The sequence below is a fragment of the Robertkochia marina genome (assembly GCF_004799345.1).
In the GTDB taxonomy this organism is placed as follows: Bacteria; Bacteroidota; Bacteroidia; order Flavobacteriales; family Flavobacteriaceae; genus Robertkochia; species Robertkochia marina.
The window spans coordinates 230687-288357 of the sequence record NZ_SSMC01000004.1; the positions used below are offsets into that span (position 1 = coordinate 230687).

55 protein-coding genes and 3 tRNA genes (2 of these 58 running past the window's edge) are annotated in these 57671 nt (G+C 44.3%); 23 read left to right on the top strand and 35 right to left on the bottom strand.

What is annotated here, in order from left to right; translation table 11 throughout:
- A protein-coding gene (locus E7Z59_RS14765) for a TonB-dependent receptor (protein ID WP_136337123.1) crosses the window boundary here: on the top strand, window positions 1-2002 show its 3' portion. Its footprint begins 425 nt before the window's first position; the window shows 2002 of its 2427 coding nt (coding positions 426-2427); the start codon falls outside the window, past its left edge; its stop codon occupies window positions 2000-2002.
- Between the two features lie 25 nt (window positions 2003-2027).
- Here E7Z59_RS14765 and E7Z59_RS14770 read toward each other — a convergent pair whose 3' ends face one another.
- Complete coding sequence (locus E7Z59_RS14770; protein ID WP_136337124.1) at window positions 2028-2273, bottom strand: hypothetical protein; 246 nt, start codon at window positions 2271-2273, stop codon at window positions 2028-2030.
- Window positions 2274-2556: 283 nt separating this feature from the next.
- Here E7Z59_RS14770 and guaB point away from each other — a divergent pair, with 283 nt between their 5' ends.
- Both guaB and E7Z59_RS14780 read left to right on the top strand, forming a co-directional pair.
- On the top strand, window positions 2557-4029 hold the full coding sequence (gene guaB, locus E7Z59_RS14775) for an IMP dehydrogenase (protein WP_136337125.1): 1473 nt from the start codon (window positions 2557-2559) through the stop codon (window positions 4027-4029).
- A gap of 158 nt (window positions 4030-4187) precedes the next feature.
- Complete coding sequence (locus E7Z59_RS14780; RefSeq protein ID WP_136337126.1) at window positions 4188-4739, top strand: fasciclin domain-containing protein; 552 nt, start codon at window positions 4188-4190, stop codon at window positions 4737-4739.
- A 46-nt stretch (window positions 4740-4785) separates the two neighbouring features.
- Here the strand turns inward: E7Z59_RS14780 and E7Z59_RS14785 are convergent, their stop codons facing one another.
- Both E7Z59_RS14785 and E7Z59_RS14790 read right to left on the bottom strand, forming a co-directional pair.
- On the bottom strand, window positions 4786-5016 hold the full coding sequence (locus tag E7Z59_RS14785; RefSeq protein ID WP_136337127.1) for a hypothetical protein: 231 nt from the start codon (window positions 5014-5016) through the stop codon (window positions 4786-4788).
- Window positions 5003-5461, bottom strand: coding sequence for an SRPBCC family protein (locus tag E7Z59_RS14790; protein WP_136337128.1), 459 nt, complete (start codon window positions 5459-5461; stop codon window positions 5003-5005). The genes E7Z59_RS14785 and E7Z59_RS14790 overlap by 14 nt, the downstream gene beginning before the upstream one ends.
- Window positions 5462-5600: 139 nt before the next feature.
- On the opposite strand from E7Z59_RS14790, the gene E7Z59_RS14795 reads away from it, so the two are divergent.
- The 6 genes from E7Z59_RS14795 to E7Z59_RS14820 all read left to right on the top strand — a co-directional run bounded on the left by E7Z59_RS14795 (window position 5601) and on the right by E7Z59_RS14820 (window position 13339).
- Window positions 5601-6470 (top strand): peptidyl-prolyl cis-trans isomerase, encoded by an 870-nt coding sequence (locus tag E7Z59_RS14795; protein ID WP_136337129.1) that lies wholly within the window; start codon window positions 5601-5603, stop codon window positions 6468-6470.
- A gap of 51 nt (window positions 6471-6521) precedes the next feature.
- The gene (locus E7Z59_RS14800; RefSeq protein WP_136337130.1) at window positions 6522-7946 is read left to right on the top strand and encodes a peptidylprolyl isomerase; all 1425 of its coding nucleotides are present in this window, start codon (window positions 6522-6524) and stop codon (window positions 7944-7946) included.
- Between the two features lie 6 nt (window positions 7947-7952).
- Complete coding sequence (locus E7Z59_RS14805; RefSeq protein ID WP_136337131.1) at window positions 7953-8906, top strand: AAA family ATPase; 954 nt, start codon at window positions 7953-7955, stop codon at window positions 8904-8906.
- A gap of 180 nt (window positions 8907-9086) precedes the next feature.
- A complete protein-coding gene (locus tag E7Z59_RS14810; RefSeq protein ID WP_136337132.1) occupies window positions 9087-11357 on the top strand; it encodes an aconitate hydratase in 2271 nt (756 codons plus the stop codon).
- Window positions 11358-12071: 714 nt separating this feature from the next.
- Window positions 12072-12638, top strand: coding sequence for a TlpA family protein disulfide reductase (locus tag E7Z59_RS14815; RefSeq protein ID WP_136337133.1), 567 nt, complete (start codon window positions 12072-12074; stop codon window positions 12636-12638).
- Between the two features lie 5 nt (window positions 12639-12643).
- Window positions 12644-13339: a DUF3291 domain-containing protein gene (locus tag E7Z59_RS14820; protein ID WP_136337134.1), complete on the top strand. Its 696-nt coding sequence runs from the start codon at window positions 12644-12646 to the stop codon at window positions 13337-13339.
- 10 nt (window positions 13340-13349) lie between these two features.
- Here E7Z59_RS14820 and E7Z59_RS14825 read toward each other — a convergent pair whose 3' ends face one another.
- The 6 genes from E7Z59_RS14825 to E7Z59_RS14850 are packed head-to-tail and all read right to left on the bottom strand — an operon-like array spanning window position 13350 to window position 19181.
- On the bottom strand, window positions 13350-14009 hold the full coding sequence (locus E7Z59_RS14825) for a carotenoid biosynthesis protein (protein ID WP_136337135.1): 660 nt from the start codon (window positions 14007-14009) through the stop codon (window positions 13350-13352).
- Window positions 14006-15475, bottom strand: coding sequence for a 1-hydroxycarotenoid 3,4-desaturase CrtD (gene crtD / locus E7Z59_RS14830; RefSeq protein WP_136337136.1), 1470 nt, complete (start codon window positions 15473-15475; stop codon window positions 14006-14008). Before crtD ends, E7Z59_RS14825 begins: the two co-directional genes overlap by 4 nt.
- Before the next feature lie 3 nt (window positions 15476-15478).
- Window positions 15479-15931: a sterol desaturase family protein gene (locus E7Z59_RS14835; protein ID WP_136337137.1), complete on the bottom strand. Its 453-nt coding sequence runs from the start codon at window positions 15929-15931 to the stop codon at window positions 15479-15481.
- 12 nt (window positions 15932-15943) lie between these two features.
- A complete protein-coding gene (locus E7Z59_RS14840; protein ID WP_136337138.1) occupies window positions 15944-16783 on the bottom strand; it encodes a phytoene/squalene synthase family protein in 840 nt (279 codons plus the stop codon).
- 4 nt (window positions 16784-16787) lie between these two features.
- Window positions 16788-18248, bottom strand: a complete 1461-nt coding sequence (locus E7Z59_RS14845) for a phytoene desaturase family protein (protein ID WP_136337139.1) — start codon at window positions 18246-18248, stop codon at window positions 16788-16790.
- Between the two features lie 33 nt (window positions 18249-18281).
- On the bottom strand, window positions 18282-19181 hold the full coding sequence (locus E7Z59_RS14850; RefSeq protein ID WP_136337140.1) for a MerR family transcriptional regulator: 900 nt from the start codon (window positions 19179-19181) through the stop codon (window positions 18282-18284).
- A gap of 201 nt (window positions 19182-19382) precedes the next feature.
- On the opposite strand from E7Z59_RS14850, the gene E7Z59_RS14855 reads away from it, so the two are divergent.
- Window positions 19383-20324, top strand: coding sequence for an NAD-dependent epimerase/dehydratase family protein (locus E7Z59_RS14855; RefSeq protein WP_136337141.1), 942 nt, complete (start codon window positions 19383-19385; stop codon window positions 20322-20324).
- 144 nt (window positions 20325-20468) lie between these two features.
- A complete protein-coding gene (locus E7Z59_RS14860) occupies window positions 20469-21047 on the top strand; it encodes a hypothetical protein (protein ID WP_136337142.1) in 579 nt (192 codons plus the stop codon).
- A gap of 420 nt (window positions 21048-21467) precedes the next feature.
- Here the strand turns inward: E7Z59_RS14860 and E7Z59_RS14865 are convergent, their stop codons facing one another.
- From E7Z59_RS14865 to E7Z59_RS14900, 8 genes are all read right to left on the bottom strand, one after another.
- Window positions 21468-22049 (bottom strand): hypothetical protein, encoded by a 582-nt coding sequence (locus E7Z59_RS14865; protein WP_136337143.1) that lies wholly within the window; start codon window positions 22047-22049, stop codon window positions 21468-21470.
- 44 nt (window positions 22050-22093) lie between these two features.
- Window positions 22094-22945, bottom strand: coding sequence for a DUF4886 domain-containing protein (locus E7Z59_RS14870; RefSeq protein ID WP_136337144.1), 852 nt, complete (start codon window positions 22943-22945; stop codon window positions 22094-22096).
- A gap of 286 nt (window positions 22946-23231) precedes the next feature.
- On the bottom strand, window positions 23232-23501 hold the full coding sequence (locus tag E7Z59_RS14875; RefSeq protein ID WP_136337145.1) for a hypothetical protein: 270 nt from the start codon (window positions 23499-23501) through the stop codon (window positions 23232-23234).
- Window positions 23502-23526: 25 nt separating this feature from the next.
- Complete coding sequence (locus E7Z59_RS14880; protein ID WP_136337146.1) at window positions 23527-24180, bottom strand: hypothetical protein; 654 nt, start codon at window positions 24178-24180, stop codon at window positions 23527-23529.
- Between the two features lie 114 nt (window positions 24181-24294).
- A complete protein-coding gene (locus tag E7Z59_RS14885) occupies window positions 24295-24750 on the bottom strand; it encodes a DUF423 domain-containing protein (RefSeq protein WP_136337147.1) in 456 nt (151 codons plus the stop codon).
- A gap of 220 nt (window positions 24751-24970) precedes the next feature.
- Window positions 24971-26173, bottom strand: coding sequence for a DUF418 domain-containing protein (locus E7Z59_RS14890; protein WP_136337148.1), 1203 nt, complete (start codon window positions 26171-26173; stop codon window positions 24971-24973).
- Between the two features lie 68 nt (window positions 26174-26241).
- Window positions 26242-27075 (bottom strand): hypothetical protein, encoded by an 834-nt coding sequence (locus E7Z59_RS14895; protein ID WP_136337149.1) that lies wholly within the window; start codon window positions 27073-27075, stop codon window positions 26242-26244.
- Window positions 27076-27239: 164 nt separating this feature from the next.
- Entirely contained in the window at window positions 27240-27566 is a 327-nt protein-coding gene (locus E7Z59_RS14900; protein WP_136337150.1) for a hypothetical protein, read from the bottom strand.
- 154 nt (window positions 27567-27720) lie between these two features.
- Here E7Z59_RS14900 and E7Z59_RS14905 point away from each other — a divergent pair, with 154 nt between their 5' ends.
- Window positions 27721-29439 (top strand): coagulation factor 5/8 type domain-containing protein, encoded by a 1719-nt coding sequence (locus tag E7Z59_RS14905; protein WP_199287192.1) that lies wholly within the window; start codon window positions 27721-27723, stop codon window positions 29437-29439.
- 64 nt (window positions 29440-29503) lie between these two features.
- Here E7Z59_RS14905 and E7Z59_RS14910 read toward each other — a convergent pair whose 3' ends face one another.
- The 7 genes from E7Z59_RS14910 to E7Z59_RS14940 all read right to left on the bottom strand — a co-directional run bounded on the left by E7Z59_RS14910 (window position 29504) and on the right by E7Z59_RS14940 (window position 36980).
- On the bottom strand, window positions 29504-30427 hold the full coding sequence (locus tag E7Z59_RS14910; protein ID WP_136337152.1) for a DUF6268 family outer membrane beta-barrel protein: 924 nt from the start codon (window positions 30425-30427) through the stop codon (window positions 29504-29506).
- A 180-nt stretch (window positions 30428-30607) separates the two neighbouring features.
- Window positions 30608-31351: a DUF6090 family protein gene (locus E7Z59_RS15370; RefSeq protein ID WP_199287194.1), complete on the bottom strand. Its 744-nt coding sequence runs from the start codon at window positions 31349-31351 to the stop codon at window positions 30608-30610.
- A gap of 225 nt (window positions 31352-31576) precedes the next feature.
- A complete protein-coding gene (locus tag E7Z59_RS14920) occupies window positions 31577-32176 on the bottom strand; it encodes a hypothetical protein (RefSeq protein WP_136337153.1) in 600 nt (199 codons plus the stop codon).
- A gap of 652 nt (window positions 32177-32828) precedes the next feature.
- Window positions 32829-36116, bottom strand: coding sequence for a S41 family peptidase (locus E7Z59_RS14925; protein WP_199287193.1), 3288 nt, complete (start codon window positions 36114-36116; stop codon window positions 32829-32831).
- A 540-nt stretch (window positions 36117-36656) separates the two neighbouring features.
- A tRNA-Leu gene (locus E7Z59_RS14930) sits at window positions 36657-36740 on the bottom strand.
- 50 nt (window positions 36741-36790) lie between these two features.
- Window positions 36791-36863, bottom strand: a tRNA-Lys gene (locus E7Z59_RS14935).
- 44 nt (window positions 36864-36907) lie between these two features.
- Window positions 36908-36980: transfer RNA gene (locus E7Z59_RS14940), tRNA-Lys, on the bottom strand.
- Between the two features lie 156 nt (window positions 36981-37136).
- Here E7Z59_RS14940 and E7Z59_RS14945 point away from each other — a divergent pair.
- Window positions 37137-37646 carry a shikimate kinase gene (locus tag E7Z59_RS14945; protein WP_136337154.1) on the top strand — a complete coding sequence of 170 codons (510 nt, stop codon included), beginning with the start codon at window positions 37137-37139 and terminating at the stop codon, window positions 37644-37646.
- On the opposite strand, the gene E7Z59_RS14950 is transcribed toward E7Z59_RS14945, so the two are convergent.
- From E7Z59_RS14950 to E7Z59_RS14960, 3 genes are read right to left on the bottom strand one after another with little or no spacing between them, the layout of a single operon-like run.
- A complete protein-coding gene (locus tag E7Z59_RS14950; RefSeq protein WP_136337155.1) occupies window positions 37639-38142 on the bottom strand; it encodes a phosphoribosyltransferase family protein in 504 nt (167 codons plus the stop codon). The two genes, E7Z59_RS14945 and E7Z59_RS14950, sit on opposite strands and share 8 nt — an antisense overlap.
- Window positions 38139-38726, bottom strand: a complete 588-nt coding sequence (locus E7Z59_RS14955) for a methyltransferase domain-containing protein (protein WP_136337156.1) — start codon at window positions 38724-38726, stop codon at window positions 38139-38141. The genes E7Z59_RS14950 and E7Z59_RS14955 overlap by 4 nt, the downstream gene beginning before the upstream one ends.
- Window positions 38726-39103 carry an RNA-binding S4 domain-containing protein gene (locus E7Z59_RS14960; RefSeq protein WP_136337157.1) on the bottom strand — a complete coding sequence of 126 codons (378 nt, stop codon included), beginning with the start codon at window positions 39101-39103 and terminating at the stop codon, window positions 38726-38728. The genes E7Z59_RS14955 and E7Z59_RS14960 overlap by 1 nt, the downstream gene beginning before the upstream one ends.
- 75 nt (window positions 39104-39178) lie before the next feature.
- On the opposite strand from E7Z59_RS14960, the gene E7Z59_RS14965 reads away from it, so the two are divergent.
- Entirely contained in the window at window positions 39179-40156 is a 978-nt protein-coding gene (locus E7Z59_RS14965) for an FKBP-type peptidyl-prolyl cis-trans isomerase (protein WP_136337158.1), read from the top strand.
- A gap of 267 nt (window positions 40157-40423) precedes the next feature.
- Here the strand turns inward: E7Z59_RS14965 and E7Z59_RS14970 are convergent, their stop codons facing one another.
- Genes E7Z59_RS14970 through E7Z59_RS14980 form a run of 3 tightly spaced genes read right to left on the bottom strand, consistent with a single transcriptional unit; the run spans window position 40424 to window position 42915 of the window.
- Entirely contained in the window at window positions 40424-41011 is a 588-nt protein-coding gene (locus E7Z59_RS14970) for an outer membrane beta-barrel protein (RefSeq protein ID WP_136337159.1), read from the bottom strand.
- Window positions 41012-41066: 55 nt separating this feature from the next.
- Window positions 41067-42020, bottom strand: coding sequence for a transketolase family protein (locus tag E7Z59_RS14975; RefSeq protein WP_136337160.1), 954 nt, complete (start codon window positions 42018-42020; stop codon window positions 41067-41069).
- A gap of 49 nt (window positions 42021-42069) precedes the next feature.
- Window positions 42070-42915, bottom strand: a complete 846-nt coding sequence (locus E7Z59_RS14980) for a transketolase (protein ID WP_136337161.1) — start codon at window positions 42913-42915, stop codon at window positions 42070-42072.
- 160 nt (window positions 42916-43075) lie between these two features.
- Between E7Z59_RS14980 and tgt the strand changes: the two genes are divergently transcribed.
- From tgt to E7Z59_RS15020, 8 genes are all read left to right on the top strand, one after another.
- Window positions 43076-44206 carry a tRNA guanosine(34) transglycosylase Tgt gene (tgt, locus tag E7Z59_RS14985; protein ID WP_136337162.1) on the top strand — a complete coding sequence of 377 codons (1131 nt, stop codon included), beginning with the start codon at window positions 43076-43078 and terminating at the stop codon, window positions 44204-44206.
- Between the two features lie 2 nt (window positions 44207-44208).
- Window positions 44209-45288: an LptF/LptG family permease gene (locus E7Z59_RS14990; RefSeq protein WP_136337163.1), complete on the top strand. Its 1080-nt coding sequence runs from the start codon at window positions 44209-44211 to the stop codon at window positions 45286-45288.
- A complete protein-coding gene (locus tag E7Z59_RS14995) occupies window positions 45275-46177 on the top strand; it encodes a DMT family transporter (protein ID WP_136337164.1) in 903 nt (300 codons plus the stop codon). Before E7Z59_RS14990 ends, E7Z59_RS14995 begins: the two co-directional genes overlap by 14 nt.
- 47 nt (window positions 46178-46224) lie before the next feature.
- On the top strand, window positions 46225-47178 hold the full coding sequence (locus E7Z59_RS15000) for an acetyl-CoA carboxylase carboxyltransferase subunit alpha (protein WP_136337165.1): 954 nt from the start codon (window positions 46225-46227) through the stop codon (window positions 47176-47178).
- A 168-nt stretch (window positions 47179-47346) separates the two neighbouring features.
- Window positions 47347-48891: a replicative DNA helicase gene (gene dnaB, locus E7Z59_RS15005; protein WP_136337166.1), complete on the top strand. Its 1545-nt coding sequence runs from the start codon at window positions 47347-47349 to the stop codon at window positions 48889-48891.
- 154 nt (window positions 48892-49045) lie between these two features.
- On the top strand, window positions 49046-50272 hold the full coding sequence (locus E7Z59_RS15010; RefSeq protein WP_242015697.1) for an asparagine synthetase B: 1227 nt from the start codon (window positions 49046-49048) through the stop codon (window positions 50270-50272).
- A 19-nt stretch (window positions 50273-50291) separates the two neighbouring features.
- Complete coding sequence (locus E7Z59_RS15015) at window positions 50292-52016, top strand: beta-N-acetylhexosaminidase (RefSeq protein WP_136337168.1); 1725 nt, start codon at window positions 50292-50294, stop codon at window positions 52014-52016.
- Between the two features lie 9 nt (window positions 52017-52025).
- Window positions 52026-52448: a secondary thiamine-phosphate synthase enzyme YjbQ gene (locus E7Z59_RS15020; protein ID WP_136337169.1), complete on the top strand. Its 423-nt coding sequence runs from the start codon at window positions 52026-52028 to the stop codon at window positions 52446-52448.
- On the opposite strand, the gene E7Z59_RS15025 is transcribed toward E7Z59_RS15020, so the two are convergent.
- From E7Z59_RS15025 to thrS, 5 genes are all read right to left on the bottom strand, one after another.
- Complete coding sequence (locus tag E7Z59_RS15025; protein WP_136337170.1) at window positions 52445-53254, bottom strand: HAD family hydrolase; 810 nt, start codon at window positions 53252-53254, stop codon at window positions 52445-52447. The two genes, E7Z59_RS15020 and E7Z59_RS15025, sit on opposite strands and share 4 nt — an antisense overlap.
- Before the next feature lie 391 nt (window positions 53255-53645).
- Window positions 53646-53990, bottom strand: a complete 345-nt coding sequence (gene rplT, locus E7Z59_RS15030) for a 50S ribosomal protein L20 (RefSeq protein WP_136337171.1) — start codon at window positions 53988-53990, stop codon at window positions 53646-53648.
- Between the two features lie 94 nt (window positions 53991-54084).
- A complete protein-coding gene (gene rpmI, locus E7Z59_RS15035; RefSeq protein WP_136337172.1) occupies window positions 54085-54282 on the bottom strand; it encodes a 50S ribosomal protein L35 in 198 nt (65 codons plus the stop codon).
- A gap of 49 nt (window positions 54283-54331) precedes the next feature.
- Window positions 54332-54826 (bottom strand): translation initiation factor IF-3, encoded by a 495-nt coding sequence (gene infC, locus E7Z59_RS15040; protein ID WP_168731319.1) that lies wholly within the window; start codon window positions 54824-54826, stop codon window positions 54332-54334.
- An 88-nt stretch (window positions 54827-54914) separates the two neighbouring features.
- Entirely contained in the window at window positions 54915-56855 is a 1941-nt protein-coding gene (thrS, locus tag E7Z59_RS15045) for a threonine--tRNA ligase (RefSeq protein WP_136337174.1), read from the bottom strand.
- 221 nt (window positions 56856-57076) lie between these two features.
- Here thrS and E7Z59_RS15050 point away from each other — a divergent pair, with 221 nt between their 5' ends.
- A protein-coding gene (locus E7Z59_RS15050; protein WP_136337175.1) for an aryl-sulfate sulfotransferase crosses the window boundary here: on the top strand, window positions 57077-57671 show its 5' portion. Its footprint extends 746 nt past the window's final position; only the first 595 of its 1341 coding nucleotides appear in the window; the start codon lies at window positions 57077-57079; its stop codon lies beyond the right edge, outside the window.

The window sequence follows — 57671 nt, forward strand, 5'->3', positions numbered from 1 at the left end:
CCAATCAATGGCCAACCTGGCTACCAACAATGCCCGGCAGATCTACAGCAAGGTGGCCGGATTAAATATTTACCAGAATGACGATGCCGGCCTGCAGTTGAACATTGGAGGTCGTGGCCTGGATCCTAATCGTACCTCTAACTTTAATACCCGGCAGAACGGTTACGATATCAGTGCCGACGTATTGGGATATCCTGAAAGTTATTATTCTCCGGCTGCCGAAGGTATAGAAGAAATTCAAGTAGTTCGCGGCGCGGCCTCCTTACAGTACGGTACCCAGTTTGGGGGGCTGGTGAACTTTAAGATGAAGCAGCCTGTAGCAGATAAACCCCTGGAGGTAATTACCAGGAATACCACGGGAAGCTATGGACTCTACACTAATTTTACCAGTGTAAGCGGCTCAGCAGATAAATGGCATTACTATACCTTCTTTAATTACAAAACAGGCGATGGCTTCAGGCCTAATTCTGAATTCGAATCTAAAAATGTCTACGCCTACCTGGGTTATGATCTCAGCGAAAAGACCACCCTGTCCGGTGAGGTTACCTACCTGCGCTATCTGGCAAAACAGGGAGGGGGGCTTACCGATCTGATGTTCGAGCAGGATCCGTTTCAAAGTAACAGAAGCAGAAACTGGTTTGAGGTAGATTGGTTTTTGTACAACCTTAAGCTGGACCATGCTATTTCTGAGAACACCAATTTTACCTTCAACTTTTTTGGACTCGATGCTTCCAGGTATGCGCTTGGTTTTCGAACCAACAGGGTAGATCAGGTAGATCCGGGTACGGAGCGGGATCTCATACAAGGAGACTTTAAGAATTATGGTTTTGAGTCAAGATTCCTGAGTAATTATACCCTGTTAGACCGTAAGGCAACTTTTCTGACGGGAATAAAATTCTACAATGCGGATAACTTTCAGAAACAAGGTCCCGGGAGTGATGGGACCGGCCCTGATTTCAGGTTCTATGAAGACGATTTCCCCAATTATCCGCAACAGTCTCAATTTGATCTGCCCAATTTGAACCTGGCCTGGTTTGGAGAGCATATTTTTTATCTGAGCGACCAATTTTCAGTGACCCCGGGATTTCGTCTTGAATATATAAGAACGAAAAGTGAAGGGTTCTTCAAGCGTATAAATACTGATGCAGCCGGTAATGTGATCTTTGAGGAAACCGTTGAAGACAACAGGGATTTTGAAAGAGACTTCCTTTTATTGGGAGTCGGGTTTAGTTATAAACCTTCAAGGTTGTTTGAGGCCTATGCCAATATATCACAGAATTACCGCTCTGTAACTTTTTCCGATATCAATATTAATAATCCGGCCTTTGCCGTATCGCCTGATATTACTGATGAGAGGGGGTATACGGTAGATGTTGGGCTGAGAGGTAATTACAAAGGGGTCTTAAGTTATGACCTGAGTACTTTTGCCATGTTCTACAATGACCGTATAGGTTTTGTTCAAAAGGCTTTGAGTGATGGACGGGTGATCAGCGAACGCGGTAATGTGGGAGACGCCGTAATGCTGGGGCTGGAATCCTTATTTGAAACCGATCTTGCAAAACTCTCAGGATGGGGTGGTGACTACTCCTGGAGTTATTTCCTGAACCTGGCAATGATACGATCAGAATATACCAGGTCTGAGCAGCCCGGCATTGAAGGAAACCAAGTGGAATTTGTACCCGATGTAAACCTTAAAACAGGGATGCAGTTCGGATACAGAAACCTGAGAGCAAATGTTCAATATACCTACCTCTCCCGCCAATTTACCGATGCCACCAATTCTGTGGCAGCTAATATTAGCGGAGTGATAGGAGAGATCCCGGCTTATGATATACTGGATGTATCGCTGTCATATACCTACCGGTTCCTTAAACTGGAGACGGGAGTGAATAACCTTCTTGATAATATTTATTTTACCCGGAGAGCAACCGGGTATCCCGGACCGGGGATCATACCTTCTGCGCCCAGAAATTGGTATGTATCTTTCCAGGTGAAATTGTGATCCGTCTATCCCGGAAGTTCTTCTTTCATGCTGTTGCCTTTGGTGCCCAGTCAGCGCATAGCATTTCAGGTGCCGCTTGCTTCGGATGTGGGCAGTCTTCTTTATGGTAACGAATACATGTCAGGCACTGCATGACGTTCTTTACCTCTGCACGCATCATAAAACTGTCGCAGGTATGTCTTCCTGTTACAGGAATATTATGCAAGGTACATAAGGAGTCATTTTTAAGGTTTGAGCAGTTGGTACAATTACTTGCTAATCGAATGGCCATAACGCTTTGTTTTGGTAAAGATATGTAATTGTAAAGTGATGTTTAGGGCGTAAGCACCTGATAGTCAGGTTTCAAATGGTTTTTTCGGTGTTGTTTTCAGTGTAACTCCCTGCGGGATACTGGTGAAATTGAAGTAGAAAACTACGAACGATTGCCATTTGAATCAGATCGCGAATCAGGTCTGTTTACACCCCGGGGTTAAGGAATCTTTAAAACTTTGAAAGTGTATGAACAAGTGGGTAAAATGCTTTATATTTGCGTGCAACTAAATTAGAAGTTGCATATGAAAGCACACGATGCCAAAATTGTAGGTGAAGGCTTAACTTACGATGACGTACTCCTCGTTCCGAATTACTCGGAAGTACTTCCCAGGGAGGTCAACATTCAGACCAAGTTTACAAGAAACATTACGATCAACGTTCCTATTGTTGCCGCCGCTATGGATACGGTTACAGAGAGTGACATGGCTATTGCCATGGCCAGAGAAGGTGGTATCGGGGTGTTGCATAAGAATATGACCATAGAGCAGCAGGCCTTTCATGTTCGAAAGGTAAAAAGAGCTGAGAGTGGTATGATCATCGATCCGGTTACCTTGCCTATGACTGCAAAGGTGAAGGACGCGAAGAACAGTATGAAGGAGCACAGTATCGGGGGTATTCCGATCGTAGATGATTCCGGCTTTCTTAAAGGGATCGTGACCAACCGTGACCTTCGATTTGAAAAGAACAATTCCCGTCCTATCGTGGAGGTGATGACCAGTGAAAATCTGGTGACTGCTGCCGAAGGTACTTCGCTGGCTGATGCCGAAGATATCCTTCAGGAAAACAAGATCGAGAAGCTGCCTGTGGTGGCTAAGGACAATAAACTTATCGGTCTTATAACCTTCAGAGATATCACCAAGCTTACCCAAAAGCCTATTGCCAACAAGGATCAGTACGGACGGTTAAGAGTGGCAGCTGCCTTAGGTGTTACTGCAGATGCCGTACAACGGGCGGAAGCCCTGGTAAACGCCGGGGTAGATGCCGTGGTTATTGATACAGCACACGGGCATACCAAAGGCGTGGTTACCATATTAAAAGAAGTGAAGAAGAGTTTTCCTGACCTCGATGTGGTAGTGGGTAATATTGCGACACCGGAAGCGGCTAAGTACCTGGTTGAAGCCGGAGCTGATGCTGTGAAAGTCGGTATCGGACCCGGATCTATCTGTACCACCCGGGTTGTTGCAGGGGTTGGGTTCCCTCAATTTTCAGCAGTGCTGGAGGTGGCCCAGGCCATTAAAGGAAGTGGGGTGCCGGTCATTGCTGACGGAGGTATACGCTATACCGGAGATATACCCAAAGCTATTGCTGCGGGAGCCGATACGGTGATGCTGGGGTCGCTCCTGGCAGGAACCAAGGAATCTCCGGGAGAAACCATTATTTTCGACGGACGTAAGTATAAGTCATATCGCGGTATGGGGTCTGTGGAGGCCATGACCAAAGGAAGTAAAGACCGTTATTTCCAGGATGTGGAAGATGACCTTAAAAAACTGGTGCCGGAAGGTATCGTAGGACGCGTTCCTTACAAAGGAGAACTGGTAGAAAGTATGCATCAGTTTATCGGAGGCTTGAGAGCCGGTATGGGATATTGCGGAGCAAAAGATATCAACGATCTGAAAGAGAACGGACGTTTTGTGAAGATCACAGCAAGTGGTATTAACGAAAGCCATCCTCACGATGTGACCATTACCAAGGAAGCACCGAACTACAGCCGATAAACCGGTATCGTATATAAATAGCTTAAACACCCCGTTATTGGGGTGTTTTTTTTATGTCTTAACATTGCGTTTAACTTTTTTAATCATTTTTTAAACAAAATAATTCGATATAACCCATTGAAATTCATAGCTTTACACAAATAAAAATTATGAAATCAATGAAAAAATTATTCAAAACACTGATGCTCCCTTTAGTTTTAACCGTATTGGTACCCTTGTCTGTAAATGCTCAGCATGAAGATGCCGGGACTGAGGAGAGCGCAGCTTCTGCGACCGTAGTGGGAGTGGCTGCCAGCAATGCCGATTTTTCGACCCTGGTAACTGCTGTACAAGCCGCTGAATTAGCGGAAACACTTAGTGGAGAAGGGCCATTTACAGTATTTGCACCTACCAATGATGCCTTTGGTAAACTACCGGAAGGAACTGTAGAAAGTTTGGTGCAGCCGGAAAACAAAGAGCAATTAACTTCTATTTTAACCTATCATGTGGTGGCAGGAGAATATAATGCCGAAGCTGTTATCAATGCTATTAACTCTTCTGGAGGATCGTTTATGATCCAAACCGTTCAGGGAGGAGAGTTGACCGCCAGCCTGGAAGATGGGAAGGTAATTCTAACCGACGCCCAGGGTAACAGATCAACAGTGGTGATGACTGACGTGGAAGCATCAAACGGAATTATTCATGTTATTGATACCGTGGTGATGCCATAATTCTCAAGACATTTTAAAAAGAAAACCATCCGCCCGGATGGTTTTTTTATGCTCTGACGGCACGGTGGGGTCGCAGGCGATCTCTTACCAGCTCCAGGTGTTTGTCTGCAGCGATCAGGTAGGCCACCGCATGTGCCTCATTGATGGCTTCATGCCCGGTATCGCACTCCGTTAATTTTTCGAGCTCACAGAACTCCCGAAGATGTATTTGGTGGTGTTGAGCGGTATGGAGGCCTGATGGCCCCCTGAAATCCCAGATAAATTTAATGCGTTTCATTGGTTACGGGTATTCCTGTTTCCATATAGTGTTTAAAATCGAGCATATATCTTAGGCTTTGTGCCTTGAAGGCTCCCGGTCTGACCAGGCCTATAAACTTCATGAAGATACTGTTGAATTTGAATTCTGAAACAGTGGTCCAGCGGATGCCCTTATCGGTCTTTGTAAAATAATTTTCCTGAATGTTCATGATGCCCTGGCTTTGGTAGGTCATATGAATTTCTTCCGGAAGGTTTACCTTGGTGATGGTTTCTGTCAATTCCATTTTTCGGTTGCCAAAACGGTATTTCAATATACTTGTAGTACCTTCTTTTCCAGCCCGGCCCTTAACAGGGGTAATGCTGATGAATCCTCGTTGCCAGTATTTCATATTGTCGGGATCCAGCATGATCTCCAGCACATCAATGGCCGGTTTCTCAATATCAACATGGAGTTCATACTTCATAGGTGAGGGAGATTGATTTACAGTGATTTGAATGTACAAAAAAATCGAGCCTGCTCATTTACAGAAGCGTTATTTTAGGTGAAAGGTTCACTTGTATTGTTTACCTTAATTGTTATTTTTGCCCGGATACACCTCTACTATGAAAACATATCGGAAATACAGCATTGGTTTTTCCTTTTTCCTGGGATTGTCGCTAATCACAGGGTGCACTTATATGAATTCTGCCGAGGCAGAGGGTGCGGTGGCCCGCGTGGGAGAGAACTATTTGCTTGAAGATGAGGTGAACAACTCTTTGGGGAATGGCCTCACGGCGGAAGACAGTGCTATAGTTTCGGCAAATTACATCAACGAATGGGCAAAAGATCAGTTGTTGTTCGAACGCGCCCGTATCAATATCTCTGAAGAAAAGCAACAGGAATTTGAGCAACTGGTATCAAAATACCGGGCCGATCTCTATATCAATGCCTATAAAGAAGCCCTGGTGAATCAGAGTATGGATACGGTAGTTGGACCCGGGGAGCTTGAAGAATACTATGAGAATAACAAGCAGAACTTTCGTTTGAACGAAGACCTTTTGAGGTTGCGATATATCAGTTTACCGAAAGACTTTACCGGTCTTGAGGAGATCCGTGAGGCCTTCAGGAGGTTTGAGGAGGAAGATGTTAACAGATTGCGCGAAACCGCCCTGAAGTTTAAGTTTTATTCCTTAAATGACTCCTCGTGGGTAAGAACGGCAGAGGTGGTTAAAAAGATCCCGATGATCACTCCTGAGAACAAGGATCAATATTTAAAAAAATCACAATTCTTTGAGCTTTCCGATTCTTTAGGGGTATATTTGGTCACCGTGAAAGAGGTGTTAAAGCGTACAGAAACACCACCTTTAGACTATGTTGAACCCGCCATTAAGAAGATTCTGCTGAACAAACGAAAACTCGAATATATCCGTAAGCTGGAGCAGGAGCTTTTGGAGGAGGCAACACGTGATAACGAATTTGAACTATTAAAATAATGATGTTGTAACCCTGCCTTGAAACAGGGTTTACAGCGTGAATAATAACCTATGAAAAGAACAATTATTGCTACCGGTTTGGCCCTTTTGGTAAACGCTTTTACGTATGCCCAGGAGTCTGATTCTTTGGCCATGGCCGGAGACTATCAGGGAATGACAGCAGATGCTGATACCGTTCAGGTGAAGAAGGAACGAAAAAAGATCGATGGTGTAGCGGCAGTAGTGGGTGATTTTGTGATCCTGGAGTCTGATATCGAGAAGCAGTATATCGATATGGAATTACAGGGGGTAGATGTAAACAGTATTTCCCGTTGTGAAGTTTTAGGAAACCAGATGGAGAACAAGCTGTATACCCACCAGGCTATACAGGATAGTGTGGTTGTTGAAGATGGGGAGGTATACTCTTATGTAGACAACCAAATGTCGCAGCTTACCGGGCAGTTGGGAAGCATGGAAAAGGTGTTGAAATTCTATAACAAGGATTCAGAAAAGGATCTGCGCGATGAGCTTTTTGAGATCATCAAGAATGCCCAGCTTTCCATGAGAATGCAGGGTAAGGTAGTAGAAGAGGTAGAGATCACTCCTGAGGAGGTTCGCGAGTGGTATGATGCCCTTCCTGAAGATGACCGTCCTTATTTTGGTGATGAGGTTGAGATCGCACAGATCGTTAAGCAGCCGGAACCATCAGAAGCAGAGGTGCAAAAGGTCATTGATCGTTTGAAGAATATTAAAAGAGATGTTGAGGAGAATGGCTCGAGCTTTGCTATTAAGCAAACCTTGTACTCAGAAGATCCCGGGAAGGTACAGAACGGCGGGGTATACTCCATCAAAAAAAGTTCTCCCTTCGTGCAAGAATTTAAAGACGTAGCCTTCAGCTTGAAACCGGGACAGATCTCCAAACCGTTTAAAACCCAGTTCGGATATCACATTATCTACCTGGAGAAGGTAAGAGGGCAGGAGCGCGATGTACGTCACATTCTGTTGATCCCTGAGGTATCTGATGAAGACCTGAGAGAAGCACGTGAAGAATTGGAGAAGATCCGGGAAAAGATCATCCAGGGCGAGTTCACTTTTGAACAAGCAGCTCAGAATTTCTCTGACCAGAAGGAAACGAAATTTGACGGAGGAGTTTTGAGAAACCCTCAGGATATGAGTACCCGATTTGAACTGACTAAAATGGATCCTGTGCTATACAGCCAGGTGAGTCCGCTGGAAGGGAATACCATTTCTATGCCTATCCTCGGGGAAACAGAAACAGGGGGGTCTTACTACAAGATCATTAAGGTCAACCAGCGTTTCAAAGCCCACCAGGCTGATTATATTCAGGACTACGTAAAGATCAAGGAGCTGGCTTTAAAAGAAAAGCAATTGAACCAGATCAAAGAATGGATGGACGAAAAGATAAAAGATACGTATATTAGTATTAGTCCTTCCTACCAGGGCTGTAATTTTAGCAATAACTGGTTGAAAAAGTAATTCCCTATGTCAGACGTAATAGCTGCTCAGCATCTTGTAGAGAAACACCAGGCTCTTAAGAAAGAGATCGCCCGTGTTATAATCGGGCAGGAAAAGGTGATCGACGAGATCCTGCTGGCTATTTACTCCGGAGGTCACGCCCTTTTGATAGGGGTACCCGGACTGGCAAAAACCCTGATGGTCAATACCATCGCCAAGGCCCTGGGCCTTGAGTTCAAACGTATACAATTTACACCCGATCTGATGCCCAGTGATATTCTGGGTAGTGAGATTCTGGATCGGGACCGGCAATTCAAATTTATCAAAGGGCCGGTGTTTGCCAATATCATTCTGGCAGATGAGATCAACCGAACCCCTCCCAAGACCCAATCGGCCCTGCTGGAAGCCATGCAGGAAAGAGCAGTAACGGTAGCGGGTGAGCATTATAAGCTAGACCTCCCGTACTTCGTTCTGGCCACCCAGAATCCCATTGAGCAGGAAGGTACCTATCCGCTTCCTGAAGCCCAGCTTGACAGGTTTATGTTCGCCATAGAGCTTGATTACCCATCGTACGAAGAGGAGGTAGCCGTGGTAAAGGCCACCACTGCCGATAAGGAATACAGGATAAACCCGTTATTTAAGGCCAATGAGATCGTTGAGATTCAACATCTGGTGCGGAGAATACCTGTGTCTGATAATGTGGTGGAATACGCAGTGGGGCTGGTAGGAAAAACACGACCCAACAGCGATAAGGCTCCTGAGATGGTCAGTACCTATGTTGATTGGGGAGCCGGACCAAGAGCTTCTCAGAATCTGATTCTTGCTGCCAAGGCTATGGCCCTGATCAAAGGGAAATACGCTCCCGATATTGCCGAAGTAAAAGAGGTGGCCCTGGGAATTCTAAGACACCGGGTGCTGAAAAACTACAAAGCTGAGGCCGAAGGTATTTCTGTAGAGCAGATCATCAATTCACTTCTTTGATTATAAGGCCCGATTTTTAAGAATATATTATTTCTGCCTTCTAAAAATTATCAAGTTTTAAACTATCGGAATAAAACTACAAGGTTTCTTGAAGTTTGTTCAATGTTATCTCGAATACTTTAAATATCCTTCTGTTTTTTGTATTTTCGCAACACTTGAAAAATAATTAAAATACAGAATATGGCATTTGATATTGATATGATCAAGAAGGTGTATGCTTCTATGCCGGAACGTGTTGATAAAGCACGTAAGCTTACAGGGAAGCCGCTGACCTTATCAGAAAAGATACTCTACACCCACCTCTGGGATGGTACGCCGGAGAAGGTATACCAGAGAGGAAAGGATTACGTGGAATTTTCTCCGGACAGGATCGCCTGTCAGGATGCGACGGCTCAGATGGCCTTATTGCAGTTTATGCATGCCGGAAAGCCTAAAGTGGCAGTACCTACTACCGTACACTGTGATCACCTGATCCAGGCAAAAGTTGGAGCCGATGCAGATTTGAAGCGTGCCAACGAGACCAGTAATGAGGTGTTTGATTTTCTGGAATCAGTATCAAATAAATATGGCATTGGTTTCTGGAAACCGGGTGCAGGGATTATTCACCAGGTAGTTTTGGAAAACTATGCATTTCCCGGAGGGATGATGATCGGTACCGATTCTCATACCGTAAACGCCGGTGGACTCGGAATGGTAGCCATTGGAGTTGGTGGTGCTGATGCGGTAGACGTAATGGCAGGGATGCCATGGGAGCTGAAGTTTCCGAAACTGATCGGGGTAAAACTAACCGGAAAGCTTTCCGGATGGACCGCTCCAAAAGACGTGATCCTGAAAGTTGCCGGTATTCTTACCGTTAAAGGTGGTACAGGTGCTATCGTTGAATATTTCGGAGAAGGTGCTACCTCTATGTCTTGTACCGGAAAAGGAACCATCTGTAACATGGGAGCTGAGGTAGGTGCTACTACTTCTACCTTTGGTTATGATGAGTCTATGGACCGTTACCTGCGCTCAACAGGAAGAGCTGATGTGGCAGATGCTGCTAATGAAGTAAAAGATTACCTGACCGCAGACCCTGAGGTGTATGCTAATCCTGAGCAGTATTTTGACCAGGTGATAGAGATCAACCTCGATGAGCTGGAGCCACACCTGAACGGGCCTTTTACTCCGGACCTTGCTACCCCTATTTCTAAAATGGGAGAGGCCGCCAAAGAGAATGACTGGCCATTAAAAGTTGAGTACGGACTTATTGGATCTTGTACCAACTCTTCTTATGAAGATATTTCAAGAGCAGCTTCCCTGGCCAAGCAGGTAGCCGACAAAAAGCTGAAAACGAAATCGAACTTTACGATCACACCCGGCTCAGAGCAGGTAAGATATACCATTGAAAGAGATGGGTTTATTGATACCTTCAACAATATCGGGGCCACGGTATTTGCCAATGCGTGTGGGCCATGTATCGGAATGTGGGATCGTTATGGGGGTGATGCTTCAGAGCAGGACAGAAACACCATCGTTCACTCATTCAACCGTAACTTTGCAAAGCGTGCCGACGGAAACCCTAATACCCTTGCTTTTGTAGGGTCTCCGGAGCTGGTAACCGCCATCGCAATTTCCGGTCGACTTGACTTTAACCCGATAACCGACACCCTTATCAATGAAGATGGAGAAGAGGTGAAGCTTGATGAGCCAAGAGGGTATGAATTGCCGCCGGAAGGATTTGCTGTAGAAGATGCCGGGTATATTGCCCCTGCAGAAGATGGCAGCGGAGTACAGGTAGTTGTTTCAGAAGAATCTGAAAGACTTCAATTGCTGGCGCCGTTCAAGCCCTGGGATGGTAAGAATATTACCGGAGCTAAATTATTGATCAAAGCAGAAGGAAAGTGTACCACTGACCATATCTCTATGGCAGGACCATGGTTGCGTTTCCGCGGACACCTGGATAACATCGCGAATAACACCCTGATCGGAGCAGTAAATGCATTTAACGGGAAGACAAACTTTGTTAAGAATCAACTTACCGGAGAGTATGGCGGGGTTCCGGATACACAGCGTGTTTACAAGGAAAAAGGAATTCCAACCATCGTAGTGGGAGACCATAACTACGGGGAAGGTTCTTCAAGAGAGCACGCTGCCATGCAGCCACGTCACCTGGGCGTACGCGCTGTATTGGTGAAGTCTTTTGCACGTATTCACGAGACGAACCTGAAAAAGCAGGGAATGCTTGCGTTGACCTTCGATAACGAAAATGATTACGATAAGATACAGGAAGATGATACTATTAACTTCATCGATCTGGAATCTTTCGCACCCGATACTCCGCTAACCCTGGAGTTGGTTCACGCTGATGGATCAACAGATACCATCAAAGTAAACCATACCTATAATGACGGGCAGATCGCCTGGTTCAAGGCCGGTTCGGCGCTGAACCTGATCAAGGCTCAGAATGCTTAATGGTATTCGGAATAGATAAATTCTTAAAAAGCCTCTTCTGCAGAAGAGGCTTTTTTTATGGAATAACTCTCGTTTCCTAACCTGTACTCCTATGCTCGATTGCTCCCCTTCCTACGGCAGGCAATTTTACTTCTTAATTAAAGCTCCGCGAAGTCTGTGACTTTGTGGAACTATTGTTCTGGTCTCCTGACCAGGGTCAATCTGATTTTACAGGTCAGGAGGCATGACTTTCAGAGTAGCTAATTCCGGGTATTCATAATACTCCGAAGTCGCAGACTTCGGAGAGCATTAGGTACATCATCCTCCTCCACAAGGGATCAAATTTCATAACCTGCCGCTGACGCAATGCTTAAATAGAATCAGACGTGAAGGAATAGACTACCCCTTCCGGTTGTACCTTCGGTACATCCACCTTCCCCTGAGAGGGAGGGCCGAGCGTTTAAAAAAAACAGCCAGCGGCTGTTTTTAGCGAAGGAGCCAGATGGCGCGCTGGAGTTTTGCAGAGCAAAACCGGATGGGGTCGTTTTATTTTACCATGAAAGCCATGTGAATCGTCATCCCACTTCACAAGAAATTAAATTTCAAACACCCTGTCTGCCGAAAGGCAGGCTCGAAAGGACACTTCCTGGAGAGACCTCCACCTTAAGGAGAAGTTAAGGCTTCTGATGAGAACATATAAAAGTGTATTTTCGCTGTGCGGATAATTAATTTTTCATGAAGAAACTTGACAGGAAACAAATTTCCAACCTTCTGTTCTTAGTGGTAATGGGTGTGTTATTATTTACTCCCCTGGGCACCCCGGTTAAGGTGTTTATTCACCGGTTGATAGCATTCTCACCTTCGGTTGAATCTGTGGAGGAAACAGAGCGATTGTCTGATTATGAATGGATCCTGGAAGACATGTCGGGACAAAGAGCCTATTTTGGTGATATGAAGGGACAGGTCGTCGTGATCAATTTCTGGGCCACCTGGTGTCCTCCCTGTATTGCAGAAATGCCATCTTTACAGGAATTATATACTGAATACGGCGACAGGGCGACCTTTATGTTCGTAAGCCAGGAGGATAAGGCAACCATCAAAAAGTTTTTGGTAAAACGAGGTTTTGACCTTCCGGTATATAATCCGTTGAGTAAGATCCCGGAGAAATTATATTCGCAAAGTGTGCCGGCTACCTACATCATAGACCGCGATGGAGGTATAAGGGTATCAAAGGTTGGGGTAGCCGACTGGAATTCCGACACGGTGCGCTCGCTCCTGGATGATCTTATTAATGCCCGGTAAATTTTATGAACCAGATCTCCACATTAACCATTTTCAGGTACTCGGGCTACAAGCAACGGTTGTGGGCATTCTGGATGATGCAATTTGCACATAAACACCTGAAAAAGGTTTCCGGATGTGAGTTCTATAAACTCATGGGAAGTGGTCGGGAAGGATTTGATCCGAGGCCCGACTGGTCTACCTATGCCTTGCTCCAGGTTTGGGAGGAGGAGGCAGCGGCAGATGCCTTTTTTGAAAAAGCTTCGCTGGTAAAACGATACCGGGAGAAGACAGATGAAATGGCAATTATTTATCTCAAAAGTATAAAGTCTCATGGCTCCTGGTCAGGAGGGAATCCCTTTCGCAAACACCCTGATCCGGATCCTCAAAATTCAATGGTGGCCGTTATTACCAGGGCAACGATCAAGAAGAAATTCCTGCGCAGGTTCTGGAGGTATGTGCCCCGATCGCAACAACCGCTTCAGGATGCCGGTGGATTACTGTATACCAAGGGCATTGGTGAATGGCCGGTAACACAAATGGCTACCTTTAGTATTTGGGAGTCTGAAGACGACCTGAAGAACTTTGCCTATCATAGTGAGGAGCATCGAAAAGCCATTCAGTACACCCGCGAGTTTGGATGGTATCGAGAAGAGCTCTTCTCCCGTTTTCAACCCTATCGCTTTGAAGGCAGCCTGAATGGTCAAACTTTTGAATTTTAAAAAGCTTTTTCTAGTATAACCCTAGGTAAAAGACCATAAAAAACAGGAACTGTACCAGGTAAAGGTTCCACGAATAAGCGTAGTTGCCTTTTATTTTAAGGTAGTGAAAGCTAAACTGCATGAACAGCGCAAGTATCCCCCAGCAGATATAATTGTACAGGGGTGCAACGCCTCCCTGGAATTCCCAGAAATCGAACCCGGGGGCTACTCCTTCCAGTAACAGATCTAATAAAAGCATGAGGCCTACGCCCGCAATGATCCGGCTCCATAACCCAGGTAGCCAGCGGCTGGCCATGGTTCCTGTAATAAAGGTTAACAAGGCCCAATTGATGCCTATGGTTACAGGAACGCCCAACACCTTCCAGCCAAGGTTGTCTCCGTAACTGTAATCTCCGAAAAGGATGCCGGTTTGTACTCCAATGATCTCAGCCGTCATGCCTGCCAGGAAGAAAGAAAAGAAAGCCAGGATCTCCTTAGGTTTGGATATAGGGTACACCCAAACCAGCAGCAGAAAACATGCGACCAGATTTAAGGGGGTCTTCGGAATGAACCATGTGGTCTCTCCGGTAATAACGATGCCGGCAACGGCAGAGACGTGAAACAGCCATACCAGGAAAATGGCCAGGATCACCCTGAATGAAATGCCTCTATGGTTGTTTTTGATGTTCATGACGGATTAGCTACCAGGTCACCCACGATCTGTGCAGACAACAGGCATAAAGGAATGCCTCCGCCGGGATGTACACTGCCTCCACAAAAATACAGGTTTCTGATGCGTCTGCTGAAATTAGGATGCCTTAAAAAGGCTGCGAATTGATTATTGCTGGCCGCCCCATAGAGGGCACCCCTGTATGAGCTGGTATTGGATTCAATACCCCGGGGATCCAGTATGTATTCGGCCTGAATATGGCTGCTAATGTCAACACCAAGGGCATTCTTTATTTTTTTAAGGATGGCCTTTTTTGCTTTTTCAAGGAGTTCGGGCCAGTCTTGCTGGTAATTTCCGGGGGCATTGATCATAACAAACCAGTTTTCGTGTCCTTCAGGAGCATCAGAAGGCTCATCTTTGGAGGTGATGTTGATGTATACCGTAGGATCGGTGTAAATGTCTTTTTTTGAAAATATGTATTCGAACTCTTCCCGGTAGTTATTTGAAAATAAAATATTATGCAGGTCCAGTTCTTTGAAGGTTTTGTTGATGCCCCAGTAAAAAATGAGGGCAGAGCTGGAGCGTTCCTGTTGTAATGTTTTTTCAGGGGCCGGTTCCTTGGGCAGTAATTGACGATAGGTAGGCATCACATCCATATTAGATACCACCACATCAGCATCGATCTCCTTGTTTCCGATAGAAATTCCGGTAGCTTGCTTAGAACTCACCTTGATCGAGGAGACCTTTTGGTTAAAATGAAATTTAACGCCTACCTCCAGGGCAAGGCGATATAAACTCTGGCTGATCTCATGCATACCGCCATGGGGTAAATAGGTGCCGTAATGCATTTCCAAATGCGGGATCATTGACATGATACCCGGGGTGATGTAGGGCGAACTCCCGTTATAGGTTGCGTAACGATTAAAAAGTTGGACGAGTTTAGGGTTGTCAAAATATTTCTCGTTTACACTATTCAGAGAACGGCTCAAGTCAAGATGACGCAGGGCAGAGAGCGCTTTCAGGGTATCGGCAGAAAGATAGGTGTTTATTTTATGCAGGGAACGCTCGAGAAAGAGGGGTGCAGTAAGATCGTATTTCTTCTTGCTGTTTTCCAGGTATCTCAGTATATCCTGTTCTGATTCTCTGAAGGTTTCAGCAGCCTGCTTCGCAAATGCTGCAGGTTGTGCGAGGGCCGTAAAGCGTGTTCCGTCGTCCCAGAAATAGTTACAGATAACCGCTTTCTGTTTATAGCGAAAATGATCTTCAGGGGTCTTGTTGAACAGGGTGAATAATTCGTCAACCAGGTGAGGCATGGTAAACAAAGAAGGCCCCAGGTCAAAGCGGTAGTCGTCTAATTGAATTGCGTGAAGTTTTCCGCCGGGATAGGGGTTTGCCTCGTAAACGGTTACATCGTACCCCTTTTTACGCAGCCTAAGGGCTGCAGCTAAACCGCCTATTCCAGCACCTATAACAAGGGCTGTGGCCATGTACTAATTACTTTTGAAATACTTCAATGGAGGAAATAACATCCCGAAACACTCACTGTCATCTTTGCCCAGGTGTTTGTGATGCATTTTATGAGCTCTTCTGATACCCTTGGCATACCAATTATTAGCTTTTCTAAACATTTTAAAACGCTGGTGAATAAAGATATCATGTACCAGGAAGTACGCTGCTCCATAGGCCATGATCCCAAATCCGATAGGCCATCCGTACCAGAACTCAGTATTTGCAGCGGTCATGATAAAGCTCATGCTCACTACAGCATAGAACAGAAAAAAGGCATCATTACGCTCGAACCAGGAATCGTGATCTTTTCTGTGATGGTCCTTATGGAGTACCCATAAAAAACCGTGCATGATGTACTTATGGGTAAACCATGCCATGAATTCCATAAAACTAAAGGTACCTAAGAAGATAAAGATCCAGAGAGCGATTTGCATAACTAATACGTTTTATAATGTATTGAAGCGGTAATTTACGTAGGAGCGTGCCAACAATCCAAATTTTTGATAGTTGGGTACGCGAATTCTTTTGTTCTTGATCTCCAGGGGCGGGGTGTTTTTAAGTTTCTTAAGTAGTTTGCTGTAATACTTGAATGCTGTATATACCCCGAACCTGGCTTCAACAGGCAGCTTTGCGATGCCTTCGAGTCCTTTGGTAAAATCAGCATCGATCTCATTGATGATGCGCGTTTTACTGGCCTCATCAAGCTGATCAAAATTCGTATTCGGGAAATAGGTGCGTTCCAATTCATCATAATCGGCCTTCAGGTCTCTGAGGAAATTCACCTTTTGGAAAGCAGAGCCCAATGCCATAGCGGCATCCTTGAGTTCAGCATATTTTGCCTTATCTGCATTTACAAATACCTGCAGACACATCAGTCCTACCACATCTGCAGATCCGTAGATATACTGTCTGTATTCTTCTTCTGTTTTGTAAACCTTTTTGGTAAGGTCCATGCGCATGCTGGTCATAAAGGCGTCGATCAGGTCACGATCAATATCGTATTGGTGCACGGTGGCCTGGAAGGAATTGAGTATAGGATTTAAACTAATGCGATCTTTAAGAGCATTATTCAGGTCTTCTTCAAACCGGTCAAACAGGGTTTCTTTATCGTAGTCATGAAAGGTGTCAACGATCTCATCGGCAAAACGCACAAAACCATATATGTTGTATATATCCTGCCTGATAGAAGGGGCCAGCATTTTTACAGCCAAAGAAAATGACGTGCTGTAGGAGGTGGTCACGATCTTGCTGCACCTGTAAGAAATGTGGTCAAAGATAGTTTTCATTAGTTTAAGAGTGTTTTTGTATAAGTTCAGCAACTAGTTTCCCTGAGATCAGGGAAGGGGGCACACCGGGACCCGGTACGGTTAACTGTCCGGTGAAGTATAAATGATCTACTTTTTTACTTTTCAGTTTTGGTCGCAGGAAGGCCGTTTGCAATAGCGTATTAGCCATTCCATAGGCATTTCCCTGGTAGGAATTGTATGCTTCCACAAAATCGTTCACACAAAAGCTTTCCTTAAATATAACATTATTCTTCACAGATTGTTGCGTAAGCATCTCAAAACGAGACATGATGATGTCAAAGTACTGCTCTCGTAATTGGGGGGTGTCTTCGAGTCCCGGAGCCAGGGGAATTAAAAATATTCCTGCTTCCTTGCCTTCCGGAGCTACATTGGTATCTGTGAGTGACGGGAAGCTGGCGTAGAATAATGGCTTTTCCGGCCATTTCGGATCGTCGTAAATAGCCCTGGCATGATCGTCGAATTCCACATCAAAAAACAAGGTATGGTGGGCTACATTTTCGAGTTTTTTATCAAATCCAACATAAAATAAAAGAGAGGAGGGAGCAAAGGTGCGTGACTCCCAATATTTTTCACTGTACCCACGGTATTCCTTGTCAAGGAGTGTTTCGGAGTGATGATAGTCGGCACCACTTAAAACAATATCTGCATAGATATGATCTTCTCCTGAGCGTATTCCTTTAGCAATACCTTTGTCTACCAGGATCTTATCTGCAGGCGCCGAGGTATGAATTTGAACACCTAATTCTTCAGCCAGGGCAGTCATAGCTTCAACAACGCTGTACATCCCGTTTTCAGGATGCCATGTTCCCAGACCGAAATCGGCAAAATTCATGAAATTGTAAAAAGCCGGGGTGTCTGAGGCCTTGGCCCCTAAAAAGAGAACGGGAAATTCGAGTATCTGAGCCAGACGCTTGTTCGAGAATTCTTTACGGACCTCTTTTTTGATATTACTCATAAAGGCCCCTAATTTGGTTACTGTTTTCGGGGTAACCAATTCAAGGGGAGAAACTCCCGGCCTGTAAACAAGGTCTTTTATGGCAATGTTGTAGTTCTCTTCAGCCTCCCCAATAAATTTCTTCAATTTTTGACCACAGCCCGGTTCTTCAGCCTCAAAGGTGTCACAAATCTTCTCAAGGGTGTCGGCAATAGAAATGTAATCGTTCTTACCGAAGTAAACATTATAAGCCGGGTTTAGTTTTGTTAAGCGGTAGTAATCTGATGGTTTTTTATTAAAATCATTGAAAAAACTCTCAAAAACATCGGGCATCCAATACCAGGTAGGGCCAATGTCGAAAGTAAAGCCATCTTTTTTTAATTGCCTCGCGCGACCACCTACCTGTTTGTTCTTTTCATAAATATGAACTTCATAGCCCGCCTTGGCAAGATAACAGGATGCCGAGAGCGATGAAAAGCCCGATCCAATGATAATTACTTTTTTGCTCATGAATATAACCCGGAGTTGAGTGTGTTTTAATGTTTACAGGGATTCTGTTACTTCTTCAATAGAATGAAAGGTAGAAACGTCTTTATAGTTGTAGGTGCTTACAAGTCCTTTTACCTGTTGACCAAGGATCCAAAGTTTGCAATCACCGTTTTTGTTCACTTTGGTTTGGAATTCATCCAAATAAGACTCAACCTCCTCGGCAGGTGGAGCTACCGTAAAATAGGAGAGGTAGATGATGTTGTCGTAATACCGTTGTATGTCGGGCAGACTGGTAACAGGAATGGTTTGCCCCAGATAGATAACTCTATAACCGCGAAGCACGATCTCGTAATTCAGGTACAACAAGCCTATCTCGTGAATTTCATTATCCGGCAGATACAGCACAAAAGTGTGGTCTGTTTTTGTAGGTTCTGCCAGCTGCAGCTTTTCAATATTCAGCAGGATCTTTTGTTTGATCAAGGCCGTTACAAAATGCTCATGAGCCGGCGAGATGGTGTCCGTTTGCCACAACAGCCCCAGTTCATTGAGTAAGGGCAGAAAGATCTCATAAAAAATCTCCCGAAAAGAACGATCACCCAACAGACTGTTGTAGGTGTTCAAGAAAAGGGACTGATCAAAATTGATCATGGCCAGCTTGAACGCATTGATGGCCTTATTCTTTACGCTGTTTTCACTAACGATCTCACGAACTACAATGGGCAGCTCATCTTCCGGGATCTTGGCGATCCTGGAAATCTTATAACCATTATTATACAGGAGAGTTATGTTGAGTAGTTTTTGTAGGCTTTTTAAAGAGTAGTATCTGATGTTCGTATCGGTACGATTGGGCGACAAGAGGTTGTATCGCTTTTCCCAGATACGAATGGTGTGGGCCTTTATTCCGGAAAGGTTTTCAAGGTCCTTGATGCTAAAATTAACTTTTACGTTGTTCATCAATTTAAAACAATCTTTAAACAAAAATAGATAATTATGGCGGGAAAGCAAGCTGTGGAAACTATAAAATTCTCACAAAAAATGCGTTTTGGGCCGATTCTGTTATTTCTGAAGGCCGGTGATAGGAGGTAATTCTAAAAAAATGAGGATATTTGCGCCGAAATTGAGAAGAATCGAACCTGGAAAAATTTTTCACCTAACATGGAAAAGATCTTAATAACCGGCGCAGGTGGTCAGTTGGGAACAGAGCTCACAGAGGCGCTTGCAGAACGTTTTGGAAATGAAGCTGTTGTTGCTTCAGACATCAATGAAAAAGCAGCTTCAAGATTCAATTGTACGTTTGAAGTACTTGATGTTCTCGATAAAGACCGGATGGCTCACCTGATAGATACCCATGGCATCACCCAGATCTATCACCTGGCGGCCATTCTATCGGCAGCCGGTGAAAAGAACCCGTTGTTTACCTGGGATCTGAATATGAAGAGTTTGTTGAACGTTTTAGAGCTGGCCAAAGACAAAGCATTGAACAAGGTGTATTGGCCCTCATCTATTGCAGTATTCGGTCCGAATACCCCCATGAAAAATACCCCTCAACATTGTGTAATGGACCCGACCACCGTTTATGGAATATCCAAGCTGGCAGGAGAGCGTTGGTGCGAATATTACAACAAGGTATATGGAGTGGATGTTCGCAGTATTCGCTACCCGGGATTGATCAGCTATAAGGCTGCTCCGGGAGGCGGCACCACAGATTATGCAGTAGAGATCTATCATGCAGCTTTGAAGGGTGAGGAGTTTTCGTGTTTCCTGAGTAAAGACACCTACCTGCCTATGATGTATATGCCTGATGCTATCAAGGCTACCTTAGACCTTATGGAAGCTCCGGCCGAAAAGATAAAGGTACGTTCTTCGTATAACGTAGGGGCCCTGACCTTTTCACCTGAGGAGATCTTTGAAAGTATTCAGAAAGAAGTTCCGGACTTCCGTATTTCATATGATCCTGATTTCAGACAAAAGATCGCCGACAGCTGGCCGGATAGTATAGATGATACCGAGGCTCGATTGCATTGGGGATGGACGCCGGATTTCGACCTGGAATCAATGACAAAAGATATATTGGAAAATCTTGTGGTTGAAAAATAACAAGGAATATCAAGATAATGGAAAAATGGGGGTCAGGTTGGCCTCCATTTTTTTTGAATACAGCCCAAGGATGGTTAATTTTAAGAGTTGACCACCAATAAGTTACATGTCGTGAGGTTTTCTACGTTTTTAATAGTAATAGTGATGCTGTTTGCCTGTAAACAAGAAGGTGAAAAGGATGCGGGCAATCTGCCCGTTCAGGAGGATGTTGTGACTCCGGATAAAACATCGGTAGGTAAAACCGATACTAATTATGATCCGGCTACCGTAAATGATGCGCTGGCTGCTGAGGTGGCGGTAAAGCTGCAGGAGCTGTTTAGCAAAGAGCTGGAGATCATGACCTCAGACGACAGGAGCTTCCGAATGTATGCCCTCAATATGGATCAGGATACTCATGAAGAAGTATTTGTGCTGTTCTCGTCGCCTTATTTCTGTGGGAGTGCCGGCTGTAATCTCCTGTTACTGGATGACGACCTGAGGGTAATCACCAGGTTTACGGTGACCAGACCCCCAATATCCATTGAACCCACGTATACCAATGACTGGCGTGATATCTCTATTTACAGTGAAGACTCCTGGCGTGCGATGACTTTTAACGGACAAAGTTATCCTTCTAATCCATCGGTAGCCCCGATACTGGCTTCCGGATCACCGAGTCAAATTGGGGTGCTCATCTTTTCTAATGAAGCCTCTGCCTTGCCCGCCAAGGGGTATGGGTTCTAGGTTATGCAGTCCTGCCTGCCGGCAGGCAGGTATACCGTTATGCGGTTAAATTTAATTGTCTTCGCGAACCCTGTAAGACAGGGTGTGGCGATCTCCCGAATCTTCCTCAATGCCATCTTAAAAAAAGGATAATTTGGGTATGAAAATTTTAAAAAATAACGGGCTCCTTCCCCTGGTCAGGGAGGGCTGAGCGTATAAAAATGGTTCTGTGAACCATTTTAGCGATAGGGCCTGATGGCGCAGGGGAATGCGCCTATGTAAGAGGGGAAGGGGTTGAATGATAGTACAACCTGAATCAACCCGCCCCGTCTCAGGGTTTCACCCTGATCCACCCCTCCCTGTCCAGGGTGGGGAGCCACATTTACTTTTGACCTTAGTAAAATCCGTCAGAGGGTAGCCCTGAGAGGCAGGGGTGCCAGGTTATTCACTCGGATGGTACTCCGGGTTTAAGAACAAATAGGTTTCGTTTTCTATTTTCACCGTTATCACATCCTCAGATATTTGCTCCAGTAAAGCAGCGTTATCTTTGATATCGAGTTCTTTGTAAAAAAGGATACTTTGTGACTGCTCATTAATTTTTTTAGAGCCCCATAGTTTTCCCCGGGAAAGATCTCCGAATTTGCCGGAGGTAACAGTGATGGGAAGATCTCTCAGGGGAATATTTGAAACAGGATGGTCATTCGATATAAGTACAATTAAAACCCTTCTGTAGTTGCGGTACTCTCTAAAGTAACCGGGCATGATATTGATCTGTTGGTTGGAAGGATATTTCAGATGGTAGTAATCTCCCTGGGTCTTGATGAATTGATCCTTTTCATTGAAAAACAAATAAGGTAGTATGTGGAAGTAGCTTTGTTTGTAGTTTTCAGAATACGCTGCAATTCCTTTGGCGTTCAATACAGACAAGGGGATCTCTTCCTTTATTTCCGGGGATCGGGAATTCCGGCTGCCGGAACAGGAGAGAAGGCATAACAGAAAAAGTCCGTAACCAAAATATTTCATTTCAATTGTTTTTAACCTGAAATCATTAGAATTTTTGGGTGGCATTAATCGAATAGCCGTTCTTCTTGACGACTAACTTCTTTCAACACTGCAGCGGTTTCAGGGTGTATGTTGCCGGTAAATTTTAATTGGGTGGCATCACTTCCTGTTAAGAATGTGTAGAACACACAGGCGTTTAAAAATGCACCATTTTCATTGGGGTGATAGGTGTCTTCATATAGCTCTATGTCCGGGTGGTTTTTGATGACGGTATAAAATTTTGAGCCGTGGTCAGTTCGTGCAATGCCGGTTTCAGAGGCAGTACTTTGATAGGCCTTGTTAAGAACAGCCAGTTCATCCTCTAAACTATGAAGTACGGGAGAGCAATTCTTTTTTCCTTGTTCCGGTGGTCCCGGATAGGCAGAATGACAATATTGCTTGGGATAGGTGTTTTTATGCGGCCAGGTATTAAAGATCACAAATTTACAATTCGGGTTGGTGGCCAGAATCTTCACTTTTTCAATGGCTTCATTAACCACGTCTTTTCGATTTTCGGGAATAAGCAGGCCCACACCTCCGGTCTGCATGATGATGATGTCCCAGTCTTGTTGTAGGATCACTTTCTCAGTTTGGGTGACCTCTCCTTCAACCTTAGGGAAGGTACTGATACTGTTTTCTGTTTGTGACACGATGATCTGATCCAGGTGACCTGATAGCTGCATCCCGGGAAAGGTACTCTGTGCTATTTTAAAATGGGGATGGGTTTCATTGAGCATCTGCTGCACTTGTAGTGGCATATCGTGGTAGTAGGTAAGACTGTTACCAATAAAAAGTACATCAACCTGTTGTTTTGGATCTTCCTGGGAAAAGGAAAAAATGCTGAAGATCAACATCAGAAAGCATGGCAGATATTTCATTACAAACCAGTGTTGGAGAGCTTTTGAAATGGTTAATGCCGTAAAGAGGGATAACCGTTACCTGCTTATCGGTACCAGACAAAAGCTTTGATTAGATGATTAAAATACAGAAAATATTCTAATATCTGTAAGCTATTATTCAGCTTTATGATGAGATGCAGATATACTCCGGATGCCTTTAACCATCAACTGCTCCCTGAAGCATTTTTCTTGTTCTATTATGGTAGCATCTGTACAAACCTCAAAATACCGACGGCTTTAATAAAGCGACTTATATTTTCCGGGCCTATACAGCCTTCTTATATTCTTTCTTGTAGTATAACAGTCCGCTGAACCACAAGAAAACCAGAAAGCTCAGGGTCCAAAGCAGTTTTTCTGAAGTCTTTATGTTTTTATTCCTCCACAGATCTGACAGGCCTAATATTGTGTAGACGATCAACAGAACAAAGGCCAGGTCAAGTACGAGGGGAGCTCCGGCCCAATGGAGTACCTTCATGACAGAGGCAAGCAGGGTAAGTAGTAAACTCAGCAGTAGGGTGGGAAGGAAATATTTCATCAGTGTAAGGGGTTAATCCATGGAATTAATTTCGGGTGATTATGTTCTTAAGTTTATGTCTGTCAATACCTCCACCGGCCTGGGCAATGTCGTAAAAACCATTTTCTGACGGATTGAAAGCAGCTTTCTGAATGGCTTCCATCATTAATGGTTCAAATAAGTTCTTAACTCTTAGATACCTGAAGATAAAGGTAACATCTGAGTTAGACTTCTTTTTTATGAGATCTAGTTTGTTGTTTAAGAATTGATCCCTGGTTTCCAGGATTAGTTTTTTGTAATGTTTTTGGGAGATGTTTTTATAATTAACGCTGGTGTCCTTCTCATTCAGGGCATAAGGTGATAGATCGAGTATTAAAAAACCGATCTCCCGCAGTTTCCGGAGGAAATCTTCTTTAGACACAAGAGTAGTATTGCTAGCCACCTCCAGGTCACTTTTATAAAAGAACTGGGTAAGTTTTGTTTCAGGGTTATAGATGTAGTTTTTCTTTTCTCCCCACAACGGGGCTTCTGAAAACATTACATACTTCACTTGCTTGATTTCATCGAATTGATCATGCCAAAAATCTTCAATGCCAGTATAGGCATTTTTTAAATATGCCCAATCTTTATCCAGTTGCTCCTTAATACCCTTTTCAGAGTATATTGTTTCCAGAGGTTTTCTTAGATGATCTGAGTTCATGTATTTTTTGATTATGGCGGTAAGCGAAATGGGAAAATCGAAGTTATAGAAGTAGTTGTTCACCTTTCGAGATGAGGTGAAGAATTTAATCTAGATCATTTTTATTCTGCCTTCTCAGCTCTCTAATATCCCCGCAATCAGGGATTTGTATTCCTGCACGTCGGTTTTATATTTCTTCTCCAGTCTAAGCCATAGTAAAACACCTGTAACTAAGAATACAGATCCCAGAACGATTCTGGCTACATGGTCGTTACCTGCTGTAAATGCTGTGATCAGAATGGCCAATCCGATGGAGAGATCGGTAAGCACCACCAACCTCCATAAAAGATGTTTCCTGAAAGAAATGCTAACCTCCGTTTCTTCTTTGTGTTCAGGCGCTTCCATATGGCCCTGAACGACAAGACTGTTGGCGTAGAACAAATACCAGGGGTACATGATACGTTTTCTGATATTGAATTTCCCGCTGTTACTTTTTTTGAATACAAAACTGTTTGCTTCTCCCAGGGAGGCTTCCAGCTTTTTGCTGATCTCTTCAGGACGGCTGTTGCTATTAAAATTCCATGTTATCATAATTGCCATTTCAGGTTATTCGGGCCGGGGTTGCGACCGCATAGTTTTTGGTTCCCTTCAGATGGGGAATATAGCGAAAATAGTTTTTATTAGGTCAGAATATAATTGTAACAAGAAGGAACTGCTCATGAAATTAAAAATGAATAGGATCATTTTTTTTATAACTATGATCTTCAGAGTGGATTTATAACCCGTAGTTTCAATAGGTGTTTAAATGTTTTTATGCGACTTTTTTATTGGGAAGAAGCTTCTTATAGGTAAAACATCTCCAGATCCATTCCAGTGGCCCGTATTGAAAAAAGCGCAGCCAGATCTTACTCCCCATGACCTGAAAACCAAACACCAGGAGGGCCGTAAGGAAGGTTTGATGCGGACTCATTGTTTCATAAAGGCTGAATCCGACGGAAGAGAATAGGATGAGTCCGATAAAACTTTGCATGATGTAGTTGGTCAGTGCCATTCTTCCGGCATATTTGAGGGGAGATAAAATTTTCCTCCACGGGGTATACTGCCAGAGCCAGCCGAGGAGCCAGAGGTAGAACAAACCCATGACCACATCTGACAGCACCATGAGTTTCACAAATAAGGTCCTTGCGATTGCCATTTGATAGATGTCCAGCTTGGTAAAAACAAACAGGAACAATACCCTGTAGATGTTGGTGATGACCGTTATGAGTATTATCGGCTTTTTGATCCTTTCGATAAAAGCCTCGATATTTTGATGGATTCTGTTTTTACCCAGGTAGAGTCCGAGTAGGAACATGGAGAGGGCCACGGGGGCCAGAAAGCCGAACAGCATGGGGATATTGGAAAGGTACTCCAGTATTCTTAGTTTGACACCCTCGGCATAGCTGCCGTTCCTGATCACCTCGTTGACCGATGCGCCGGTGTGATCGCTTAAATAAACCTCAGGCTGAAAATTTAAGAGGGTAAGCAGCTGCTCGAAGATCGTGTCATAGAAGGGGAAGAGCAATACCAGTAACGAGAGGGAAAGAATCAGGGTATTCGATCTTTTAATAAATACGGTGGTTAAAAGTCCAAGCAGGGCATAAAGATGCAACACATCTCCCGACCATAACAAAAGAATATGAAGGATTCCAAACAGGAATAAAATGAACATTCTCCGGGCAAAGAAAGAGAACGAAAGGGTATTTTTCTCATACCACTTCAACGCCTGCATAGAAATGCCTAAACCGAAAAGCAGGGAGAAAATGGGGAAGAACTTGGTGTAGAAGAAGAGCTGTAAGATCCTTTCCGATAGTTGATCAACAGGGGAGGTCCATTGTTGTGCAAATTCATCCTGGTTCAGAAAGGTCGAATTCATGATCACAATGTTGACCACGAAAATCCCGAGAATGGCAAAACCCCGATAGACGTCCAGTAATTCAATTCTTTTGGTGGTTCCGGTAGGTTTGTTGTCCACTTGAAGGCTCTGTTAATAGTTATGGGTTTCCCCAACTTTTAATCCAATGTTATGACATTTAAGGTGGATTATTCAGAGAATAAATTAAAAAATTGTTCTATATCCTTGATGTCTTTTAGTCCTAAGATCCAGCATATCTCTGAAGTATCAGAGAAATCCATTCCACCGGCCGAGATGGCTTCGTTATGATATCTTCCCTCTTTACCATTATAGCGGTTAGAGAGTGCAATGGCCAATTCCCATATTTTGATCAATCGGGGATTATTGACCTTGTCTTTCCAATTCGTGAATTTCGGAGACCGGAATCCTGGTGAGCCGTTTCCAACGCCATTGCCATCGGGTATTTTAATATAATCAGTGTTTGTTTTTACATACGCTAAACTTGCCGGGGAAGTAACTTCCTCATTCCAATCGCTGTGTTGTACAATGTGAATTCTCTTGGAAAGATCTACCTCAGGCATGTCGGCCTGGAGTGCTTGAACCAATTGGGCAGAGAAGTCCGATTGCCCGGCTTCGGCGATCCATAGATCACCCTGGTCTTCAAGGACCCCTTTGGCTAAAGTTTTAACCCGGTTGATAGCCTTGGATATATCTTCATGCGCATCAGACCAGTGGTCTCCAAAGGCGAGGCTGAACAGATCATTGGGTGGTACATACAATCCGTCCTGTATGCCATAGGCCCCCGCCACGGCATGATATTTTACCTTCTGAAATTTAACATCAGCTAATAACGTAGCAAAAGCAGCTACCGACTGAAGGTCATCCACATCGGTTTTACAGTCGTAGTTGGCCAATAAGAGATCCTTTTCAGGATCAAAGCTGCCCTGTGGTAAAGAGTTGATGTTCTGGGCATTATTAAAAAGGGCTGATAATAAAAGGAGTATAGATAGTTTGATTTTCATTTTTTTTCAAGAGTCTTTCGGGTACTGCATGAAGCACTAATCAAGGTGGGTTTTTCGTGGATGGTTTTTCTAAGCTAAGAAAATATCATAAATAAAGTAGGGTTTAAACATAAGATTTGCCCACCTATTTTGTCGTTTTTTTTTTTGAAAGGTTCCCCTGGTTTCTAATGATCATCGATGACAGATACGACCAAAACCGTCCCTTCAATGAGTAGTTCTGGTAGAATTGCCTTATTGCGTTGTGTCCAGTATGTTCTTGCTCTGCGTGTGGTTTGTTCTAATTGTAATTTAAATACCCTTTCATTGGGGTTGCTCAGATCAATACCTGGAGGCAATAGATCGCCACACATTTCGATCGCGGTACCGGTTTTAACGATGCAACGATGGATCACTCCATTGGGAATATAATCTTCTTTAAAACGTTGAGCGACTTCCAACGTCGGCCAGGCAAAAATGGAATCCAGTCTACTGGAAAACTCGGGGTTTATCAATTGTCTTTCATTTTCAGATAAAGACCACTTATTCATCTGGTTATTTGAGTAAATTAGAGCATACCTTAGATACCCTAATACCAATCGAATAATGCGTTTCAACTCTTTTTACCTAAAGGTGTTTTCTACCATTATTTTAATACCCATGCTTAGTATGTCAACAGGATGTGCTTATTCACAGCATAGTGGTGATAAGCTCGAGACATCACCCTACACCGATATATTCGGAGAACACGTGCTTGTATTTGACGATTCCATGGATACTGAAGTCATCAAACAGACGCTCAAGGCGTTGCACGAGCAGCAGAAGTACAACGAATTCGGTACAAAACGCTATGCGCTGCTTTTTAAGCCCGGGGCTTACGATATCGACATTACTGTTGATTATTACGTTCAGGCCCTGGGCTTAGGCAGGTATCCCAGCGAAGTGACCATTCATGGCGCCGTACAATCGACTTCCTCCACCAACAATAATAAAGTGACTACGATGTTTTGGCGCGGTGCTGAAAACTTTAAAGTGATACCCCGGGATGGCCATATGATCTATTGGGCCGTATCCCAGGCCGCCCCATACAGGCGTATGCACGTTGAGGGTTCCATTAATTTTGATAAAGGTAGTTGGGCAAGTGGGGGACTCTTGGCAAATTCGGTTATTGAAGGCAGGGCAGGATTAACTACCGGACAACAATGGATGACAAGAAATTCAGCAATAGGATCCTGGGAAGGAGGAAACTGGAACCGGGTATTCGTTGGAGTAGAGGGAGCCCCGGAAGATACATGGCCTAAAAAGCCTGTTACGGTAATTGAAAAAACACCGCTGGTTCGTGAAAAGCCTTTTTTAACCTATACGGAAGCTGAAGGTTATGCGGTATTCGTTCCTGCACTGCTGCGGGATACCTCCGGACCATCCTGGATAAATAAGGACGAACATGGAGAGCTCTTATCCATAGCTGACTTTCACATCGCTTACCCGGATAAGGATAATGCGGCTTCTATTAATGAAGCCCTGAAAGCGGGGAAGCATATGCTGTTCACACCCGGGATCTACAAGCTGGCTGAAACCATTACGGTAACCAGGCCTAATACCGTAATTCTCGGACTCGGGCTACCCACATTAGTGCCTCAGAAAGGGCAGATTGCCATAGCTACAGATGATGTTCCCGGATTAAAATTAGCGGGATTTATGGTAGATGCCGGAACTGAATATTCCTCTTCATTGATTCAGATCGGATCACCGGATGCCGGTGCTGATCATAGGGATAATCCCAGCTCACTACACGATATCTATTGCAGGGTAGGTGGCGCTTCAACAGGGCAGGCAGAAACAACCCTGACCATTAACAGTAATGATGTGATCGGAGATCATTTTTGGTTGTGGCGTGCCGACCATGGCGTAGGAACAGCGTGGATGGCTGGTCAGAATAAGCATGGCCTGGTGGTGAACGGAGATCGAGTGACCATCTACGGCTTATTCAACGAACATTTCCAGGGCTATCAAACACTTTGGAATGGTGAACACGGAAGCACCTACTTTTATCAATCGGAGATTCCCTATGATCCACCGACCCTTGAGGTGTGGAATGATAACGGCAAAGCGGGCTTTGCCTCTTATAAGGTGGCCGATCATGTGGGGCACCACCGGGCGTATGGGTTGGGCATCTATAGTTTTTTTAAAGGAGAGCCAGCGGTTTCAAAGAATGTAAGACTGGAGAATGCTATTGAAGTCCCGGATCATTCAGGAATTTCAATTCATCACATATCTACTTTCGCCGGACGTAACGGAGGGATAAACCACATTATAAATGGCCTTGGACCACGCACAGAGCCCGGAGAGCTAAAACACTATGACGGATTTAATGGGAGTGAAGAGTAGTGGTGGTTGGGGAGGAGTTATGACGTGTTTGGTTTGGGTGCCTTATTATTCCAAACCGTAAATTTTATAATTTAATAGCGTACACTAATCTTACATTAACATACGCTCCATTTTTAAAATCAGCGTTTTTATTTACCTGAGTTCTGTCATCTCCAATGGTTACCAGGGGTAATGCCAGGTCAAATTTGTCATCTTCCCTGTACTGACCGTAACTTCTTCCAAAAGAATATCCATATCTGCCTTCTATATGAATGCCCCCCACAAGTTTATACCGGACGAACAAACCCAGATCAATGCTTCTTCTTTCAATATAGTCATTCTGATAAGCTTCTTCTCCTAAACGATAGGTAGTTAGCAATCCGAAGTGATGTAATCCCAGATTTAATCTTTCGTTTACGTTGTATTTGACTTTAGAGGAAATTGGAAGTAAGCCTGATACAGACCATCTATCAGAAATTTTCCATTCCAGGTTCAATAAGGGAGTTACATTAGGACCGGATACTTCCTGGTTATACAATACTCCATAACCGATCTTCAATCTCTGGTGAACTATTTTTTCATAAATAAATGTGCCTCCAATCTGGAAGTGTTTATGATCTATATTGTTGAGATCAGTCATTAGCCTGGGCATAAAAACTACCTGAATAGCATTGCCGTTTGAAAGTTTCTGGATCAATCCTGTTCTTAAAATAAGTCCGTATACCTGAATGGGGTTAGCTATCTCATCAGTCATCTCAATATCATTATTGACATTCCACTGCATGTAGTTGACACTATTGTACCAAATTTGTTTTTCGTTCAATACGATGGGAACATTCAAATTAACCATAACGCCTCTTTCCGTGGTTTTTCCCGTATAAACAGATCCGGCTTCAAAAGGCTGTGGAGTACCAAAATGTCCGGATATTGATAGGATATCCAACGTCTCCTGAGCAGTAGCGAAACAAACTGACCCGATGATGAATATTAGGGCTAAAATTCTTTTCATATGGACTGTTTTGAATTTTGTCAGGTTAATTCTTTGTTAATTGTAAATAGGTTTTATGTGCCATTTTAGGGAGACCCTGAGTATTTAATCCAACGGTCAGACAATGGGCTCCTGCCATCCCTGTCCGGGAGGAGATCCCGCCGGCAGACCTTTGGGGAGGAGACACTTGTTGTACTTTCGTTATTTTTCCTTTGCCAGGCGTGTGTTTATTTGTTGAATCAATTCCTGTGCTTCTTTTTTCACTCTCTTAAAGTATTTTATCATACCCGTTCTGCGAGCATAATTAGCTTTTATATAGTTTCTTCCTTCAATACTTTGAGCAAAGGCAATCAGGTTTTCATGCTGTTCTTTTCCACCGGGTAACATTGGGAAACCATTTATATTTATTTCTGTTTTTTCAAGAATGACCCGGTTTATTTCATTGTACATGGCATAATGTTTCTCCTCTTCATTGTAAGCATCCAGAAGGTATTTGGTGTCTGTATAATATTTGGTGAGATTGTTTTGTAATTCTTCAAAACCATAGAGATTGGGATTTTCAGAATTCTGTAGTTTATTAAATGTTCTGACTGTTATTGGCTGTTGATAATACGGACCTATAAAGACAAGTTTTAAGCTATCTAGTTGGCTGGTGTTATAAGAGGTTAAATTAAGCGCCCAGGATTCAATATTTATTCGACGTGCTAATTTGCCTGTAACGTAATTACTTTCTACGGTATCTCGGGCAAGGTCTCTTTTAAACTCTTCCAATAGCACTTTAGACTTTCTGAATTCTTTTCTGTTTTCATTCCAATTATTGATCTGTAATGCGATCAAAATTCCGATAACCACAAGTACAATCTCACCGACAGCATATTTCAGATACTTCCCGGTTTTACCTTCAGCAAGAAGATTCTGCCTGATTTTTCTAAAGAATTTTATCATCGATTAGTGGTTACTGATAACGAAGCTTACCGAAAGCCTGTGCAAAGGTTTGGGCCGCAGGTAGGTTGGCTTTGTTTTTTTATAAAGATGAAGATAAAGAAAATAGTCTGATTCTTACAGAAAAGGGAGCGCTCGAGGCATTCCTGTTCGGGAGGATTTCCTGCTGGTAGACAGGTGGGTGTAGCTTTTTTTGGTGTATCGTTTTTAATCCTGTGGTCTTAAATTTTAATTTATCACAGATTCGACCAAAACCCTTCCTTTAATGAGTAATTCGGGGAGAATTGGATTATTTAATTGTTTCCAATAGGTTCTTGCTCTCCCTGTAGTTTGTTTTAATTGTTCTGAAAATATTTCTTTGTTGAGGTTGCTTAGATCAATGCCCGGGGGCAATAGATCGCCACACATTTCGATCGCGGATCCGCTTTCAACAATGCAGCGATGGATCACACCCTTTGGAATATATTCCTCTTTAAAACGTTTAGCGACTTCAAGCGTCGGCCAGGCGAAAATGGAATCCAGTCTACTGGAAAATTCAGGGGTTATCAATTGTCTTTCATTTTCAAATATGGATTCCAGAACTACCATCATTTTTAGCGTCTCTGAATCAAGGGGGATGGCTGAAGATACTAATTCAAGTGATTGCCAGTCTGGAGATCTTAAATAGTTCAATAGCTCGCCTTGGCTACTTCTAAGTTTGTTGATGACGAAATTGATTAAATGAGAAAATTCCCTGATGTAATAGGGGTTTAGATGTTCTCCAACCGGAATAGGGTTGAAGTCTACACGATAAACAATTTCATTTTTAACAGGGTCGAATTTGTTCATTTTTCGTTTTATAAGCGTTCTTGCCATCCCTTTTTGGAAGAAAATAATACCGGTAGATAGGGGGATATAGCCTTATGTGGGCTACAGCTGTTTTTCTTACCCTTCCTTTTTTATGCTACTTGTTACTATTAACTGCTATGGACTTGTTCAATATGCGAATCGATGTTTTAATCAGTTCTTTGTTGATCCTGATTTCTTCTTTCCCAAATTCTGCCTATCATGCCTAAGATTATAAAGCTACTTGATGATATACGCAGCCAAAACCCCAGATCCATTTCATCTGAATTCAAAATGAGGTCCCCAATTATTAAGACCAGACAAGTGATAATTATTATGAGTGGTAAATGTTGTTTTTTCATCAATTTAGTTGTTTCAAGCTTATTGCCAACGGTAAGGCAATGAGTCGGGGTAGGCGTGGGGTTCCAGACAAGCGTTGGACGCCTACCCTCTAGTTTCAAATTAATTTTGCCCTATAGGGGTTATCCCAACGCTTCGGGAGCCGGGCTCGCGTCGCCATGGAAACATGACGCTTTATTATTATTCTAAATCAAATCTAAGAAAATAGTCCAAACTTCGTAGGATTAAGGGGTGGTTTATAGCCCTTTGTACCTGTTACCTGTCACTTGTTACCTGTTACGTCTTAAAATAAATTCTAATACTTATTTTTTGCCGGTTCAGAATATTCCGGTTTCTCGATCTTAAGCATATCCTCATCAATCATCTTCAATAATTCATTCACGGCCCTTTCGAGTTGAACATCCCGGTTTTCTTCCAGCGATTTGGTATCCATGCGTACTTCAATGTCAGGAGCTATCCCCTTATTTTCTCCTATCCATTCATTCCTGGCAGGATCAAAAATGGCATTATCCGGTGCCGTAAGTGTACCTCCATCGACCAGCCGGTAGTGAACCGAGCTTTTAACCAGCCCTCCCCAGGTGGTGGTTCCTATTAAAGGACCTGCATTTTGTTGACGGAATACCCAGGGGAAAAAGTCACCCCCTGATCCGGCCATTTCATTGATCAGAAGCACTTTTGGCCCCAGGATCCCGGCAGGCAGTACCTTGGGGGCCGCCCCGGGAACTTCGTTGGTGTAGGCGGCTCTTATTTGGCGGGTCATGAGGTCGGTCATATAATCGTCTAATAAACCGCCGCCATTATAGCGCTCATCTATCACGGCCCCCAGCTTATCCTGCTGGGCAAAGAAATAACGGTTAAACGACACGATACCCGGACCTCCGGTGTTGGGAATCCATACATAGGCCAGCTTGCCCCCGGAAAGACTGTCTACCAGTTTCCTGTTGTCTTCCACCCATGCCCGTTGTCTCAGGGCCACTTCGCTCCTGATAGGTTTCACCGTAACCGTCCAGGCATTGTTGAAATCCGCGGAACTGTTAATGTGTAATACCGTTTGCTTATCAAGGGTTCCGTCTAAATGCCGGTAAATGTTATCAGCATCGGTTAGCTCTTGCCCATTTATACCTACCAGGTAATAGCCTTCACGGACTTTTAATCCCGGTTCGTCCAGCGGACTCGTAAGATCGGGGTTCCAGTTTTCCGTCGTATAGATCCGGCTGATTTTCCACCGACCCTTGTCAGCAGAAAAATCGGCGCCTAACAGGCCTACCTTATTCTCTTCTACCTCCGGAAAATCTCCCCGCGATACAAAACTATGCCCCACAGAGAGCTCTCCGTTCATCTGGTCTAGAATATAGGTAAGATCTGCACGGTGTTTTACATGTGGCATGAGGGGAGCATAACGATGGTAAACGGTGTCCCAGTTCCTGCCGTGTAAGGCAGGGTCGTAGAAGAAATTCTTCTCGTACCTCCAGGCTTCTTCAAACATTTGCTTCCATTCGGCAGTCCGATCCAGCTTTAATTCCAACATCACGTTAACTGGCTTCGGGTCAGCTTTATCAGCTTTGGTATCGGCCAGGCTCCATTTTCCTTTTACCTGGGTCAGTACCTTTTCACCGTCAGAAGAAACGATCATATTGCTAACCTCGGTCAGGAACTCTTTGGCTTCGCGATCTTCAAGAGTGAACTTATGTATAGTAGCACCTCTTTGATTAGGGATGTTCTCTGCTATGAAAACACTTCCGGCAGGACCGCTGCTCAGGTAGCTATAACTTCGGGAGGGTAGGGGTAGCGGAATAATTCTGCGGTCTATATCGTCAAAGTCGATAACAACCTTCATTTCTTTTTCGCTATCATCACCTTTCTTTTTTTTGTTTTTCGAATTTGACGAATGCTCTTCTTCTTCATTTTTCTCCTTCTCTTCCTCATCACTTCTGAGTTTAAAAGGCGATGTGTCGTCAGCGCTGAGGTTCACCACATAGGCACTGTATTCAGGGCTCGCACTCATCGAACTGGTATTGGCCCAACCTGAGCGAAGAGCAAGGTTGGTACTGGCCAGGAAGTATAAATGCTTGCCATCCCGGTCCCATGCAGGGTTGGAGGCATCTGCAAAGTTGTTGGTCAGCGCTTTCGTCGAATTATCATTAACTGACCAGATCATGATTCTTTTCAGGTTATTGCTACCCGTTTTAGAATATGCCAGCCATTTGGAATCGGGAGACCAGCTCAATCCCATGTTTCCACGTTCAATGTTGATGCCCCCGCTTCCCACGGTTTTTACGCTTTCCTCAGCAATATTGATGAGTTGCACCCGCAAGTCGTCATCAACAAAGGCAATGTATTTCCCGTCGGGCGACCACACCGGCTCCCAGGCGTAATGGGAAACCCCTAAAGAAATATCAGGGAACGACTTAGAGCCATCCTGGGAGGCTCTTTTTAAGACATATGCAGAATGCCCCTCATCTGAGAACCAGGCGATCTGGTCTCCCAGGGGCGACCATATCGGTTTGCGGTCTGCTGTGGATGGAGATCTGGTGATATTTCGTACATCGCCGTACTCGGTCGGGATGGTAAAGATCTCACCCCTTGATTCCATGATGATCCGTTTTCCACCGGCAGATAACCCTACGTATTGCTCATCATCGGTTACATCTTCCCATTGAGGCGTTGCCCATGGAAAATCCCCGATAACCTCTATAGCTAAAGTATTGATGGTTTTGCTGCCCGGATTAAATAGGTGTAACTCACCCTCCCTTTCGAAGATGAGTTGCCTCCCTTTTCCGGATAACCATTTTATATCGGCTCCCCCAAAAGTCGTGAGCTGCTCTAAAGAAGCATCTTCCACAGAATATGCCCATATGTTGGCAACACCACCCGATCGGTCTGAAAGAAAATAAATAGTATTGCCCAGCCATAACGGCTGAATGTCGATGGTTCGGTCATTGGGGATCAGGATTTCCGAATGATCCTTCAGGTCTATTATAACCAGCGGCGTGTTTTGTCCGCCCCTGTAGTTTCTGAACTCCGACTCCCATCGGGAAATAACGTCTACTACCACGCGTGTTCCGTCGGGAGAAAAACTGCCGTCAAATCCTCTTTGTTTGGTGAGCATCTTGCTTACACCTCCTTCTTTCGGTACCAGCCAGAGACGGTTGGAAGGTCGTGGAGCATACCCCCTGGTAGATGCATAGAGAATATGCTTTCCGTCCGGTGTCCAGCCTTTTACGCTTCCCCCGGAAGGATGCCAGGTGAGTCTTTCAGGATTCCCTCCGTGTATGGATACTTTGTAAACCGCATCTACACCAGACCTGTTGGAGGTAAATGCCAAGGTAGTGCCATCTGGCGATATTACAGGGTTGCTCTCTATTGCAGGAGTGCTGGTAATCCTTTTGATATTTTGCCCGTTGAGATCGCTAATCCATACATCACTGCCGTATGTAAAAGCAATATGTGAGTCACTAACAGATGGCTGGCGAAGTAACTTTGTAGCTTGTGCGCTGCTGTTATAGAAGGTCATCAAAAAGAATAGAAAGGCAATGGATCGTAAAGGTGAATTCATGACGGGAGAGTTGATGCTTTTAAACATAGGTTTTATAATTATATCAAGCCATAAGGGCTTAATGCATGTCTGGTTCGATCTGAAATTCGATCGCAAAAGGGAGATATCTTCTTAAATAGAAAATTTACATTCTATGATACTAATATTCCTTAGTTAAATATAAGGTAATAAATTGGATGTAATAGGTTGTGTTAATTACCACCGAGATGGTCTTTATGAAGGGTCGCCATGCCTCGGGCAGTTTACAGTTTACGGTTTGCAGAACAGAATTTGTCACCTGTCACTTGTCAACTGTTTCTTCCATTCTGAACTCGTCCCTGAAACTCGTTCCTGAAACTCATCCCTCAAACTCGTCCCTCAAACTCGTCCCTCGAACTGTTAAAAAGATTACCTCGCTCCGTCATGCTACGCATGCCTCCGCTCGGTGATCAAAGGGGTTCGCTTTTGCTCAGCATCCCGGGGCTGCTTTGGCAGCCCTGCGGGATTTTTTGTTTATCCCCTTACACCAGCAAGCTGGTGACGGCTCTAAACAAAAAATCCCGATTGCCTTCGGCAACCGGGATGCTGTGCTCACGAGAAGATTCGAACTTCCACGTCCATACGGACACTACCCCCTCAAGATAGCGTGTCTACCAATTCCACCACGTGAGCTTTTGTAGACTAAATGAAAAAAGTTAAGCAAACGCTCAACTTTTTTTTTGTGACCCGACTGGGGCTCGAACCCAGGACCCCAACATTAAAAGTGTTGTGCTCTACCAACTGAGCTATCGAGTCGTGAACAAAAACATGATGCTTTTGCTACGTAACCAATAAAAAAGTGACCCGACTGGGGCTCGAACCCAGGACCCCAACATTAAAAGTGTTGTGCTCTACCAACTGAGCTATCGAGTCAATGATAATGCTTCTTATGAGCGTTCCTACTATCTCGTAGGCGGGTGCAAATATATAACCAAATATTTATTTTTCAAGGTGATTTTCATATAAATTTGTCTTTTTTTTGGAGGGCCATTTTAAGGGTTTGAATCCGAACTATTTAATTTATAAACTATGATCGTATTATTGGGTTATATGGGCTGTGGTAAATCAACCATCGGGAAATTATTGGCTTCCCGAACCGGGTTGCAATTTATTGATTTTGATGAATTTATAGAGAAAAAAGAAGGTAAATCGATCACAGCGATCTTCAAACAGCACGGAGAGGTCTATTTCAGAAAAAAAGAACACCAATACCTCAATGAGCTGCTAAATTCAGCACCCGAGGCGGTCATTTCTTTAGGGGGAGGTACGCCTTGTTTTGGAAATAATATGCAACTTCTGCTCGACTCAAAGGCAAAAGTGGTGTATTTGAAAGCAAAGATCGATACCCTTACCCAGCGATTATTAAAAGAAAAAGAACAGCGTCCGCTAATAAAGGACATTCCTGATACCGAGTTGGAAGAGTTCATCAGAAAGCACCTGTTTGAACGTAATTATTTCTACCTGCAGGCCCCTGTAAAAATAGAGGTGGATACCCTGACGGCAGAAGAAGTGGTTGATCAGTTAGTTAAGCTTAATTAAGGAAAACAGCATCGTCTGTTCCGTTGAGGTCTACCTCTACATGTTCCTGTAAAGAGGTCGAAAGTGAGATGCCTTTAAAATCGGCTTTTACAGGGTAACGTTTATGGTTGCGGTCTACCAGTACGGCTGTTTTGAATTTTTTTAAGGGAACATCCAAAAAGTGCTTGATGGCATAGATGAGCGTACCTCCTGAATTCAACACATCGTCTACAAGTACCAGGGGCTTGTTTTGATATTCCTCCTTGCTCAGGGAGGTTTGTACCGGCGACTGCAGGTCTTCTTTGTTCATGGTTACCTCACAAAGCCTTGGCTTCAGGTCGGAAACTTCATTCAGAACAGCAGCAAGCTTTTCTGCCAGTGCAAGGCCGCCGTCTTTAATCCCCGCAATAACGATCTCTTCATCTTCACTGAAGGTTTCGTATATCTGGTAGGCGATCCTGCGGACCTTATGGGCGATCTCGTTGTGGTTTAGTATTTTATTTTCACTGACCTTCATGCCGGTTTTTTTTCAAATATAAAAAAGAGTTCTTTACCCTGACGGGGTTTGATGGAATTATAACAGGGCTCCAAAGTTTTTATATGGAATCTTTCAGAGAAAAGTCCGAGGTACTCTTCCTTACTGCCCCCAAAAGGAGGGCCTTCGCCGTTATTCGGAAAATCGAACAGCACCCCGGCAAGTTTACCGCCCTCGTCCAGCAGGTCATACATTTTATGTACATATTCCTGTCTTCGGGAAGGAGAAAGGGCACAGAAAAAGGTCTGTTCCAGGATGAGCTCGTAGGTTTTGTGATGTTTAAAAAGGTCGGTCTGCAGCAAGTGGTCCTCCGGGAAGTCCGGGGTGCGTTCCCTCAGGTTGTTCAAAGGCGTAGGAGCAATATCAATAACAGTAACATGGGTAAAGCCGTGGTCGTGTAACCATCCGGCCTCATAGGCATTGCCTGCTCCCGGAATGAGAATGTTCGTATCCTTGTTCCTTAATTGCCCGGCGTAGGCGATGATAGGGTCTGAAGGATAGCCGATGTCCCAACCCGTACTTTCGTCCCGGTACCTGTTCTCCCAGTATTGCGCATTTAGTTCCATCAGCTGTCTTCTCCGTCATCAAGGTAATCGTCAATATCTCTCCGGTCTTTTTTAGTGGGTCGGCCGGTTCCTTTTTTTCGGTAGTACTCTTTAGAGTATTTTAGGAGGTCTGCATGCTCAAAGGCTTCTTTAGGGGTGAGATCTTTCCGGTAGATATCTACCAGTTTAGCGCCAACCCGACTGGGGGGAAGGTCCATGATCTCCAACTCGTAGTTTACCTGGTTTTTTCGTACCGTGAGCTTGTCGCCGGGGTACACATCTCTGGAAGGTTTTGCTACGGCTTCATTTACCCTGATATGCCCTTTCTTGCAGGCTTCGGTGGCCTGGTTTCTGGTCTTGAAATATCGCGTGCTCCAAAGGAATTTATCGATACGCATAAATGGGTTAAATTTTTTGTTAAGCCTTCAGCAAAAATACAGGAAAATACTATCTTGCGCTCTTAAATTGCCCAAATGATGAAAATTACAAAACTTTTACCTGGCCTGCTTCTCGGGCTCTCTATTATAGCTTGTAATAATGATGACGACAACAATAATATTGAACCACCAAGAGACGTCAATGAGGTAAGGGTAGAGAATAACGATACCATAGTAGCCTATCTGCAATCTCACTTTTACAACTACGCTGAATTTGAAAATCCGCCTGCAGATTTTGACTATCAGATCCGTTTTGATTCCATTACCGATGCCAATAGGGATACGGTGATCCCGTTGATCGACCAGGTAGTTGTTCGTGAATACAACTTTCAGAATGTTGCTCATAACCTATATGTTCTGGTGGTGAGAGAAGGTGTGGGAGAGAAAGCCAAATTAGGGCATGCCGTATTGCATGATTATGAGGGGAGTTTGCTGAACGGAGAGGTTTTTGACCAGACCTTTACCCCGCGTTTAGCAAATACGCTTAGAGTATCAACTGATGGATTTAATATTAACGCAACAGGTGCCTTTATTGAAGGGTTTAACCGAATTTTCCAGGAACTGGGTATTGGAACCGGTTTTGTGGAAAATGGCGACGGTACCATCACCTGGAACCAGGATTACGGGATAGGAGCTGTATTTATTCCTTCAGGATTAGGCTATTTTAATGCAAGTCAGCCCGGAATTCCGGCTTACAGCCCCTTGATCTTTAAGGTGGATCTGTACAATTTTGAAGATGAAGATCAGGACCTGACCGTGGCAGGAGGACAGGGGCGATCAACGCCCGATACCGTACCCTCACACCTCGAGGATGTAGATGGTGATGGCGATCCAAGAAATGACGATACCGATGGAGACGGGATAGCTAATTTTGCTGATCCCGATGACGATGGCGATGGCGTACTTACCGAGTTTGAATACGATAAGGATGGCGACGGAATCCCGGATGATTATAATAACGACGGTACCCCGGATTATCTGGATCCGGATTATCCGACTGTAGAGAATAACTAAATAAAATACCCCGGAAATCCCGGGGTATTTTTTTAGTTTACAGTTTGTAGTCTGCAGTTAGCGGTTTGCAGTTAACAGTTAGCAGTTTGAGCATGCCTGAATAGGGTTGCCCTACTTCGGGTTAATATTTAATTGCTTCGTACCCGAATTCTGGAGATCGCCACAGTTCACTTCGTGAACTTCGCGAAGACGATTATCGATTTACCGCTCCCGACTCTCCACTCTCTACTCTCCACTCTCCACTCTCCACTCTCCACTCTCCACTCTCTAAAACATATACGACAAACTCAGAATCACCTGAGAGGGTCTGGTGTCTAATACCGTATTGCTGAAGATCTCATCAGTAAATGAAGCATCGTTCGAGCTGAAACTGTTGTCATAGCGCAGATCAATACCCAGGCTGCCCAGGTTAAGGCCTATACCCAGATTATAACCAATGGTAACATCACTATCAAGGTCGCCGAGGCTTACGTTATCGAGCTCAGTGTCGAGTATCCATTGAAAGGCCGGTCCGGCAAAGATGTGCAACGGACCAATGATGTTAAGGCCAACCAGTACGGGCACATCGATCTTGTGCATGGTAAAGCCGCTGCTTTGATTGTTGAAGCCGTATTCGCTTCGTACCTGCGTGTAAACGAGTTCAGGTCTTAAATAGAATAAATTATCTCCAAACTTAGCAAAGGCTCCCAGGTGCCACCCGGTTTTGGTGTCAGAGCCGATGTTCTCGACATTCTCAAAGCTGAGGTCACCGGTCGAGCTAAAATTCAAACCGCCTTTGATACCAAATCCGGATCCGGATTGACCAAAGGCGGTGAGTCCTGCCAAAAGGCAAATAAGTAGTACAGCGTTTTTCATAATTCTGTATTTTGTGTTTAGTACATCTAAAATACACAAAATCAGGTAATTACGATTATTTTCTTGAGATAGCTGCTTTTGCTTTCTCTATAATAGAGGCGCTGTTCAGGCCGTATTTTTCCATCAGCTGAGCAGGTGTTCCACTCTCTCCGAAGGTATCCTGCGTAGCAACGATTTCCTGTGGAGCAGGGTGGTTGGCTGTCAGGGTGCGGGCAACACTTTCTCCAAGTCCTCCAAGGAAGTTATGTTCTTCAGCGGTAACCACGCATCCGGTTTTAGCAACCGACTTCAGGATCGCCTCCTCATCAAGAGGTTTGATGGTATGTATGTTGATGATCTCAGCAGAGATCCCTTCTTCAGCAAGTTTTTCTCCGGCCTGAATGGCTTCCCATACCAGGTGTCCGGTAGCGACGATGGTAACATCGGTACCTTCGTTAAGCATCACGGCTTTCCCGATCTCGAACTTCTGATCTGCAGGAGTAAAATTAGGTACTGCAGGACGTCCGAAACGCAGGTAAACAGGACCGTCATGATCGGCAATAGCGATGGTAGCGGCTTTGGTCTGGTTGTAATCACAGGAATTGATCACGGTCATTCCGGGCAGCATTTTCATCAGTCCGATATCTTCCAGGATCTGGTGGGTAGCTCCATCTTCACCAAGGGTAAGTCCGGCGTGAGAAGCACAGATCTTCACGTTTTTCCCTGAATAGGCGATACTTTGACGAATCTGATCGTAAACCCTTCCGGTAGAGAAGTTAGCGAAGGTTCCTGTGAAAGGAATTTTACCACCTACGGTGAGTCCGGCAGCAAGTCCCATCATATTAGCTTCGGCAATTCCAACCTGGAAAAAGCGCTCCGGGTTTTCATTTTTGAATTCGTCCATTTTAAGCGATCCGGTAAGGTCGGCACAAAGGGCAACCACATTTTCATTGGTTCTACCCAACTCGGCAAGACCGGCTCCAAATCCGCTTCTGGTGTCTATCTTTTTTTCGAATGTGTATTTTTTCATGTGTACTATCGTATCTCGTTGATCTCTTGATTGAGATAATTAAACAATATTAGTAATCACCCAGGGTTTCAGGATTCTGTTCCAGGGCGATGGCCAGCTGCTCATCATTAGGAGCCTTACCGTGCCATGCGTGGGTGTGCATCATAAAATCAACCCCGTTACCCATTACGGTATGCATCAGTACAACTACCGGCTTTCCGTTTCCTGTTTTGGTCTTGGCTTCTTTCAGGCCGGCGATCACTGCTTCAATGTTGTTTCCTTCGGCTACCTCAAGTACCTCCCATCCGAAGGCCTCGAATTTGGCACGAAGATCACCCAAAGGCAATACGTCGTCGGTAGAACCATCGATCTGTTGCTTGTTGTAGTCAACCGTGGCAATGATGTTGTCTACCTTATTTGCTGCAGCATACATGATGGCTTCCCAGTTCTGACCTTCCTGAAGTTCTCCGTCGCCATGTAAGCTGTAGACCAGGTGATCGTCATTATTCAATTTCTTTGCCAGTGCGGCTCCAAGTGCTACAGACATCCCCTGACCAAGTGATCCGCTGGCAATGCGAATGCCCGGTAATCCTTCATGGGTGGTTGGGTGGCCTTGCAGCCTTGAATCAATAAGTCTGAAGGTGTTTAGCTCTTCCACGGGGAAGTATCCTCTGCGCGCTAGAACACTGTAGTACACAGGAGAGATGTGACCATTGGAAAGGAAAAATACATCTTCTCCTTTTCCGTTCATATCAAATCCTTCGTTAAGCTCCATCACCTCGTTATAGAGGGCCACAAAGAATTCTGTACATCCCAGGGAACCTCCCGGGTGTCCTGAATTTACCTTGTGTACCATTCTAACAATATCCCGGCGAACCTGGGTTGCTAAATCCTTTAATTGTTGTGTATCTGGCATTTGTATACGATAAAATTATTTTGCGGCAAAAATAACCCTTTACTTAACCCTGACAAAGCATTCCTATATTCTTTTTTGAACGACTTATTCACCGCATTTTCAGTGGGGAATTAAAAACTTAGCCGATTAGTTGATTATCTTTGCCACCCAAGATTTTTTTATGCAGTTTAAACGTATCGCAAATGACCCGGGGTCTCGGGCCCGTGCCGGTGAGCTCACCACCGATCACGGTACTATAGAAACCCCCATATTTATGCCGGTGGGTACGGCAGGAACCGTGAAAGGTGTTCATCAGAGGGAGCTAACCGATGATATTAATCCTGATATCATTTTGGGTAATACCTATCATCTTTACCTGCGCCCTAAAACCGATATCCTGGAAAAGGCCGGAGGGCTGCATAAGTTTATGAACTGGGATCGCAATATTCTGACCGATAGTGGGGGTTACCAGGTCTATTCCCTTTCCAATAATCGTAAGATCAAAGAAGAAGGAGTAAAGTTTAAGAGTCATATAGATGGTTCTTACCACGTATTTACCCCCGAAAATGTAATGGACATACAGCGAACCATTGGGGCAGATATCATCATGGCCTTTGATGAATGCACTCCTTATCCATGCGATTATCATTATGCAAAAAGAAGTATGTATATGACCCATCGCTGGCTTGATCGCTGTATAAAACGATTTAATGACACCCCTTCTAAATATGGGTATGAACAAACGCTTTTTCCTATAGTTCAGGGATCCACCTATAAGGATCTTAGAAAGCAGTCTGCAGAATACATTGCCAATGCCGGTGCCTTTGGAAATGCGATCGGAGGTCTTTCTGTGGGAGAGCCTGCCGAAGAGATGTACGCCATGACCGAGGTGGTTTGTGAGATCCTTCCGGAAGAGAAACCCCGTTACCTCATGGGAGTAGGTACCCCGATAAATATCCTTGAAAACATTGCCCTGGGAGTTGATATGTTTGACTGTGTAATGCCTACCCGTAACGCCAGAAACGGGATGCTTTTTACGGCCCACGGTACGATAAACATCAAGAATAAAAAGTGGGAAGACGACTTTTCTCCCATCGATGAAATGGGCATCACCTATGTAGACACCTATTATTCGAAAGCCTATTTAAGGCATTTGTTTGCGGCCAATGAGTACCTGGGCAAACAGATAGCTACCATTCATAACCTGGGCTTTTATTTGTGGTTGGTTCGTGAGGCCAGAAAACATATCTTAGCGGGAGATTTTGCCGAATGGAAGAATACCATGGTAAAACAAATGGATAAGCGCCTCTGATTTTGAAAATAATTGATCGTTACATACTGAAAAGGTACTTGCTTACCTTTTTTACCATGATCCTGCTTTTTATTCCTATTGGGATCATGGTAGACGTGTCTGAGAAGATCGATAAAATGATCGCCAACCAGGCTCCGACAAGTGCTATCATTCAGTATTATATAGATTTTACCTTTTACTTTGCGAACCTGCTGTTTCCTATATTTCTCTTTTTGTCCATTATTTGGTTTACCTCCAAGCTGGCCAATAATACAGAGGTGATCGCTATTCTGAGTTCGGGAATTTCTTTTACACGATTCCTGAAGCCCTATTTTATCGGAGCCTCCATCATCGCTGTATTCGCCTTTATGATGAGTATGTTTATTGTTCCGGCCGCCAGCCAGGGGTATAATGATTTTCGTATCAAATACCTGAAAGGTGGGCGCGATAAAGACCGGGAGACCAATAATATATTCAACCAGATCAGCGATAATGATTATGTGTATGTGAGCAGTTTCAGGCCTATCACCCAAACCGGGTATAATTTCACTTTGGAGCATTTTGAGGAAACTGAATTGAAATACAAGATCAGCGCGAGTAGTATACGCTGGGTAGAGGATGACAGTGTTTTCCGGTTGGCCTCCTATAAGAAGCGCATTATCGGACCTGAAAATGATATCCTGATCTCTAAAGCGCGTCATGACACCCTGTTTGAATTTAACTTAGACGATCTTACCCCGGTTTCCTATGTGGCAGAGACCAAGAATCTGTTTGAGTTAAATAAATTTATAGAAGAAGAAAAAAGAAAAGGATCCCCCAATATCAGCAGGTATATGGTGGTGAAGTATAAGCGGTGGAGTCTGCCGATTTCTGCTTTTATTCTAACCATAATTGCCGTGGCGGTTTCTTCTATGAAACGTCGGGGCGGTATGGGGGTGAATCTTGCCCTGGGGATAGCCCTGGCCTTTGTTTTTATTTTCTTTGATAAGGTGTTCGCTATTATGGCCGAGCAATCTAACTTTTCACCACTACTGGCTGTGGCGCTGCCGAACATTATCTTTGCCATCATAGCCTTTTATATGCTGCAAAATGCTAAACGATAAGCTAAGGAACTACCTCCACCTTCATTTTATAGTCTTTATTTGGGGTTTTACAGCCGTTCTCGGTGCCCTGATCTCTATTGATGCCATTCCCCTGGTTTGGTATCGCATGGGGTTGGCCGTATTCTTTGTAGGGATATACCTGGCCTGGAAGCGTTTTGACCTTAGGGTGCCCAGGCGTGCCATGTGGACTATGATACTGGCAGGGGGTGCCATTGCCCTGCACTGGATCACCTTCTTCATGGCGATCAAGGTGTCTAATGTTTCTGTGACCCTGGCCACGGTTTCAACCGGAGCTTTTTTTACTGCCATTCTCGAACCTTTATGGTACCGGAGAAAATTTATCTGGTATGAAACGTTGTTCGGGCTTGTGGTAATCTTAGGATTGGCGGTGATCTTTCGTGTAGAGACGCAATATGTTAATGGTATCCTGCTAGCCTTACTCTCTGCCTTGCTGGCCGCTGTATTTTCTTTGATCAACGGCAAACTGGCTCAGCAATACCGCCCTTCTGTGGTATCGCTATATGAATTAGGGAGTGGAGTGCTTTTTATAACCTTTTACCTTCTCTTCAGGGGCGGATTTACTCATGAATTTTTTAAGCTTAGCACCAATGACTGGCTGCTCTTGTTATTATTGGCCAGTGTGTGTACTGCCTATGCCTTTATTGTTTCGGTTAAGGTAATGAAGTTTATCAGTCCGTATACGGTGATGCTTACCATCAACTTAGAACCGGTTTACGGTATTATTCTGGCCTTTCTGATTCTTGGGGCAGACGAAAAGATGAGCGGGGGCTTTTATTTTGGGGCATTGCTCATTTTAGGGACTGTGGTTGCCAACGGAGTTCTGAAGAATTCTCATAAAAGAAAAGGAGCTATTCAAAGGGCAGAATAACATAAAGTTTTATATTTGTAGCCCTGTGAAACCTTCAAAACCAACTCATGGAGTACTTAGATTTTGAGTTACCAATAAAAGAGCTCGAAGAGCAACTGGATAAATGCAAACTGCTGGGTGAAGAAAGCGATGTAGATGTTACTGATACCTGTGAGCAGATAGAGAAGAAACTGGAGAAGACCAAAAAAGATATCTATAAGAATCTTACTGCCTGGCAGCGGGTGCAATTGTCAAGACACCCCTCAAGGCCCTATACCCTTGATTATATCAGAGCCCTTTGCGGGGATACCTTTCAGGAGCTTCACGGCGACAGAAATGTAAAAGATGATAAAGCCATGATCGGTGGCCTGGGTAAAATAGGTAACCAGACCTATATGTTTATAGGGCAGCAAAAAGGCTATAATACCAAGACCCGTCAATACCGAAATTTCGGAATGGCTAACCCCGAAGGGTATCGTAAGGCGTTACGCCTGATGAAAATGGCTGAAAAATTCGGAATTCCTGTAGTGTCTTTGATCGATACTCCCGGAGCCTATCCCGGTATTGAAGCCGAAGAACGCGGACAAGGGGAAGCTATTGCCAGAAACATTCTTGAAATGACCCGTCTTAAAGTACCTGTGATCGTATTGATCATTGGAGAGGGTGCTTCAGGAGGTGCCCTTGGAATAGGTGTTGGAGACAAGGTATTGATGTTGGAAAACACCTGGTATTCAGTGATCTCTCCGGAATCCTGTTCTTCCATCCTATGGAGAAGCTGGGAGTACAAAGAGCAGGCGGCCTCAGCCTTAAAGCTTACCGCTAAGGACATGAAGAAATTGTCGCTCGTAGACGATATCATCAAAGAACCCTTAGGGGGCGCTCATGCCAATCGGCAAGAAACTTTTGAGATCGTTAGTAAAGAGATCACCAAGGTTTACAATCAGTTAAAGAAATTAACACCTGAAAAGCTGGTAAAACAGCGAATGGATAAATATGCCAATATGGGTGTGTTTAAAGGGTAGCCCTTTATCAATAGGATATTGAATGAAAACCGAAGTTCATGCTTCGGTTTTTTTTACCTTTATTAACAAGAAAATCAAGTTATTAACAATAGAATTGTTGATGGCCGGTGAACAATGTAGTGCCCGCTATTCGACAGTTTTAGCCGCCAAATAATTACTTTCGCTGCTATGGAGAACGTGAACCCTATCCCAGGAATAAAGGTTAATAAATCAAGTATTATTAGCCTTGAAAAAGGAAAGGTGCCGCCCCAGGCCCTGGATCTGGAAGAAGCCGTACTTGGTGCTATGATGATCGATAAGAAAGGTATCGATGAGGTGATCGATATTCTGAACCCGGCTGTATTTTATAAGGAAGGTCATCAGTATATCTTTGAAGCCATTGTTCAGCTCTTCGAGTCGTCAGAGCCCATTGACTTATTAACAGTTTCAACAAAACTGAAGCAAATAGGTAAACTTGATAAGATTGGCGGTGATTTTTACCTGATCCAGCTGACCAAAAAGGTGTCTTCTTCGGCTCACATTGAGTACCACGCCAGGATCATTCTCCAAAAGTATATTCAGCGAAGCCTGATCAAGATCTCTAACGAGATCATCGAGGAGGCCTATGACGAAACCACCGATGTATTTGACCTGTTAGATGACGCAGAAGCCAAATTCTACGAAGTTACCCAGGGTAATATCAAGAAATCGGCAGAGACTTCCCAGAGCCTTGTCATGCAGGCGAAGAAGAAGATCGAGGAGATCTCTAACAAAGAAGGACTCAGTGGTATCCCAACAGGTTTTGATAAGCTCGATAAGTTAACCTCCGGATGGCAGCCTTCTGACCTTATTATTGTGGCAGCGCGTCCGGGTATGGGTAAAACGGCCCTTACGCTTTCTATGGCACGAAATATTGCCGTGGATGCGAAAATGCCGGTTGCCTTTTTCTCCCTGGAGATGTCGTCGGTACAGCTTATCACCCGTTTGATCTCTTCAGAAACAGGATTGTCATCAGAAAAACTGAGAACCGGAAAACTTGAGAAACATGAATGGGAGCAGTTGAATGTTAAGGTGAAGAACCTGGAGTCAGCTCCTTTATTCATTGATGATACGCCCTCACTCTCCATTTTCGACCTTCGTGCAAAAGCAAGGCGACTGGCTTCACAGCACGGTATTCGTATGATCATGATCGATTACCTGCAGTTGATGACCGCCGGGGGTTCGCAGAAGGGCGGAAACAGGGAACAGGAGATCTCCATGATCTCCCGAAACTTAAAAGCACTGGCTAAAGAATTAAATGTACCGGTTATTGCCCTGTCTCAGTTATCGCGGGCCGTGGAAACCAGGGGAGGAAGTAAGCGTCCGCTGCTTTCTGACCTTAGGGAATCGGGAGCGATCGAGCAGGATGCCGATATCGTATCATTCATTTATCGTCCGGAATACTACAAGATCGAAGAGTGGGATGATGAAGAAAGAAGCCCTACGGCGGGTCAGGCAGAGTTCATTGTAGCGAAACACCGTAACGGTGGACTTGAAAATATTAGGTTAAAATTCCTTGGACACCTCGGTAAATTTGATAATTTAGAGGAGTTTGATACACCTTTTGAGTTCCAGTCTAAGATGAATTCAGGAGAGGAAAATCCGTTCTCAACAAAAGATCTGCCCAGTGCTGATGAGGCCTTTGGCAGCTCGATGAATAATGATTTTAATAACGATGATGACGTACCCTTCTAATGATCATATACGTTCTTTTTGCTGTAAGGCAAAAAGATGGATCGTTGGAAGTACTAATTATAAAACTAAAAAAGGCATGGCTTTCTCTTCCCGGAGAACGTTCCATGCCTTTTCTCTTTCTCGTTGCCTGGTTTTATTTCTGTTACTTTTTGCAATGCATGGTTCGGCCCTGGCATCATATATTTTGATACCTATGGATGCCGATGGGCAGGAAAACCATTTAAAGGCCTATGGTATTACCTTCTGGGTATTGGAGCAGAACAATAAAGTAAAATGGCTGCTCAATTATCGCGGTGGTTCTTTCCTGATGCCCGATACAGAATCTATCAGGAGGGAGTGCCAGATTCGGGGGGTTACTTTTGAAGTGCTCACAGACGGGGTGGCCGAAGAGATCCTTGAAGAGGTTGCCAGCCCCAGTAAGAACCAGGATGCCGTGGTGCTGGAAAAAGCTCCGAAGATCGCGGTGTATTCTCCAAAAGGAAATCAACCCTGGGATGATGCGGTAACCATGGTGCTTACCTATGCAGAGATCCCCTATGATGTGGTGTATGATGAGGAAGTGTTGAATGATGGTCTGTTGCTCTACGACTGGTTGCATTTACATCACGAAGATTTTACCGGTCAATTCGGAAAGTTCTATGGGGCCTACCGTACAGCACCCTGGTATATTGAAGATAAAAAGCAGGCTGAGGCCCTGGCGAATTCCCTGGGTTACGAAAAAGTCTCCGATGAAAAGCTGGCCGTAGCCCTGAAGATCAGGAATTATGTGATAGGAGGTGGTTTTATGTTTGCCATGTGCTCTGCTACCGACAGTTTTGATATTGCTCTCTCTGCTGAAGGGGTTGATATTTGTGAGCCTATGTTTGATGGTGACCCGTCCGATCCCGGGTATCAGAGCAAGCTGAACTTTGACAATACCCTGGCATTTACCAATTTCATATTAGAAAGAAACCCGAATGCCTATGAATTCTCATCCATTGATATGACGGCAAAGCGCCCTACGGTGCAACGGGAGACCGATTATTTTACACTGATGGAATTCTCTGCCAAATGGGATCCGGTACCCACCATGTTATGTCAAAACCATACAGCCATTATTAAAGGATTTATGGGGCAAACCACCAGCTATGATCCGGCGACCATCAAGCCCACCGTGTTGGTGATGGCAGAAAATAAGGTGAATGGTGAGGCCAGATACATTCACGGGATTAAAGGCAAAGGCTTTTTTACCTTTTATGGAGGGCATGATCCCGAAGATTATCAACACAGGGTAGGAGACCCTAAAACTGAATTGGAACTGCACCCCACCTCCCCGGGGTACAGGCTTATATTGAATAATGTCCTGTTTCCTGCAGCCAGAAAGAAAAAGCAAAAAACCTGATAACCAATTTTCCCCTTACATGAACCGCCAACCATTTTTCCTTGCTCTTATTGTAATTACAGGGCTTTTTACCTCTTGTGATAAACCTTATAAGAATTTCGAGAACCGTCCGGACGATTATACAATCATACCTGCACCCAAATGGGAGCAACAGCTACCGGGACGTTTTGCCGTAGATCAAAATACGGTGATCGTTGCACAGGATGGTCTTATAAAGGAGGCTGAATATCTCAGAGACCTCATGGGAGCTCAATTCGATATCAATATTCCCATCAAAGCTTCGGCGGGACATTTTGAAAACGAGATAGAACTTAGGGTAGAAGCAGGCGATCTGGCCCCGGAATCGTATGAACTCGTGGTAATACCCGATAAGATTTTGGTGAAAGCTCCTGCGGCCGGAGGAGTATTTATGGGCTTGCAAACCCTGCGTCAGCTTTTTAATGTACCTGACCGGGAAAGGGGGCTGGAGGTAGCAACCATTACCGGGGTTCATATTAAAGATGCGCCAAGGTTTTCGTATCGCGGTATGCACCTGGATGTAGCCCGCCATTTTCAACCGGTCAGCTTTGTAAAGAAGTACATAGATATGCTGGCACTGCATAAGATGAATACCTTTCACTGGCACCTTACCGAAGACCAGGGGTGGAGGATCGAGATCAAAAAATATCCTAAACTGACAGAAACAGGGGCCTGGAGAAACGGAACCGTTGTAGGGAAATTGCCGTGGACTGAAAACGACAATGAGGTGTATGGTGGCTATTATACACAGGAAGAAATCCGGGAGGTGGTACAATATGCTGCAGACAGACATATCACGGTGATCCCCGAAATAGAATTGCCCGGTCATAGCAGTGCGGCCATAGCGGCCTATCCTGAGCTTAGTTGTTTTCCGGAACGACCCACCACTCCGAACCATGGCATGTTGTCGGCCAAGAGCATGGAGCAGCAGCAGAATGGTCATCCAAAGGTGGTTTATGAAGAATGGGGGGTAACCAATGATGTGTATTGCGCCGGAAAAGAATCGACCTTCGCTTTTCTTGAAGGGGTGCTGGAAGAAGTTGTTACATTATTTCCATCCACCTATATTCACATAGGAGGCGATGAATGTCCGAAAGGGTATTGGGAGGAATGCAGTCATTGCCAGGGTAGAATAAAGGAGGAAGGGCTTGCAGATGAACATGAGCTGCAGAGTTATTTTATAAGACGTATCGAGAAATTCCTGAATGAAAAAGGAAGGCAGATCATCGGTTGGGACGAGATCCTTGAGGGTGGATTGGCGCCCAATGCTACCGTTATGTATTGGCGTTCATGGGATGATCATAAGGCGGTGATCACAGCTGCAAACGAGGGTCATGAGGTCATCATGACACCCAATTCTCATATGTATTTTGACCATTATCAGGCTGATCCGGAACATGAGCCGGATGCCATCTGCTGCTTGTCGCCGGTACAAAAGGTGTATGAATATGAACCCGTTCCGGAAGCGGTGAGAGCGTTGGGTAAAGAAGAAATGATCATTGGTGCCCAGGCGAATGTGTGGACAGAATATATGAAAGATGCCGACTATGTTGAGTATATGGTTTTACCACGGATGGCTGCTCTTGCTGAGGTGGTCTGGACTCCAAAGGAGGCAAAGGATTACAAGGACTTTCTATCGCGACTGCAAGGGATGAAGGACCTGTATGATCAGGCCGGATATAACTATGCGCCCCATGTTTTCGCAACAAAGAAAGACAGTTTATAATCAGTGCTCATGAGAATAGTTCAACAGGAGATAAGTTTTCATCCGCATCCCAGGGGTTTTCACCTGGTCACCGACCAGATCGTAAAAGCCTTGCCGGAACTGCATACTATAAAGAACGGATTGCTTCATGTGTTTATAAAACACACCTCGGCCTCTCTCTGCGTTAATGAAAATGCCGATCCTACGGTGCGGACTGATTTCGAAAGTCACTTTAATGAAATGGTTCCGGAAAATGCCCCTTATTATATTCATACCTATGAGGGTCCAGATGATATGCCGGCTCATATAAAGGCTGCCCTTTTGGGGAGTTCGGTGACGGTTCCGGTAACCGACGGCCAATTAAACATGGGCACCTGGCAGGGTATCTATCTCTGTGAACACCGAGACCGTGGTGGTTCCCGGAAGCTGGTACTGACCTTGCAGGGAATTTAAACCGGGGTTTTAGCTTTTACCAATGCTTCCAGCACTTCTTCCACTCCTTCATGATCGTTGCTTCCGGTTTCAAAACGGGCGATTTCCTTCACTTTTGGATGCGCATTTTGCATGGCGTAACTGAAATATCCGCGCTCGAGCATTTCCAGGTCATTGTTATAATCGCCAAAAACCATGGTCTCTTCAGTAGAAACTCCCATTTGCTGTTGAATGAGCGACACGGCCCGGCCTTTATTAGCCTCGGGGTGGGAGATGTCTACCCAGTGCTTTCCTGAGACCTTGACCAGCAGATCGCCTTCCAGTTCTTGTACTTCCGGATAGATAAACTGTTCTGAATCTTCATAGTGATACAATGCCACCTTCATGATACCGGAAGGATCAACACTGTTAAGATCGCCGGTTATGTTGTATTTATGGTAGTATTCTTTTAGAATATTGGTGAATTTGGAATCGCCGTTTTCAATATAGGCGCCGTCTTTCCCGCATAGAATGATCTCGGCATTATTGACCTTTCTGGCCTTGTTGACGATCTCTGATAAATGGGTTTCCGGTAAACCGGTAAAGAGTAGTTCCTGTTGATCCCTCTTTGCCAGTCCTCCGTTCTCGGCAACAATGGTGATCTCTGAGGCAATACGCTCCAGTTTGTGTTTGATGCTATGGTACTGTCGGCCGCTGGCCGCTACGAAATGTATATGATCTTTTAACTCCCGGTATAACGCAAAGAATCGTTGACTGACCTCTCCTTTAGAGTTTAAAAGGGTGCCGTCCATATCAGTGACCACTAGTTTAACCTTGTTCAGATCCATAATCATATCATTTTCAGAAAAGCAAAAGTAGTAAGGAGGCGGTCGGAATTCGTTAAGACTATGTTATTTTACTTGGGTAGATGGGTAGATGGGTAGATGGGTAGATGGGTAGATGGGTAGATGGGTAGATGGGTAGATGGGTAGATGGGTAGATGGGTAGATGGGTAGGCGGGTAGGCGGGTAAGCAGGTAAGCGGGTAAGCGGGTAGGCGGGTAGGCGGGTAGGCGGGTAGGCAGATAGGTAATTCGCAACCCTTAGCTCTTAACTTCTAACCCTTAATCCTTGTCACTTGTCACCTGTCACCTGTTACTTGTCACTTGTCACCCGCCAAAAAAAAAGGCCCGGAAAAACCGGACCTTTCATTTAAGCGCGAAAATATATTGTTAAACGTTTACTTTACTTTCTCAACAATTGCTTTGAACGCATCAGGGTGGTTCATAGCCAGGTCGGCAAGCACCTTACGGTTAAGCTCGATACCATTGGCTTTTACTTTCCCCATGAATTGCGAATAAGACATTCCGTGCAATCTGGCACCTGCGTTAATACGGGTGATCCAAAGGGCTCTGAATGTTCTCTTTTTATTTCTACGGTCTCTGTAAGCATATGACATTGCTTTTTCAACCGCATTCTTGGCAACCGTCCAAACGTTTTTACGTCTACCGTAGTAGCCTTTAGCTTGCTTCATTACCTTTTTTCTACGGGCTCTTGAAGCTACAGAATTTACTGATCTTGGCATAATTTTAAATTTTTTGTAGCAGGCGCTCAGAAAATCTGAGACTTTTATTGGGCCTGACTCCAGGGTTAAACAATTTAATGAACCGAAGGAACGGTTACTTCAAACGTAGTTGTTCCTTGATGTTAGACTCATCTGCCTTGTGAACAAGGGTTGAATGAGTAAGTGCAAGCTTACGCTTTTTAGACTTCTTGGTTAAGATGTGACTTTTAAAAGCGTGCTTTCTTTTAATTTTACCGGTACCGGTCAGCTTAAAACGCTTCTTGGCACTGGATTTGGTTTTCATTTTAGGCATAATTCCTAATATTTATCTATTATCGCGCTTAATCTTTATAGGGGTAGCCTTACTTGGTTTTCTTAGGTGCGATGAACATGGTCATACGCTTCCCTTCCAGTTTTGGCATTTGTTCTACCTTTCCAAGATCTTCAAGTTCTGAAGCCAGCTTGAGCAGTAGAATCTCACCTTTATCTTTATACACAATAGAACGTCCTTTAAAGAATACATAGGCCTTTAATTTGGAACCCTCTTTAAGGAATTTCTCTGCGTGTTTCTTTTTAAACTCGTAATCGTGATCATCTGTATTGGGTCCGAAACGGATCTCCTTTACAGTAACCTTTGAAGCTTTTGCTTTCATGGCCTTATCACGCTTCTTCTGCTCGTAAAGGAATTTCTTGTAATCAAGAATTTTACATACAGGAGGCTTGGCGTTAGGAGAGATCTCTACAAGATCCAATCCCAATTCCTCTGCCATGGCTTGAGCTTTCTTAGTAGGATAAACGTCCATTTCTACGTTGTCTCCTACCAATCGTACTTCAGGAACTCGAATCTCCTTATTGATTCGATGTGGGTTCTTAATTTCTCTTCTTGGCTGATTTCGCCGGAATCTTTTAATTGCTATGGCTTAATAATTTTAGTTAAACTTTCTTTTAAAACGACTTTAATGTACGATTGATTTCTGAATTAATCAAATTGACAAAATCTTCAATTCCAATAGACCCGATGTCTTCGCCACCGTGCTTTCTCACTGAGATCGTGTTCTCTTTTTCTTCATTTTCCCCTACAATGATCATGTATGGGATCTTGTTCATCTCAGCCTCACGAATCTTCTTGCCTATGGTCTCGTTTCGATTGTCAACAAGGGCGCGAATTTCGTTATTTTCTAATGAATTTAAAACTTTTTCGGCATAATTTTCATATTTCTCACTGATTGACAGGATGATAGCCTGCTCCGGCATGAGCCACAACGGGAAGTTTCCGCCGGTGTGCTCCAGCAATATGGCAACAAATCTTTCCATACTTCCAAAAGGGGCACGGTGTATCATAACCGGTCTGTGCAGCTTATCGTCGCTGCCGGTGTAGTTCAGGTCAAAACGTTCCGGAAGGTTGTAATCTACCTGGATGGTTCCTAACTGCCAGCTTCTTCCAAGGGCATCTTTTACCATGAAGTCAAGCTTAGGCCCGTAAAATGCAGCCTCCCCGGTCTCTACTACGTAATTAAGTCCTTTTTCTTTGGCCGCATTAAGAATGGCATTTTCTGCTTTCTCCCAGTTCTCGGCACTTCCTATATACTTATCAGGGTTTTCAGGGTCTCTCAAAGATACCTGTGCTGTAAAGTTCTCAAACCCTAAAGATCCGAATACATAAAGCACCAGGTCAATAACGTTCTTAAATTCTTCATCCAATTGCTCAGGGGTACAGAAAATGTGTGCATCATCCTGCGTAAACCCCCTAACCCTGGTCAGTCCGTGTAATTCTCCACTCTGCTCGTAACGGTAAACTGTTCCGAATTCTGCATACCGCTTCGGGAGTTCTTTGTAGCTCCACGGACGGGAGTTATAGATCTCACAGTGGTGCGGACAGTTCATGGGTTTTAATAAGAACTCCTCATCTTCCCTGGGAGTATGAATAGGTTGGAAACTATCTTCTCCGTATTTAGCATAGTGACCTGAGGTTACATAAAGTTCCTTTTGACCAATATGGGGAGACACCACCTGCTCGTATCCGGCCTTTTTCTGAGCCTTTTTCAGGAAGTTCTCGAGGCGCTCTCTTAAAGCAGCTCCCTTAGGCAGCCATAGAGGAAGTCCTTGACCTACCTTTGGTGAAAAGGTAAACAGCTCCAGTTCTTTTCCGAGTTTTCTGTGATCTCTCTTTTTGGCCTCTTCGAGTAGCTCCAGGTATTCTTTCAGATCTTTTTGCTTAGGGAATGAAATACCATATACCCTGGTAAGCTGAGGTTTGTTCTCGTCACCTCTCCAGTAAGCGCCCGCTACTGAAAGTAGTTTTACCGCCTTAACGATCCCGGTGTTTGGAATATGTCCTCCGCGACACAGGTCGGTAAAGGTATCATGGTCACAGAAAGTAATGTCGCCGTCTGTAAGGTTTTCGATCAGCTCAACCTTGAAGTCGTTGTTTTGTTCTTTATAGTAATTAAGAGCGTCAGCCTTGCTTACGTCTCTTAGTTTAAAGTCGTGTTTCCCTCTCGCGATCTCAAGCATACGAGCCTCGATCTTGGGGAAGTCTTTTTCTGAAAAGCTATGCTCTCCAAAATCAACATCGTAATAGAAGCCATTATCTATGGCAGGTCCTATTGTTAAATTCACTCCCGGGTAGAGCTCCTCAATGGCCTGGGCCATGATGTGAGAAGTAGAATGCCAGAAGGCTTTTTTACCTTCGTCATCATTCCAGGTATATAATACAAGATCCCCGTCTGTGGTTAATGGGGTAGTGGTTTCAACCTTTCTTCCATTGAAATTTGCCGAAATAACATTGCGTGCTAATCCCTGGCTGATACTCATGGCAACATCCATAGGAGTGCTGTTCGCTTCGAACTCCTTCACCGAGCCGTCGGGTAGTGTGATCTTGATCATATATATATGAATAGTTAATATTGGGTTGCAAAGATAATAGACAGTAGGTACGCGTACAACAGTTCCTTTTTGAAATAGGTATTTATTTCAGAAAGACTCGGGTTTTAATTTATATATTTAACCGATCTATTGAACTTTCGATAGCCCGGCCCGAAAACAAGCCTTTTTGAAAGTTGAAAAAGTAAGAGTTATTAAGATTCAAATCCCTGCGTAACCAACCTATGATCTCAAGTTTACGATCCCGATATTTTATAGTGCTGCTATTGAGCTATGTACTCGTTTCCTGTTCTGATGATGAAATGCCTGAAGTTACCGAAGATCCGGTAGAGCCTCCTGTAGAGAATGAAACTCCGGATGAAGGCGGGTCTGATATTGAGTTTGGAGTGCTGATCAATAACAAGTCCTTAAAGGCCGATGATTATGTACTGGTAAACGACCCCGGTAATAATAAGGTATATCTGATGGATAAGGATGATGCTTCGGTGGTGTTTGATTGGGCGTTGCCTCAGCATTTAGGGAATGATGCGAAGTTACTTGATGATGGTTTGCTGTTAGTGTCGATGAGGGCAGAGGAGCCTGCATTTAAGTTTGGAGGTTATGGAGGTAAACTGCAGTTGCTGGATAAAAATGGTGCCGCAATGTGGAATTATGATCTGAGTACAGAGAACCTGGTGGCACATCATGATGTGATCCTGTTGCCGAATGGTAATGTGGTTACCATGTTATGGGAGCGGTCAGATGCAACACTTGCTTCTTCATTCGGATATGCCGGGGAGCAACCTGAGATATATACGGAGACCCTGATAGAGATCAACC

What these genes read in the sequence shown, in the direction of transcription:
- E7Z59_RS14815 (WP_136337133.1), top strand. Translation starts at nt 12,072, where the DNA reads ATGAAGAAACTTGACAGGAAACAAATTTCCAACCTTCTGTTCTTAGTG.
- E7Z59_RS14825 (WP_136337135.1), bottom strand. Translation starts at nt 14,009, where the DNA reads ATGAACATCAAAAACAACCATAGAGGCATTTCATTCAGGGTGATCCTG.
- dnaB (WP_136337166.1), top strand. Translation starts at nt 47,347, where the DNA reads ATGGAGAACGTGAACCCTATCCCAGGAATAAAGGTTAATAAATCAAGT.
- E7Z59_RS15020 (WP_136337169.1), top strand. Translation starts at nt 52,026, where the DNA reads ATGAGAATAGTTCAACAGGAGATAAGTTTTCATCCGCATCCCAGGGGT.
- E7Z59_RS14920 (WP_136337153.1), bottom strand. Translation starts at nt 32,176, where the DNA reads ATGAACAAATTCGACCCTGTTAAAAATGAAATTGTTTATCGTGTAGAC.
- E7Z59_RS14925 (WP_199287193.1), bottom strand. Translation starts at nt 36,116, where the DNA reads ATGTTTAAAAGCATCAACTCTCCCGTCATGAATTCACCTTTACGATCC.
- crtD (WP_136337136.1), bottom strand. Translation starts at nt 15,475, where the DNA reads ATGGCCACAGCCCTTGTTATAGGTGCTGGAATAGGCGGTTTAGCTGCA.
- E7Z59_RS14850 (WP_136337140.1), bottom strand. Translation starts at nt 19,181, where the DNA reads ATGAACAACGTAAAAGTTAATTTTAGCATCAAGGACCTTGAAAACCTT.
- E7Z59_RS14970 (WP_136337159.1), bottom strand. Translation starts at nt 41,011, where the DNA reads ATGAAAAACGCTGTACTACTTATTTGCCTTTTGGCAGGACTCACCGCC.
- E7Z59_RS14880 (WP_136337146.1), bottom strand. Translation starts at nt 24,180, where the DNA reads ATGAACTCAGATCATCTAAGAAAACCTCTGGAAACAATATACTCTGAA.
- rplT (WP_136337171.1), bottom strand. Translation starts at nt 53,990, where the DNA reads ATGCCAAGATCAGTAAATTCTGTAGCTTCAAGAGCCCGTAGAAAAAAG.
- tgt (WP_136337162.1), top strand. Translation starts at nt 43,076, where the DNA reads ATGCAGTTTAAACGTATCGCAAATGACCCGGGGTCTCGGGCCCGTGCC.
- thrS (WP_136337174.1), bottom strand. Translation starts at nt 56,855, where the DNA reads ATGATCAAGATCACACTACCCGACGGCTCGGTGAAGGAGTTCGAAGCG.
- E7Z59_RS14870 (WP_136337144.1), bottom strand. Translation starts at nt 22,945, where the DNA reads ATGAAATATCTGCCATGCTTTCTGATGTTGATCTTCAGCATTTTTTCC.
- E7Z59_RS14845 (WP_136337139.1), bottom strand. Translation starts at nt 18,248, where the DNA reads ATGAGCAAAAAAGTAATTATCATTGGATCGGGCTTTTCATCGCTCTCG.
- E7Z59_RS15015 (WP_136337168.1), top strand. Translation starts at nt 50,292, where the DNA reads ATGAACCGCCAACCATTTTTCCTTGCTCTTATTGTAATTACAGGGCTT.
- E7Z59_RS14960 (WP_136337157.1), bottom strand. Translation starts at nt 39,103, where the DNA reads ATGCGTATCGATAAATTCCTTTGGAGCACGCGATATTTCAAGACCAGA.
- E7Z59_RS14795 (WP_136337129.1), top strand. Translation starts at nt 5,601, where the DNA reads ATGAAAACATATCGGAAATACAGCATTGGTTTTTCCTTTTTCCTGGGA.
- E7Z59_RS14820 (WP_136337134.1), top strand. Translation starts at nt 12,644, where the DNA reads ATGAACCAGATCTCCACATTAACCATTTTCAGGTACTCGGGCTACAAG.
- E7Z59_RS14885 (WP_136337147.1), bottom strand. Translation starts at nt 24,750, where the DNA reads ATGATAACATGGAATTTTAATAGCAACAGCCGTCCTGAAGAGATCAGC.
- E7Z59_RS14780 (WP_136337126.1), top strand. Translation starts at nt 4,188, where the DNA reads ATGAAAAAATTATTCAAAACACTGATGCTCCCTTTAGTTTTAACCGTA.
- E7Z59_RS14875 (WP_136337145.1), bottom strand. Translation starts at nt 23,501, where the DNA reads ATGAAATATTTCCTTCCCACCCTACTGCTGAGTTTACTACTTACCCTG.
- E7Z59_RS15000 (WP_136337165.1), top strand. Translation starts at nt 46,225, where the DNA reads ATGGAGTACTTAGATTTTGAGTTACCAATAAAAGAGCTCGAAGAGCAA.
- E7Z59_RS14955 (WP_136337156.1), bottom strand. Translation starts at nt 38,726, where the DNA reads ATGGAACTAAATGCGCAATACTGGGAGAACAGGTACCGGGACGAAAGT.
- E7Z59_RS14810 (WP_136337132.1), top strand. Translation starts at nt 9,087, where the DNA reads ATGGCATTTGATATTGATATGATCAAGAAGGTGTATGCTTCTATGCCG.
- E7Z59_RS14910 (WP_136337152.1), bottom strand. Translation starts at nt 30,427, where the DNA reads ATGAAAAGAATTTTAGCCCTAATATTCATCATCGGGTCAGTTTGTTTC.
- E7Z59_RS14770 (WP_136337124.1), bottom strand. Translation starts at nt 2,273, where the DNA reads ATGGCCATTCGATTAGCAAGTAATTGTACCAACTGCTCAAACCTTAAA.
- E7Z59_RS14905 (WP_199287192.1), top strand. Translation starts at nt 27,721, where the DNA reads ATGTCAACAGGATGTGCTTATTCACAGCATAGTGGTGATAAGCTCGAG.
- E7Z59_RS14785 (WP_136337127.1), bottom strand. Translation starts at nt 5,016, where the DNA reads ATGAAACGCATTAAATTTATCTGGGATTTCAGGGGGCCATCAGGCCTC.
- E7Z59_RS15370 (WP_199287194.1), bottom strand. Translation starts at nt 31,351, where the DNA reads ATGATAAAATTCTTTAGAAAAATCAGGCAGAATCTTCTTGCTGAAGGT.
- E7Z59_RS14835 (WP_136337137.1), bottom strand. Translation starts at nt 15,931, where the DNA reads ATGCAAATCGCTCTCTGGATCTTTATCTTCTTAGGTACCTTTAGTTTT.
- E7Z59_RS14800 (WP_136337130.1), top strand. Translation starts at nt 6,522, where the DNA reads ATGAAAAGAACAATTATTGCTACCGGTTTGGCCCTTTTGGTAAACGCT.
- E7Z59_RS14975 (WP_136337160.1), bottom strand. Translation starts at nt 42,020, where the DNA reads ATGAAAAAATACACATTCGAAAAAAAGATAGACACCAGAAGCGGATTT.
- E7Z59_RS14950 (WP_136337155.1), bottom strand. Translation starts at nt 38,142, where the DNA reads ATGAAGGTCAGTGAAAATAAAATACTAAACCACAACGAGATCGCCCAT.
- E7Z59_RS14840 (WP_136337138.1), bottom strand. Translation starts at nt 16,783, where the DNA reads ATGAAAACTATCTTTGACCACATTTCTTACAGGTGCAGCAAGATCGTG.
- E7Z59_RS15025 (WP_136337170.1), bottom strand. Translation starts at nt 53,254, where the DNA reads ATGGATCTGAACAAGGTTAAACTAGTGGTCACTGATATGGACGGCACC.
- E7Z59_RS14855 (WP_136337141.1), top strand. Translation starts at nt 19,383, where the DNA reads ATGGAAAAGATCTTAATAACCGGCGCAGGTGGTCAGTTGGGAACAGAG.
- E7Z59_RS15010 (WP_242015697.1), top strand. Translation starts at nt 49,046, where the DNA reads ATGCATGGTTCGGCCCTGGCATCATATATTTTGATACCTATGGATGCC.
- E7Z59_RS14790 (WP_136337128.1), bottom strand. Translation starts at nt 5,461, where the DNA reads ATGAAGTATGAACTCCATGTTGATATTGAGAAACCGGCCATTGATGTG.
- E7Z59_RS14895 (WP_136337149.1), bottom strand. Translation starts at nt 27,075, where the DNA reads ATGAAAATCAAACTATCTATACTCCTTTTATTATCAGCCCTTTTTAAT.
- E7Z59_RS14965 (WP_136337158.1), top strand. Translation starts at nt 39,179, where the DNA reads ATGATGAAAATTACAAAACTTTTACCTGGCCTGCTTCTCGGGCTCTCT.
- E7Z59_RS14865 (WP_136337143.1), bottom strand. Translation starts at nt 22,049, where the DNA reads ATGAAATATTTTGGTTACGGACTTTTTCTGTTATGCCTTCTCTCCTGT.
- E7Z59_RS14945 (WP_136337154.1), top strand. Translation starts at nt 37,137, where the DNA reads ATGATCGTATTATTGGGTTATATGGGCTGTGGTAAATCAACCATCGGG.
- E7Z59_RS14995 (WP_136337164.1), top strand. Translation starts at nt 45,275, where the DNA reads ATGCTAAACGATAAGCTAAGGAACTACCTCCACCTTCATTTTATAGTC.
- E7Z59_RS14805 (WP_136337131.1), top strand. Translation starts at nt 7,953, where the DNA reads ATGTCAGACGTAATAGCTGCTCAGCATCTTGTAGAGAAACACCAGGCT.
- E7Z59_RS14860 (WP_136337142.1), top strand. Translation starts at nt 20,469, where the DNA reads ATGCTGTTTGCCTGTAAACAAGAAGGTGAAAAGGATGCGGGCAATCTG.
- guaB (WP_136337125.1), top strand. Translation starts at nt 2,557, where the DNA reads ATGAAAGCACACGATGCCAAAATTGTAGGTGAAGGCTTAACTTACGAT.
- E7Z59_RS14980 (WP_136337161.1), bottom strand. Translation starts at nt 42,915, where the DNA reads ATGCCAGATACACAACAATTAAAGGATTTAGCAACCCAGGTTCGCCGG.
- rpmI (WP_136337172.1), bottom strand. Translation starts at nt 54,282, where the DNA reads ATGCCTAAAATGAAAACCAAATCCAGTGCCAAGAAGCGTTTTAAGCTG.